The sequence below is a fragment of the Roseburia sp. AF20-18LB genome (genome assembly GCF_003461185.1).
Classification (GTDB): Bacteria; Bacillota; Clostridia; order Lachnospirales; family Lachnospiraceae; genus Roseburia_C; species Roseburia_C amylophila.
The window spans coordinates 115344-173014 of the sequence record NZ_QTWP01000003.1 but is presented as its reverse complement, the minus strand read 5'-3'; the positions used below and the strand labels follow the sequence as shown (position 1 = coordinate 173014).

Below are 57671 nucleotides of genomic sequence, written 5' to 3'. Positions count from 1 at the left end.
TTGACAGGCACCGACACAGCGCGACCAAACTTCAAACGGCTTGAGGGCTGCATTGTCCGCAAAGAAGTAAACTGCATGATTATCAAATCCCTTGCACGCGGTTTCCGCAACCTTGCCGATCAACAAAAGTTTTTGGAGGAGTTCATACCCATTCACGGCGCAAGGTTTATTTGCACAGGCACGCCATTTATTGACACTTACGCTAACCCCCATTCTGCAAGCGGTCTTGAAGTACCTATTAGGGGAATGTTCAATGAGCAGTTTGCCGCGACCACTTCCGAAGAAATCCGCAAAACATTCAAGATGAAACGGGAGCGCGGCGAGTTCATAGGCGCGTTTGCCCCTTATGGCTACAAGAAAGACCCAAACGACAAAAACAGCTTGATTGTAGATGAAGAAGCAGCGGAAGTTGTCAAAAGCATTTACCATTGGTTTGTCAATGAGGGGTACAGTAAAATGGGGATTGCAAAGCGGCTTAACCAAATGGGAGAGCCGAACCCCGAAGCCTATAAGAAGAAAAAAGGCTTTAAGTATAACAACCCTAATTCCGACAAAAACGATGGTTTGTGGTCTGCCAGCACGATTGCAAGGATATTGCAAAATGAAGTTTATACGGGCGTAATGGTGCAAGGCCGTAACCGCGTAATAAGCTACAAAGTACACAAGCAGATCAACGTCCCCGAAGAAGAATGGTTTGTCGTCCCCAACACACACGAAGCGATTATTGACAGGGAAACATTCGAGAAAGCGCAAGCCCTACATAAGCGCGACACAAGGACAGCCCCCGGCAAACAGGAAGTCTATCTCATGTCCGGCTTTGTCCGTTGCGCGGATTGCAAAAAGGCCATGCGGCGCAAAACCGCCCGTGATATTGCCTACTACTCTTGCCGTAGCTACACCGATAAGAAGATTTGCAGCAAACATTCTATCCGGCAAGACAAGTTGGAAAACGCGGTATTGGCAGCGTTGCAAATGCAAATTGCCCTTGTAGATCGGCTTGCAGAAGAAATTGAACGGATTAACAACGCGCCTGTTATCAACCGGGAAAGCAAGAGATTATCCCATTCCTTGAAACAGGCAGAAAAGCAGCTAAAACAGTACAATGACGCTTCCGACAGCTTGTACCTTGATTGGAAAAGCGGTGAGATTACCAAAGAGGAATATCGCCGCTTGAAAGGCAAGATTGCAGAACAGATACAACAGCTTGAAGCGAACATCTCCTATCTGAAAGAGGAAATGCAGGTAATGGCTGATGGTATCGGAACCGACGACCCGTATCTAACCGCCTTTCTGAAATACAAAAACATTCAGAGCCTTAACCGCGGGATTATGGTTGAACTCGTAAAAGCGGTTTGGGTGCATGAGAACGGGGAAATAACGGTTGACTTCAATTTTGCCGACGAGTACCAGCGAATTATTGATTACATTGAGAATAACCACAACGTTATCCGAGTGATTGAGAACAAGGCAATCTAACGGCTTGCCTACTCAACACAAAGGAAAATCTAATGTTGTGCATAAATACACGGCTCTACCCAGCCGACTGAGCCAATCGAACCGACTGAGCCAACCGAACCGACTGAGCCGACCGAGCCAACCGAACCAACCCAGCCAGCCGAATCAACCCAGCCGGCACAGCCGGCAAATCCAGCCCAGCCAGCATCATCAGAAACAGCAGTAACTCCGGCAGATAACAATACACAGCCGGAGACAGCAGCACAGACACCGGTAATCCAGGCACAGACTCCGGTTACACAGACCCAGGTGGCACAGACACCAGTCAGACAGCAGCAGGCAGCACAACAGCCACAGGATGCAGAAGAACCGGTGGTATTAGAAGATGAAGAGGTTCCGCTGGCGAATGTAACGGACGATAATGCAAAACAGGAAGTAACTGCATTAGAAGATGAAGCAGTTCCTCTGGCAGCAAATCCGGCGGGAGAAGATAACTGTATCATCCATTGGATTATGATGATTCTTACGATTGTATTTGCAGGATATAATGTAGTAAGGGCAGTACTTCGTCAGAAGAGAAATGCATAAAGGCAGGAGGCAGAAAGTATGAAAATAGTAGATGGAATCATTGCTGTTATATATGTAATTGCTATGGCAGTGCTGTTTTTCTTGAGAGACTGTGAGAAAGATCTTCCAATGGGAATTCTGGCACTGGCTGTTACCGCAGCTGCAGTAGCATGTATGGTTATCCAGAATAAAAAGCGTGATAGCAAAGCAGCAAGAGCTTAAAAAAATAATATAAATAAGTATTGCAGGCAGGACGATAGAAAATGAAAATACATTTTGTCGTCCTGCTGTTTTTAGTTGCCAGCCATTTGAAGAAAGCTTTCACTTGACATTATTTTAAAATTGAGTTATTGTATTAATTAAATAATACAATGATAATTGCAAAGAAGAAAAGGGAGATTAGGTATGGCAAAGAAAAAGAAGAAAATGGAGTTTGAAACAATGCAGGTAAAACTGCCTCATGTAAAGGGGTTGTCCATTGTGCTTCCGGTTATTTATATTTTATGGGTAGCAGTGATGTATTATCTCCTGCTTCCAGCACTGAATATTCATTCCAGAGGTTTATGGCTGTTTGTATTAGGCGTTATATTATTCCCGTTAGGAATAATAGGTGCGTTGGTATCGGCAGCCAGGAAGGCGGAAGGTAAGTCCGCAGGAAAGCTGGAAAAGCCGGTAAACGGTATTTTTGCAGCAGTTGGAGTAATCGGAATTCTGTTCCTGATTCTTTTATTTTATGGCAGCAAAATGTTCCATGCACAGGCATATGCAGATATCCTGACCATCGAAGACAGTGATTTTAACAGCGATATTAATACAGCATCTTCTGTATCAAAGATTGCGTTAATGGATACGGACAGTGCAGTGCTGCTGGGTAATCGTGAAATCGGAAGCCTTTCAGAAGTGGTGAGCCAGTATAATGTATCGGAAGACTACACACAGATTGATTATCAGGGGGCACCAACGAAAGTATCTGCATTAGAGTATGCCGGCTTCTTTAAATATATGGGAAATAAGGAAAATGGTGTTCCGGGTTATATAACTGTTGATCCGGTAGGACAGAAGGCACAGTATGTTCCGGTAAAGGAAGGAATGATTTATGTTCCGTCTGCTTACTTTGGCAAGGATTTAAGAAGGCATATCCGTATGAATTACCCGGATAAACTTTTCGGAAATCTTCATTTTGAAGTGGACGAAGATGGAAAACCATACTATATTGCCAGTGTATACAAATACACCATCGGTTTATTTGGTGGAGAAACTGTTGAGGGTGCAATCAGCTGTGACCCAATCAGCGGAGACTGTCAGTATTATGATGCATCAGAAGTGCCGAACTGGATGGATGATGTCTTTGACGGGGATCTTCTGGTGGAACAGTATAACTGGTATGGAGAATTATCTAATGGATTTATGAACAGCATCTTCGGCAAAAAAGGCTGTAAGAAATGTACGGAAACGGTAGTAGAGGATGAAGACGGAGATGAGGAATCTTACGAAGCAAACTTCGGCTATGTTGCCAAAGACGGGGATATCTGGATTTATACCGGAGTTACTTCCGTCAATGATGATGCCTCCAATATCGGGTTTATACTGGTAAATGAGCGGACTTCAGAAGCACATTATTACAGTATTGCAGGAGCAGATGAAAGCTCTGCAATGGCTGCTGCAGAAGGAGAAGTGCAGGAGAAAGGATACCGTGCATCTTTCCCGTCTTTGATTAATGTAGATGGTCAGCCGACTTATATCATGGTATTAAAAGATGCCAGCGGCATAGTGAAGCTTTATGGCATGGTAAATGTAGAATCTTATAATATGGTAACAACAGCAGCCAGTCTCGATGAGTGCTTTGCAAAGTATCGTAAGATGACAGGCAGTGACGGTACAGAAAACACTGGGAATCCGGAAGAGGCAGAAAATTCTTCCGGGGACAGCAACAGCACTGCAGGTAATGCACAGACAGCAGCCAAAGGAAAAACAATTCCGGAAGGTGAGACAGAGACAAGAAGTTTTGTAATCAGTGAAATGCAGTATGTTGAGATTGCAGGAGAGACCTATGTTTATCTGGCAGGAGACGACGGTATGGTATACTGGCAGAAGTTTTCTGATAATGAACAATTGATTTTCCTGCATGAGGGAGATACCGTTACTGTAAATGGAATTATGGATAAAGATAATATTTACTGGATAGATACCATTGGAATCATGCAGTAGGAAGGCGGAGAAATGGAAGCAGCAATCCTTGTAGTAATTATGATTGCAGGATTTACCTATTCAGCAATTAAGACAAAAGAAAGTTGGAAGAACCGCTGCAAACGGACACTGAAAGAAAAATATGGAAAAGAACCTGAAAAAAAGGAATTTAAAAGAGAACTGATAAGAAATTATCTGGATACTGTGGGTGGAACACAGCAGGTGGATGAGGTCACATGGAATGACCTTAATATGGATGATGTGTACCAGAGAATCAACAACTGTGATTCCACTATGGGAGAAGAAATTTTATATGCAAAGCTTCATTATGCGAAGCAGACGAAGGAAGAAGAGGAGCTTTTAGAAAAAAGAATAGCTTTTTGTGAAGCAGATGATGAAAAACGCTATCATCTGGAAGAAACTTTGTCAAAGCTTGGAAAGAGAGACGAGGCTTACTATATTCCATCCTTTATCCAGACAGTAGAGGATTTTGCAATTTCAAATCTCTGGGTTTATCAGATGCTCCGGATATTGCTGATGGTAGTTGTTGTGGCGGCAGTCGTATTTCATAATATATATGCTCTGTCAGCTTTGGTGGTAGTATTTCTTGTGAATTTGTCGGTGTATATCTTTACGGTCCGGCTGAAGTTTGACCAGGAGATTCATATGATGGGAACGGCGGCATACCTGATTACGGTAGCACGAGAACTGGAGCAGGAATACCGGAAAGACAAAATATGTGAGGAACTGGCACCGCTGCTTCCGGTATTTGCCAAAATGGATAAGAAGGCATTTCTGCTAAATATCCAGAGCAGAAATGCCATGGGAGATGTGTTTGAAATGCTGCAGGATTTCCTGCTGGGAGTAACCCAGTGGCATATCCTTACTTATATGAAAGTATTGAATCAGTTTATGGATAACCAGGATGCTTATCTTAAGATTTACCGGGTGGTAGGAGAACTGGATGCAGCGGTCAGCACAGGCTCTTTCCGAAAGAGTCTGCCTCTTGTGACAGTACCGGAATATGAGGAAGCAAAGCAGCTTGAGATGGAAGAAATTTATCATCCGCTGCTTCATGGAGCAGTGACCAATTCTATGGAACTTCAGCATAACTGCATTATCACAGGCTCCAATGCTTCCGGTAAGTCAACCTTTATCAAGACCATAGCTGTTAATGTGATACTGGCACAGAGCATTCATACCTGCACCGCAAAAAGAATGCACCTGCCTCATGCAAAAATGATTACTTCCATGGCGGTAAGAGACGATATTTTATCCGGTGACAGTTATTTTATCAAAGAGATTAAATATTTAAAACGTATCCTGGATGCTTTGTCGGAGGATGAACTGGTTATCTGTGTTATTGATGAAATCTTAAGAGGAACCAATACCCAGGAGCGTATTGCAGCTTCAAAAGCAATCATGGAATATCTGGCACATCATAACTGCATTGCAATTGTGGCATCCCATGATAAGGAATTGACGGAGCTTGAAAAAATTGGTTATGACAATTATCATTTTTCCGAAGAGTTTGGAGAAGCGGATATTGTATTTGATTATAAATTGCAGAAGGGACCGGCAAATTCCCAGAATGCAATCCGCCTGCTTTCCTTTACCGGGTTCCCGGAAACGATTATTGAGAGGGCGGAAAATATCAGAAGCGAATATCGGTAAAAATAATGCTTGACGAACGAAATGACATATGGTACTATAAGCAAGTTGAAGAAAGTAGAGTATCCACTCTCACCTTAGCACAATCAAGTGACTAAGTGTTTATAATGAGTATGCAATGAGCGAATCATTTTGAAGTGGATAGTCTGTCTATCCACTTTTTTTGCGGAAATAAACGGAAAGTTGTCTGGCAAAGCTGTGGTGAATTTAATTTTGGAGGTGTACGACCATTAGCGAGTTAATGATCAATGAACAAATCAGAGATAAGGAAGTCCGCCTGATTGGCGCGGATGGTGAACAGTTAGGTATCATGTCAGCAAGAGAAGCATATAAGCTGGCACAGGAAGCAGAACTTGATTTAGTAAAGATTGCTCCTGGAGCAAAGCCACCTGTATGTAAGATTATCGATTACGGTAAATACAGATATGAGCTTGCAAGAAAAGAGAAGGAAGCACGTAAGAAACAGAAAACGGTTGAATTAAAAGAAGTTCGTCTTTCTCCAAATATCGATACCAATGATTTGAATACCAAAATGAATGCCGCAAGAAAGTTCATTTCCAAAGGAAATAAAGTAAAAGTTACACTTCGTTTCCGTGGCAGAGAAATGGCACATGTACAGGCAAGCAAACATATTCTGGATGATTTTGCAGAAGCACTTGCAGATATTGCAGTAGTGGAGAAAGCACCAAAGCTGGAAGGCAGAAGCATGGGTATGGTGCTGGCAGAGAAAAGATAATGATTTTAAGGAGGAATAAATTATGCCAAAACAGAAAACAAGCAGAGCAGCAGCAAAACGTTTCAAATTAACAGGAACAGGAAAATTAAAGAGAAACAAGGCTTATAAGAGACATATCTTAACAAAGAAAACAACTAAGACTAAGAGAAATCTTAGAAAACCTGCAATGACAGATGCAACAAATGTTAAGAATATGAAGAAGATTTTACCATATTTATAAGAATTGGTTAAGGAGGAATAGAACATGGCAAGAATTAAAGGCGGCTTAAACGCTAAAAAGAAACATAATAGAACATTAAAATTAGCTAAAGGTTACAGAGGAGCACGCTCCAAACAGTATAGAGTAGCAAAACAGTCTGTCATGAGAGCCTTAACAAGTTCTTATGCAGGAAGAAAACAGAGAAAGAGACAGTTCAGACAGTTATGGATTGCCCGTATTAACGCAGCAGCAAGAATGAATGGATTATCTTACAGCAAATTTATGTATGGTTTAAAATTAGCTGGTGTTGATATGAACCGTAAAATGTTAGCTGAGATGGCTGTAAATGATGCAGAAGGATTTGCAACATTGGCAGAGCTTGCAAAAACAAAACTTGCTTAGTTTTAAGAAGTGGACAAGTTATAAAAGAGGATTGTGGTTATTCGCAATCCTCTTTTTTGATGTTTGGTTCATTTGAAGTTTTTGCGGAAGCATCCTGCCCGGAAGCTTCTTTTTTGATGGAATCCAAATCTTCTCTTAAAGAGTAATGATTCTTAAGTAAGCGGTATACCATGGTATAAGCCCAGATAAGAACCGGGACAACCACAGTGGCATAGATGGAAGCCTTAAGACAGTTTGTGGCAAAATCGCTTCCAATCAATGCAAAAACAAGAGTGGAAACATAGAGGGCAACTAAGAGTACAACACCGATAATTGCAAGAATCTGTTTTGTCTTTTTCATATATGACCTCAACTTTCTTTGATGACCTGTTTTTAGAAAAAAGCAATATACATTATTTTAACATTTGACAGCGGATAGTCAATCAGAAAATGTAAAGTTGCAGAGGATAAATACTTGAAAAAAGCACAAAATATGCTATACTGAAACAAGCGTTATACGACTAAATATGGATTAAAGGATGGATATGAACAATGGCATTATTAGAAGAATGGCAGAAGATTGCTTATGATCAGCAGGCAGATAGAGGAAAATTACAGAAGTTCTGGCAGAGATATTTTATGTTAGAGAAGGGCGTATATGAGAAGCTTTTAGCAAACCCGGATGAGAAGGTAGAAGGAACTGTAAAAGAGCTGGCAGAGAAATACGACCTCAGCATTATGGATATGACTGGATTCTTAGATGGAATCAATGACAGCCTGGTAACACCAAACCCAATTGATACTATGGAAGAGGATACCAAGGTAAGCCTTGCATTCGATAAAGAAAAATTATACAAGAACATGGTAGATGCCAAAGCTGACTGGCTCTATGAATTACCACAGTGGGATGAAATTTTTGATGCAGATACCAAGAGAAAGCTTTATTTAGAGCAGAAGAAATCCGGCACTGTTGTAGTTGGAAAGAAAGTCGGAAGAAATGATCCGTGTCCTTGTGGAAGTGGAAAGAAATATAAATTCTGCTGCGGAAGATAAGAATAAAATATTTTGGAAAACATTTGGAAAATATTTCACAGAAAAACTCTTTACATAGCAGAAAAAAGAGTATACAATAGCTTTTGTCAAAAGGACAAAACAAAGAAGAGACGAGTAGCATGACAGGAAGTCAAAGAGAGGAATACATCTGGTGAGAGTATTCTGATGGAGTGTAATGTGAAGACCAGCTCTGAGTGACCCCAATCCGGTCCGGTGATTCCGTTATCATCAGAATGAGCGGTTGTACGATAAGTACAGCAAGCAGGGTGGAACCACGATAGAGTATCGTCCCTGATGCATAAATTTTATGCATCAGGGATTTTTTACTTTGCAGTTATTAATACTAATATAATAAGAAAAGGAGACTTGAACATGAAAATCACATTAAAAGATGGCTCAGTAAAAGAGTACAGTGAAGCAAAATCAGTCTATGATATTGCAGCAGATATCAGCGAAGGCCTTGCAAGAGTTGCATGCGCCGGTGAAGTAGACGGAGAAGTGGTGGATTTACGAACCGTTCTTGACAAGGACTGCAATTTAAATATTATAACAGCAAGTGATGAAGAAGGATTAAAGGTAATCCGCCATACTGCATCCCATGTGCTGGCTCAGGCGGTAAAAAAATTATTCCCGGATGCCAAGATTACGATCGGACCGGCAATTGAAGATGGATTCTATTATGATTTTGATCATGCCCCATTTTCAAGAGAAGACCTCGATAATCTGGAAGCAGAGATGAAGAAGATTATCAAGGAGGGTCATGAATTAAAACGATTCACACTTCCAAGAGAGGAAGCAATCAAATTCATGCAGGAACGTAATGAACCATACAAAGTAGAACTGATTGAAGAATTACCAGAGGGAGAAGAAATTTCTTTCTATGACCAGGGCGGCTTCGTAGATTTATGTGCTGGCCCACATCTGATGACAACCAAGGGCGTAAAGGCATTTAAGCTGACATCATCTTCCATGGCATATTGGAGAGGTAATTCTGACAAAGCAAGATTACAGAGAATTTATGGTACTGCTTTTAATAAGAAGGAAGAGTTAAAAGAATACTTAGAGAAATTAGAAGATGCCAAACGCCGTGACCATAACAAACTTGGCCGTGAAATGGGGTTATTTACCACTGTTGATGTTATCGGACAGGGACTTCCTTTATTTACACCAAAGGGAACCAAGATGATTATGAAACTGCAGCGTTGGATAGAAGACTTAGAGGATAAAGAGTGGGGTTATGTACGTACCAGAACTCCGCTGATGGCAAAGAGCGACCTCTATAAGATTTCCGGACACTGGGATCACTACATGGATGGAATGTTCATTTTAAATAAGGACAGCGACGACAAAGAGACAATGGCACTGCGTCCGATGACCTGTCCATTCCAGTATTATGTATACATGAATGAACAGCACTCTTACAGAGATCTGCCATATCGGATGTCAGAGACTTCTACATTGTTCCGGAATGAGGACTCCGGAGAGATGCATGGACTTACCCGTGTCAGACAGTTTACTATTACAGAGGCACATATTATTCTTTGCCCGGAACAGGCGGAAGAAGAACTTACCAGATGTACTGAACTTTGCCATTATGTAATGACTACACTTGGTATCGATGGAGATGTTACTTACCGTCTGTCCAAATGGGATCCGAACAACAAAGAAAAATATCTGGGCGACGAAGCATATTGGAACAGTACCCAGCAGTATCTGCGTGATGTTATGGATAAGAATGGCATCAAGTATACAGAAGCAGATGGGGAAGCTGCATTCTACGGACCAAAGATTGATATTCAGGCAAAGAATGTATATGGAAAAGAAGATACCATGGTTACCATCCAGCTTGACTGTGCAAGTGCAGAGAAGTTTGGCATGTACTATATCGATGAGAAGGGTGAGAAAGTACTTCCTTGGATTATCCATCGTACATCCATGGGATGTTATGAGCGTACCCTTGCATGGCTGATTGAACATTATGCAGGAAAATTCCCAACCTGGCTTTGCCCGGAACAGGTAAGAGTATTGCCGATTTCTGAAAAATATGCAGACTATGCAGAGCAGGTAAGAAAAGAATTAGCAGCTCATGATGTAGATGTAACGGTTGATAACCGTTCTGAGAAAATCGGATTCAAGATTCGTGAAGCAAGACTGGATAAGCTGCCGTACATGCTGGTAGTTGGTCAGCAGGAGGCAGAGGACGGAACCGTATCCGTAAGAAGCCGTTTTGCAGGAGATGAAGGTGTAAAACCTTTAGGAGAATTCATTGATGCAATCTGCGAAGAGATTCGTACAAAGGAAATCCGTAAGGAAGAAGTTGCAGAAGAAAAATAAAAATGCAATAAAATCTAATTTTTAATTTTATTATTTATATGGATTTAAAAAGACTGTTGCTGGCATTTGCACCGGACAACAGTCTTTTTTGCTTTACAGGAAAGCGGCCGCCGCAGGCACGAGAATGTGTCAAGATACATTCTTTTTTACATGAAGTTGGTAACATAAAAAGATTTCCTTTGGAGATACTAAACATGTAACGAAAGAAAGGAGATGATTTTTGTGACAGAATTAAAATGTTCTGTAAGAAGCTGCAGTTTCCAGAAAGATGATTGCTGTTGCCGTGGAAATATTACGGTAGAGGGTGCACATGCAAACCGCAACAGCGAGACAAGCTGTGGAAGTTTTGAAGAGAAGAAAAACTGTGGATGTGCCAATTCGACCGGTAAACCGCCGAAGATGAGCGATGTTACCTGTGAGGCAGTAAACTGTAAATTCAATGAAGGAAGAAAATGTCATGCAAAAGACATCCAGGTAGCCGGAACGAATGCCTGTACCTGTATGGAAACAGAGTGTGCCAGCTTCTGTTGTTCCTAAAAAGTGGAATATCAGTAAGTTTTAGCAAAATATTTCTGTGTCTACTCTTAACAGATTGGACACAGAAATTTAGAAGAATCTTAAGAAAAATACTATTGTAAATGAGATGAAAGAAAGTATAATGTGATTGAAGCATAAATAAAGCAGAAGTAATGTGTAAGGTGTAGATGGTAAACAGGAGGAAGCAAATGAGAAAAAAGTCACATATTTTGCTGGCACGTTATATTGCAAAGAATACAGAGGATGAAGAACTTAAGAAACATAGACTGTCTTTTTATATTGGCAGCATCCTGCCGGATTGCAAACCATCTTTTGTATATAAGAAACATGAAATCAATGGGACGTTTCCGGATGTGAAAAAGATGGTGAATCAATTGATTTTCGGTAAACAGCAGGGGAAACTGACCCGTAAACGCCGGTATTATATGAATCTCGGGCAGGTAACGCATTATGTAGCTGATTATTTTACTTATCCGCATAACAAGATTTATCCGGGAAACTTAAAGGATCATTGTTCCTATGAAGAACAATTGAAGCGAAGCCTTAAAAATTATATCATGAGCCGGAATATGGAAGCAGGGGAAAAAGTGCAGGCTGATTTTCCTGATGCAGAGGCACTGTATGAATATATTTTAGAGAGGCATAAACAGTATCTTGGAAGAAAAATTAATATAGAAACAGATATTCGGAATATAGTAGCAACCAACCGGATGCTGGTGGAGGCCATTGCCGATTTGTTTTATAAAACACAGCATAAGGAAAAAATGCCGCTTGCTGTCGAATATTGACGAAAAAAGATGTTATATTTTGTTTGATTTTTGGTGATGAGCAGAGTAAAATGAATTTACAAAGAACAACACAGAGATGGGACACAGCATAGGAGAAATGCTTATGGATGAAAGGGAAGCACTTCGCATTGCGATTGAACGTGCAAGAATCCGACTGGATGAAGCACTGGAACGAGCGAAAAGTATGGATGAATGCTATGACCTGAGCCTGGAAGTGGACAGACTGATTGAGAACTATGTATCGCTATGTGAGCAAAAAGAACTTGTACCAATAAGATAAAAGTAAAGAGTAAGTGGAAAGAAGTACATTGAGAAATGTGCTTCTTTTTTTTGTGCATTTTTATGTGTAGTATATTGATTTTTTCCCAAAAGTGGGGTAATATGTATTCATAAGTGGAGGAAAGTGGTTGAAAATGGCACAAAGTGGTGGATAAGTTGATAACTTTGTGGATAAATAGCAACCGGACTGAGGTGTTTGACAATGTTCATGGGAGAGTACAGTCACAACATAGACGCCAAGGGCAGAATGATTGTTCCTTCCAAATTCAGAGAACAGCTCGGTGATGAGTTTGTAGTAACGAAGGGTTTGGATGGGTGTCTTTTTGTGTACCCAAATGAAGAATGGCAGAACATTGAAGAAAAATTCCGCAACGTACCACTTACCTCAAAAGATGCAAGAAAATTCTCACGTTTCTTCTTTGCAGGAGCAACAACCTGTGAAGTGGACAAGCAGGGAAGAATTCTTCTTCCGGCAGTGTTAAGAGAATTTGCCGGATTAGAGAAAGAAGTCGTATCAGTCGGAGTCTTAAAGCGAATTGAGATTTGGGACAAGAACAGATGGCAGGATACCAATACTTATGATGACATGGATGAAGTTGCAGAACACATGGCAGAACTTGGCTTGAGTATCTAAAGGAGTGAACATGGAATTTAAACACACATCGGTTCTCTTGCATGAGACCATAGACAATCTGAATATTCGCCCGGACGGAATTTATGTAGACGGAACGCTCGGTGGAGCGGGACATTCTTCCGAAATTGTAAAAAGGCTGAATGAGAACGGAAGGCTGATAGGAATTGACCAGGACGAAGATGCAATTGCAGCAGCCAGTGAGCGGTTAAAGGATTATTCTGATAAAGTAACCATAATCCGCAGCAATTACTGCAATATGAAAGAAGAATTGAACCGTATCGGAGTGACGAAGGTAAATGGAATTCTTCTTGATCTGGGAGTATCTTCCTTTCAGTTAGATACACCGGAGCGTGGATTTACCTACCGGGAAGAAGATGCACCACTGGACATGAGAATGGATCAGCGTCAGACATTAACGGCAAAAGATATTGTAAATGATTACAGTGAATCAGAGTTGTATCGTATCATAAGAGACTATGGGGAAGACCGGTTCGCAAAGAATATTGCAAAGCATATTGTCGCAGCCCGGGCAAAGAAACCAATTGAGACAACCGGAGAGCTGACCGCAATTATCCGGGCATCCATACCGATGAAAGTACAGAGTACTGGCGGACATCCGGCAAAGAGAACGTTTCAGGCAATTCGTATTGAACTGAATCGTGAGCTGGAAGTCTTATCGGATACCCTGGATGAGATGATAGACCTTTTAGAGGAAGATGGAAGAATCTGTATCATTACCTTCCATTCCCTGGAAGACAGAATTGTAAAGAACATCTTTCGCAAAAATGAAAATCCATGTACCTGTCCGAAAGAATTTCCGGTGTGTGTATGTGGCAAGAAACCAAAAGGAAAAGTAATCACTAGAAAACCGATTCTTCCAACGAAATCTGAAATGGAAGAGAATCCGAGAGCAAAAAGCGCAAAATTAAGAGTATTTGAACGGCATATCAATGACTAGGGAGAGACGTGAAAATGGAGAAGACAAGAAGAAATTATCGAACACGGACTTACATAGATGGAAACACTGTCCGTAAATTAGAAGCTGCACCGGATTACCGCAGAGAACAGGAAGAAAAGCAGCGGGAGGAAATCAGACAGCGCAACAGACGTATGGCGCAGAAGAATCAGGAGAAGTCAGCACATATGGATTTGGGTTATGTGGCATTTTTATCTGTATCGCTGCTGGTTATGTGTGTGGCAGCAGTACTGTATATTCGTCTGCAGTCTGGAATTACAACGCATTTAAAGACAATTTCTGCATTAGAAAGCCAGGTAGCTGAATTAAAGGCAGATAATGATGCGGCAGAAAAAAGAATCGAGACAGCAGTAGATCTTTCAACCATCAAGGATATAGCAATGAACCAGCTTGGCATGAGCTATGCGGGACCGGACCAGATTATACATTATACGGTTGATAAAGAAGATTATATGAATCAGTTTGAGGATATTCCGAATAAGTAGGAAACAAACGTGGTGGTAAAATGGCAGGAAAGAGACGCGGCGGAAAGAAAATAGCAAAATTTAGTAAGAAAATGCAAAAGAAACTTGTAGTGCTGTTTGTAATAATAGCACTACTTTTGTTGGGATTAATTGTAAGATTGATGTATATTGAACACACCAGTGGAAAGAAATACGAAAAGAAAGTATTATCCCAGCAGAAATATGACAGTACGGTCATTCCTTATCAGCGTGGAAATATTACAGACTGCAAGGGAACGATACTTGCAACCAGCGTGGATGTATACAATGTGATATTAGACTGTAAGGTATTAAACAGTGATTCGGCAGATATTGACCCGACCATCGATGCACTGATAACCTGTTTCCCACAGCTGAATGAAACCGATTTACGTAATCTGATTACGGATAAGCCAAAGAGCCAGTACAATGTTCTGGCAAAGAAATTAAGCTATGAAGAGATTCGGGCGTTTGAAGATATGCAGGCGGCAGAAAAGGAAGCTTCCGATAAGAAGAGCGGCGATGCAGAGAAAAAAGGAAAAATTAATGGAGTCTGGTTTGAAAAAGAATACCAGAGAGAATATCCATATGGTTCTCTAGCCAGTGCGGTAGTAGGATTTACTACCAGCGGTAATCTGGGAATGAATGGAGTGGAAAATTCCTATAACAGTGTTTTGAATGGAACCAACGGAAGAGAATATGGTTATCTGAATTCCGACAGTAATTTTGAGAAGACAGTAATCGATGCCCAGAATGGTAATGATGTTACACTGACCATTGATGCAAATATCCAGAAAATCGTAGAAGATAAGATTGCTGCATTTGAAGAAGAATACAGGGATGCAGCAAGAGAAGGTGCTGGAAGTAAACATGTGGGAGTTATTGTAATGAACCCCCAGAATGCTGAAGTGCTTGCCATGGCAAATTATCCAAATTATGACAGTAGTAATCCAAGGGATTTGTCTGCCTATTATACCCAGGAAGAAATTGATGCTATGGATGACGATGCAGAACTGGATGCTTTAAACCAGTTATGGTCTAATTTCTGCATTACTTATACTTATGAACCGGGCTCTACCGTAAAACCTTTTACCGTAGCCTGTGGTCTGGATACCGGAACTTTAGACCCGAACCGTACTTTTATCTGTGATGGATACGAGACGATTTCCGGTCATGACATTCACTGTGTAAATACCAACGGACATGGACTTGAAACAGTAGAAGATGCCTTAAAGAATTCCTGTAATGATGCCCTGATGCAGATGTCTTATGATATCGGACCTGAGAATTTCTCCAAGTATCAGCAGATTTTCGGCTTTGGTACCAAGACAAACATTGATTTACCGGGAGAGGCCAGAACTGATTCCTTAATTTATACCGAAGACCAGCTAAGCACCATTAACCTGGCTACCAATTCCTTTGGACAGAACTTTAATGTTACCATGATACAGGTGGCAAGTGCTTTTTGTTCCATTATTAATGGTGGTAACTATTATCAGCCACATGTGGTAAAGAAAATAACAGATGAAAATGGGAATGTCATACAGGAAGACAATGGAACCTTGTTAAAGAAAACAGTGTCTTCATCTACCAGTGAATTATTAAAACAGTATCTTTATGCAACGGTTTCCGATGGTACCGGAAAATATGCAAAAGTGCCGGGATACTCTATGGGTGGAAAGACCGGAACAGCACAGAAGCTTCCTCGAGGACAGGGAAATTATCTGGTTTCCTTTATCGGTTTTGCACCAGTAGACAATCCGCAGCTTTTGGTATATGTAGTAGTAGACGAACCAAACGCAGAAGAAGAGTTTCACAGTACCTTTGCACAGGAAATCGCAAAGGGAATTTTCGAAGAGACATTGCCTTATCTTAATATTTATCCGGATGAGGACATTGTTGTAACAGAAGAGACAGACCCGGCAGAAGCACCGGCAGATGGAACAACAGATGTTCCGGATTCTGCACCGGAGGATTCTATGGTAGACCAGACACCGGATATTGCAGAGGAAACAGTACCACCGGAGGATGGTTTACAGCCACAGGATGTAGCACAATAGAGAAAACAACATAACCTTGTAAAAGTTGTAATAGATTATAATAACTGCTTTTATGAGGTTATGTTTTTATGTTTCAGCAAAAAATGCAGGAGGAAGAAGAAAACAGATTTTGCATCTATCGGAATAAAACCTTTAACCGACGAAAAATTATGATTATTTTTGTGGCAGCATTACTGCTGATGGTATTTCTGATGGGACGACTGGTGTATCTTATGATATTCTGTTCAGAATACTATGGGGTCCGGGCGGAGAATCTCCATGAAAGAGAAAGGGATATCAAGGCGGCAAGAGGAAATATTTATGACAGAAATGGTGTGGTTTTAGCAGAAAATAAGACGGTATGTACGATTTCTGTGATTCACAGCCAGATAGAAGACCCGGAAAAGGTAATTGCAGTTTTAACAAAAGAGCTTGGCATGTCAGAAGAGACAGTGCGGAAGCGGGTAGAGAAGGTTAGTTCCATTGAACGGATTAAGACGAATGTGGAGAAAGAAACCGGAGATGCGATTCGATCTTATGAACTGGCGGGCGTGAAGATCGATGAAGATTATAAACGGTATTATCCTTATAATGAACTGGCTTCTAAAGTAATCGGATTTACTGGCGGGGACAATCAGGGAATTATCGGAATAGAAGTAAAATATGATGAATATCTGGAGGGCATCAATGGAAAGATACTTACATTGACAGATGCCAGAGGCGTAGAGATCAAAAATGCCGGAGAGCGGCGGAGTGAGCCGGTAGAAGGAGATGACCTTTATTTAAGTCTTGATTATAATATCCAGATGTATGCAGCGCAGGCGGCAGTAAAGGTGCGGGAGGAAAAACAGGCAGATAGTGTCAGCATCCTTGTGATGAACCCACAGAACGGCGAAATTCTTGCTATGGTAAATGAACCGGAGTTTAATCTCAATGAACCTTTTGCCTTAAATACGGAGAATGACACGGAATTGAGCGAAGAGGAGAAGCAGGATGCTTTAAATAAAATGTGGAGAAACCAGTGCATCAATGACACTTATGAACCGGGATCCACTTTTAAGATAATAACAGCATCCGCAGCCTTGGAGGAGGGAAAAGTAAGTCTTTCTGACCAGTTTAACTGTCCGGGATATAAGATTGTGGAGGACAGGAGAATCCGCTGCCATAAAGTGGGAGGGCATGGGGCAGAGGATTTTACCCATGGCATTATGAATTCCTGCAACCCGGTATTCATAGAAATCGGACTTCGTATCGGTTCCGACCGCTTCTGCGATTATTTTGAACAGTTTGGTTTATTATCCAGGACAAATATAGATTTACCGGGGGAAGCATCCACCATTATGCATAAAAGAGAAAATATCGGTCAGGTGGAGCTTGCAACCATGTCCTTTGGGCAGTCCTTCCAGATTACACCGATTCAGCTTGCAACTACGGTTTCCTCTATTATAAATGGAGGAAACCGTGTGACGCCGCATTTTGGTGTGGAGACGAAAAATGCAGAAGGAGAAGTGACACATACTTTTGTCTATGGACAAAAGGAACATATTGTAAGCGAAGAAACTTCCACCACCATGCGCTATTTGCTGGAAAAAGTAGTATCTGAGGGCAGTGGAAAGAATGCGGCTCTTGAAGGCTTTTCTATTGGCGGCAAAACCGCAACGTCCCAGACGCTTCCACGTAGTGAAAAAAGGTATATTTCTTCTTTTTTAGGCTTTGCTCCGGCTGACGATCCGCAGGTACTTGCCTTAATTATTATCAATAATCCACAAGGCGTTTATTATGGTGGAACCATAGCAGCACCGGTCTGCCGGGATTTGTTTTCCAATATTCTGCCATATCTTGGCATTGAGCAGGCACTGGTTACAGAAGATGCGGAAATTCAGGAAAATCCGTGAAACTTTGGGAAGATATCTTGCAGGAAATCTCTAAATAACGTATACTAGATAAGTTGAAATGATATACAAAAAGAAAATAAAAAGAGGTGCAGTTATGACGTATCATGTTATTCTTCCGGTTATTATCGCTTTTGCAGTGAGTGCATTGCTAGGACCGGTCGTAATTCCTTTTTTAAGAAGATTGAAAGTTGGTCAGACGGAGCGGAAAGAGCTTGAATCCCATCAGAAGAAAATGGGAACCCCTACCATGGGTGGATTGATGATTATCGCAAGTATTATTGTAACCAGTCTGATTTATGTAAAAGATTATCCGAAGATTATTCCGATTCTCTTTATGGTAGTAGGATTTGGCGTAATTGGATTTTTAGATGATTATTTGAAGGTTGTACTGAGACGGTCGGATGGACTGCTTGCATGGCAGAAAATGTTATGCCAGCTTGTAGTGACCACTGTTTTTGTGGTATACATGGTGAAGTTTTCAGATGTTTCCCTTACAATGCTGCTTCCATTTTCCGGTGGAAAATACTGGAATATTGGCTGGCTTGCAATTCCGGTCATGTATTTTGCAGTAATCGGAACTGTAAACGGAGTCAACTTTACCGATGGCTTAGATGGTCTTGCTACCAGCGTAACCATTATCGTAGCAACCTTCTTTACTGTAGTTGCAGTGGGAACCAACAGCGGAATCGAACCGATTACCTGTGCTGTAGTAGGTGCATTGATGGGATTCCTTCTGTTTAATGTATATCCGGCAAGTGTATTTATGGGAGATACCGGTTCTCTTGCACTGGGTGGATTTGTGGCAGCTACCGCATATATGCTTCAGATGCCAATTTTCCTTCTGATTGTGGGACTGATTTATCTGGTAGAAGTATTATCTGTTATCATTCAGGTAACCTATTTTAAAAAAACAGGTGGAAAGAGAATTTTCCGTATGGCTCCGATTCATCACCACTTTGAATTAGGTGGCTGGTCAGAGACTAGGGTAGTGGCAGTATTTTCAATTGTAACAGCAATCTTATGTCTGGTTGCATTGATTGGATTATAAAGAGACAGGAGTGAATAAAATGGAATTTCAGGAGAAAAATGTACTGGTATTTGGCTCTGGGAAAAGTGGAATTGCTGCAGCAGAGCTGTTAGAAAAACAGAATGCGAATATTTTCGTTTTTGAAGGAAATGAAAAGCAGAGTGTAGCAGAAATCAAAGAAAAATCGGAGAGCTTTGCCAAGGCAGAAATCTATGTGGGCACCCTTCCGGAAGAAGTGATGGATAAACTGGATTTTGTTGTGTTAAGTCCGGGTGTTCCAACCGATTTACCATTGGTAAATGCCATGCGTGATAAGAACATTACGATTATTGGTGAGATTGAGCTTGCTTATCAGGTGGCAAAAGGAAAAATCCTTGCAATTACAGGAACGAATGGCAAGACGACAACCACTACACTGGTGGGAGAAATTTTATCCAATTACTTTAAGGATGTAAAAGTCGTAGGAAATATTGGAATTCCATATACATCGGTAGCGGCAGATACCACAGAAGAAACGGTAACAGCAGCAGAAATCAGCAGTTTCCAGTTAGAGACAATTGTAGATTTTGCTCCGGATGTATCTGCTATTTTAAATATTACACCGGATCATCTGAACCGTCATCATACCATGGAAAATTATATTAAGGCAAAAGAGGACATTACAAAGAATCAGAAAGCAAACGATGTCTGCGTCTTAAATTATGAGGATGAAGTACTTCGCAAATTTGGGGAATCCTTATCCATGAAAGTGCTCTGGTTTGACAGTAAAAAGCCGGTACAGAATGGATGTTATTTAAATGGTGAGAAGATTATTTATGTCTCTGAGGGCAAAGAGGAAGAAGTCATTGATGTCAATGAGCTAAATATTCTTGGAACCCATAATTATGAAAATGTTATGGCGGCAGTTGCCATGACCATAAGTATCGGAGTACCGATGGATGTCATTGTAAAAACACTGCGTGAGTTCCAGGCAGTAGAGCATAGAATTGAATATGTTACGGAGAAACGTGGCGTAAAATTCTATAACGATTCCAAGGGAACAAACCCGGATGCAGCGATTAAGGGAATTCAGGCAATGAACCGTCCGACACTTCTCATTGGCGGTGGCTATGATAAGCAGTCTGAATATGATGAATGGATAGAAAGCTTCGATGGTAAAGTAAAGAAATTAGTATTAATCGGAGTAACAAAAGAGAAGATTGCAGACTGTGCAAAGAGACATGGATTTACAGAGTATGTATTCGCAGACAGTCTCGAAGAGGCCGTAAATATCTGCTATGACAATGCAGTTTCCGGTGATGCCGTATTATTATCACCGGCATGTGCAAGCTGGGATATGTTTAAAAGCTACGAAGAACGAGGAAGAATATTTAAGGATTTGGTGCGCAATTTAAAGGAGTAGTGATTTATGGGCCGCAGACCGGGAAGAAAATCAGGCACAAAAGAAAAGACAATTAAATATTTTGACTATACACTTTTGTTTGTTATTATTTTCTTAGTGTGTTTTGGTCTGGTTATGCTGTACAGCACCAGTTCTTATAATGCACAGATTGAGTATGGCGATGGAACTCATTATCTAAAGCGGCAGGCATTTGCATGCTGCCTTGGATTTGCTGCCATGTTTGTGATTTCCAAGATTGATTATCATGTGTGGAAGAGACTGTATGGTGTGGCATACATAGGCGCATTTTTACTGTGCGTTTCCGTTATCTTTTTAGGATCGAATGGAAATGGTTCTACCAGATGGTTCCGCCTTGGTCCGCTTTCTTTCCAGCCATCTGAGTTTGCAAAGCTTGCTGTCATTATTTTTCTTGCAACGGTAATCAGCCGCATGCAAAAGAAGATTGGCGATCTGAAGGAACTGATGAAGGTAATGGTTTTACTGCTTCCGCTGGTTGGACCGGTTGCTTATACGAACTTAAGTACCGCGATTATCATTGTGGGTATCGCAGTGGCAATGGCGTTCGTGGCAAGCCCGAAATATGCGCAGTTTGTGGGAATGGCAATCGCAGTATTCGCTTTCGGAGCAGTCTTTATTGTACTGGCAAGCTATCGTGCAGAACGTATCAAAATCTGGCTCCATCCGGAGAATTATGATAAAGGTTATCAGACCATGCAGGGCTTATATGCCATTGGTTCTGGAGGACTTTTTGGAAAAGGACTTGGTGCCAGTATGCAGAAGCTTGGGTTCGTACCGGAAGCGCAGAATGATATGGTATTTTCCATCATCTGTGAGGAGCTTGGATTATTCGGAGCAATCTGCCTGATTTTGCTGTTTATCTTAATGCTGTGGCGTTTTATGGTAATTGCCAATAATGCGAAAGATTTATATGGTGCATTGCTGGTGGTTGGTATTATGGCTCACATTGCCATTCAGGTAATCCTTAATATCGCCGTTGTAACCAACAGTATTCCAAATACCGGTATCACACTTCCTTTTATCAGTTATGGTGGTACTTCGGCATCATTCCTCTTAGCAGAAATGGGACTTGCGTTAAGTGTTTCCAGAGGAATTCAGTTGGAGGGATAGGATATGATACGAGAAGAACGCAGAAAGAAGAGAAGAAGAAAACATATCCTGATTGGATTTCTGACTACACTGTTGATTCTGGCACTGGCAGCACTCATTGTAATCAAGGTATTTACCGTAAAAAATGTCGAAGTAGAAGGCAATAAATTATACAGTGATGAGCAGATTAAGGAATGGGTCTTAAATGATGACTATTCCTGGAATACATTATATGTATATTTTAAATATCGTTTCTTTGATACACAGGAAGTTCCGTTTATTGATACGATGGAGGTGAGTGTCAAATCACCGCATACCCTTCATGTAGAAGTATATGAAAAAGGACTGCTGGGCTACTTATATATGGATTCCCTGGGACAGAATGTCTATTTTGACAAAGATGGCTTTGTAGTGGAAATGTCTACAGATGTCATCGAAGGAGTACCGCAGATTACCGGACTGGCTTGTGGGGAAGCAGTACTTTATGAAAAACTTGACGTAAGCGGAAAAGATACCCTAAAGGATTTGCTGGCAGTAACCCAGACCTTAAAGAAGTATAATCTGGTTCCGGATACCATCAATTATGATGACCAGGGAAACGTGACCCTGCAGTACGGAACGATTACGGTGAATCTTGGACAGGCAACCAGCCTTACGGAAAAAGTAGTTCGTATGGAGAAAATTATGCCAAATCTGGAAGGACTTACAGGCATTCTTCATCTGGAAGACTGGACAGAAGATACCACAGATATTACTTTTGAAAAGACGGCGTAATTTTTTCAAAAAAACAGAAAATATAGGTTGATTATTTTTACGAAAAATTATATGATAGAGTATATGAGTAAATAAAGGCATACTTTTTATGAGAAATCTGTAAAGCAGATTTCTCATAGATTACATATAGAATGAGGGAGAGAAGGAGGAACTACCTTGCTTGAAATTAAAACAACAGAAGCAGAATCCAGTGCTAAAATTATTGTAATTGGTGTTGGTGGTGCAGGTAATAATGCAGTAAATAGAATGATTGATGAAAATATTGGTGGTGTTGAGTTTGTTGGAGTAAATACCGATAAACAGGCATTACTTTTATGTAAAGCACCTACGTTGATTCAGATTGGTGAGAAGCTTACCAAAGGACTTGGAGCAGGAGCACAGCCGGAGGTTGGAGCCAAAGCTGCAGAAGAGAGTATGGAAGAGTTGTCAGCAGCTATTGAAGGTGCAGATATGGTATTCGTAACCTGTGGTATGGGTGGCGGAACCGGTACAGGAGCAGCTCCTGTTGTGGCAAAGATTGCAAAGGATCAGGGAATTCTTACCGTTGGTGTTGTAACTAAGCCGTTTAAATTTGAAGCAAAAGCAAGAATGGTAAATGCTTTAAGCGGTGTTGACAAGCTTCGTGAGAATGTAGATACCTTGATTGTAATTCCAAATGATAAATTATTAGAGATTGTAGACCGCAGAACAACCTTCCCGGATGCATTAAAGAAAGCAGATGAGGTGCTTCAGCAGGCGGTTCAGGGAATCACAGATCTGATTAATATGCCGGCATTGATTAACCTTGATTTCGCAGATGTTCAGACTGTTATGAAGGACAAGGGTCTTGCACATATCGGTATCGGTATGGCTAAGGGTGATGATAAGGCAATTGAGGCAGTCAAACTGGCTGTTACCAGTCCATTGCTTGAGACAACTATCAATGGAGCAAGCCATGTTATTATCAATATTTCCGGTGATATTTCTCTTATGGATGCCAATGATGCAGCAAGCTATGTAGAAGATCTTGCCGGCGATAATGCAAATATTATCTTTGGTGCAAAATATGATGAGACTATGACAGATGCTGCAACGATTACTGTAATTGCAACAGGACTGGAAGAGAATGCAGCAAAAACCACTGCATCTTCTAATCTTATGTCCGGATTGAAATATCCAAATACAGCAGCAACCACCAGACCGGTCATTAATTCCGGACTTGTAAACCGTACTGCTAATGTTACAACCAACAGCAGTTTCGGAGCAACATCTACTCTGGGACAGACTGCTGCACAGCAGCCAGCTCCGACAGCTTCTCCATTTATTGGAATTACCAAACCAAAGAGACCGGAAAGTACTGTTCATGAGAAGGATATTAAAATTCCGGAGTTCTTAAAGAGTACCAAAAAATAAGAACTATCATTTTGAAAAGGATAGCAATAAAATTATAGTGTAAGAGTAGAAAAGGAATTTGAAGTTCCTATATGATACGACGCTTAGAACATTTGAAATGTACCAGATACTGGTGACAGCCATTGTTCTAAGCGTTTTTTTCGTTGTCAGGCATCCGTAAGAAGCTGCCGGTGGCAGCTTCTTACGGTAAGATTTGCAGAGTGCATTACGTTTCTTTTGCAACTTCCCTGCCGGGCAGTCGGATTCTGTCAATGAAATGAAAGAATGGCTGCATCTGTTTTGACAAAATATGCAGAGGAAAGTTTGTATAATGCAGGAAAGGAAGGGAGGTGGCATGTATTTATGAGATATATTTAGATGTTCTTTTTGTCAATAGTTTCCTGATGGATGTGCTGAATCTGTTCCTGACAGGCATATTTTTGCGGAATCTCATACATAAGGGCAGGATACTGCTTGCTGCCTTATTTGGAAGTGGTATGGGAGTCATTTGTTTTCTGATGCTTTCATCCTATAGATTGTATCGGCTGATTATGTATGTACCGGTTCCGCTTGGCATGGTTATGATTGCATTTTTTACGAGGAAACATACGACACAAAGAGTCGCTTTTCTGATAAAAAACTGGCTTGGCTGTTTTTTGTTTTCGATTCTGACAGGAGGCTGCATGCAGTGGCTCAATAAGAGCCTTTTTTATGGGCAGCATTTTTATCTGGCAATGGTGCTGACGGCGGGAATTGCTGTGTCAGCATCCATAATATGGCGCAGCAGAAAGGAGAGAAGCCGGCATCTTTATCAGGTGCGTCTTTGCTATCATGAACATGAATTGCTGTTAGAAGCCTATTATGATACCGGAAATCTGCTGATCGACCCCTATGTGGGAAAACCGGTCAGTATCATAGATAAAGAGCTTCTGATGCCGATTTTCCGGGAAGATGAGCCGGTAGTACGACTGTTGCCATTTAGCAGTATGGGAGAGAAAAACGGCTTGGTAGAAGCACTTACCGTAGAAGAACTTTATATTAAAGAAGGAAAAAAAGAGCGGCAGATTTTACAGGCGGTGATTGCACTTGGAAGTCCATCGTTGTTTCAAAAGAAGGAATATCAGATGATTTTAAATTGCCATCTGCTATAGGATGGAATGTGAATAAGAGAGGAAAGAGGAGTTGTAATGTATTTAAAAGTAGATATACCGGAGCATTTTCAGTTTCGCATTGTGCGTAGTTTAAAAGATATGCTGCTTCGTAAGGAGACGGAGATTCACTATATCGGAGGGGCAGAGGTGCTGCCGCCACCGCTTCCGGCGAAAGAGGAAATGGAATGTATCGGACAATTGGTGAAAGAGCAGAGTGAGACTGCAAGAAAGAAATTAATCGAGCATAATCTGAGACTTGTAGTATACATAGCGAAGAAATTTGACAATACGGGAGTAGGAGTGGAGGATTTGATTTCTATTGGAACCATCGGATTAATCAAGGCAATTAATACTTTTAATCCGGAAAAAAATATCAAGCTTGCAACCTATGCCTCCCGATGTATTGAAAATGAAATTCTGATGTATCTGCGTAGAAATAATAAGACGAAATTAGAGGTATCCATTGATGAGCCGTTAAATGTGGACTGGGACGGAAATGAATTACTACTTTCGGATATTTTAGGAACAGATGAAGATGTCATTTACCGGGATATTGAGACTGAGGTTGAAAAGAAGCTTTTGAATAAAGCAATTGAGCATTTAAACGGCAGGGAGCGGACAATTATTGAACTGCGGTTTGGCATCAATTCGAAAAACGGTAATGAACTGACCCAGAAAGAGGTGGCAGATTTATTAGGAATTTCCCAGTCTTATATTTCCAGGCTGGAGAAAAAGATTATGAAACGATTGAAGAAAGAAATTGTGCGATTTGAATAAAAAAGAAAGAAAATGTATACATTTTTTGTCCAATATGATAAAATAATACTATCATAAGTTCGACAATAAAGAGATGGCGAGGAGATGGTATTATGTTATTGGAGTTTTTAGGGGCTGCACATGAAGTAACTGGAAGTTGTCATTTTCTGCAATGTCAGGATAAGCGGATACTGGTGGATTGTGGTATGGAGCAGGGACCGGATTTATATGTGAATCAGGAGATTCCGGTGAATGCATCTAATATTGATTATGTGTTTGTAACACATGCCCATATCGACCATTCAGGCTTACTTCCATTGCTGTATAGTCATGGATTCCGGGGACAGATATTTGCGACAACAGCAACCAGCGAACTTTGTAATATCATGTTAAAGGACAGTGCACACATCCAGATGTTTGAAGCAGAGTGGAGAAACCGTAAGGCTAGGAGAGCCGGATTACCGGAAGTAGTGCCTCTTTACGATATGGATGATGCACAGGGGGTTTTAGAGCATTTTGTATCATGTGATTACAATAAAATCATTGAAATCTGTAATGGAGTAAAAATCCGGTTTGTAGATGCCGGACATCTTCTTGGTTCATCCAGCATTGAGGTATGGCTGACGGAAGAAGATAAGACTGTGAAAATTGTATTTTCCGGAGATATCGGTCATGGCAATAAGCCATTGATTAAAAATCCGCAGTTTATCGATGAAGCAGATTATGTATTGATTGAATCCACTTATGGTGACCGGATACATGCAGATCCGCCGGATTATGCACCGGAACTTGCGGCAGTAATTAAGCGGACATTTGCAAGAGGTGGTAATCTTGTCATTCCGGCATTTTCTGTAGGTCGTACACAGGAAATGCTATATCATCTGCGACGGATTAAGACAGAACATCTGCTGCCGGAGTTTGAAGATTTTGAGGCCTATATCGACAGCCCGCTGGCTGTGGAAGCAACAAATATTTTCCATAAGAGTGTAGAAGACTGCTTCTCTGATGAGGCAAAGAAATTAGTGGAGCAGGGTATTAATCCGATTGGATTCCCGGGACTGAAAACGTCTGTTACCAGTGATGAATCCAAAATGATTAACTTCAGCAAGAAACCATTGGTTATCATTTCTGCTTCCGGTATGTGTGAGGCTGGCCGTATCCGCCATCATTTAAAACATAATTTGTGGAGACCGGAAAGCACGATTCTGTTTGTAGGATATCAGGTACCTGGAACCTTGGGTCATGCACTTTTGAATGGAGCCAAAGAAGTAAAACTTTTCGGTGAAAATATTCAGGTACATGCAGAAATTTTAAATCTTCCTGGTATCAGTGGCCATGCAGACCGTGATATGCTGACAAAATGGGCATCTGCATTTAAAAATCCACCAAAGCGTGTCTTTGTGGTACATGGTGAGGATAAGGTCTGTGATGAATTTGCAGAGCATCTGCATACGGAATTAGGCTATCAGGCGGTTGCACCATATAGTGGTGATACCTATGACTTATTAGAAAATGTCTGTGTTCATGAAGGAAGCCGTGAACTGGTTGAAAAGAAGAAAGACAAACCGGCAAAGGCATCCTCTAATGTGTTTGCAAGACTGCTGGCGGCGGGTCAGAGGCTGCTTAGTGTCATTCAGAAGAATGAAGGTATCCCAAATAAGGACCTTGCCAAATTTGCTGACCAGATTAATTCTCTGGCAGATAAGTGGGACAGATAGGAAGTTGAAAAGGAACTTGGAAATAAAGAAATAGAAAAGTATCATGAAAAGTAACCAGAAAAGACATTCGTATCCGGGAAAATGCCGGTGCGGATGTCTTTTTTTACTCGAGAAACTCGCAAAGCGTGTTTCTCGCTACTTGCTGTCAAGCATTTTCAAATGACTATGGAAAAAGAAGAAATATTCCGATATATAAGTGTAAGATAAAATGCAAGGAACAAATTACGAAATCAGGAGGAAATGCGATGGCAGTCAGACTGAATTTATTTTCCAATACGGAGCAGGATACAAAGAAGGTATCTACGGTGGAGGAATTGCCGCAGTATATGCTGAAATGCATTTATGATAATAATGTGGCAGAAGAAAGTGAAGAAGCAAAACAGGAAAAAATGGCGAAAATCAAACGGAAATTAGAGGCTGGAAAGAAGCTGACCAAAGAAGAACTTTCATGGCTTCAAAGAAATGACCCCATTGCATATGCCCATGCGATACGGATTCAGATGATTGCAGAGGAAGTGGAGAACGAGCTGAAAACTGCAAAGAGCAAAGAAGAAGCAAACCGTATTGTATCCACCGCTGTTTCCGGTATATCGGACAATGATCCGGATAAGGAATATATTGTAGCAGCAGTAAACAGGGTGTCAGATGAATTCCATAAATCCGGTGCCTATAGCAGACTGCCGGGAACTCAGGAAAGTGCAGAAAAGAGAAAGCAGAAAAAGGAAAATGGGATTTCTTTCAAGAGAGAGGATGAAAAGGAAGAACTGATGAACTGGAGTCCGTTGCAGGAAGTCATTGAGAAACTACCGACATTTACAGCCGGAGCATAGGATAAAATAAAAATCCGCATATCAGAGTATATCTGGTATGCGGATTTTTTTATGAAATCGTATTAATATCCTAATTCCTCTCCGATGAGAATTACTTTGATTCTTCCCGGAATACCACTTCTTCTGGTGATAACAACCTGATTACAGATACACTCCGGTGAGAGGCAGTCGGCACATGTTCCGGTGAGTGCACATGGCGTTTTCTTGCTAAGGCGGATGCAGTTGGCAGGAGTAGCAGTATTATGTACCCGGTCAAGAGCGTCGTCAACTGTTTTTACAACCTTATTCATACCGGCCATAACGATGACTTCCTTCGGGCCATAGATGAGTGCTGCAACCCGGTTGCCATTTCCGTCAATATTGACAAGCTGTCCGTCAGAAGTGATTGCATTGGAACTCATAAAATAATAATCTGCATTCAGACACTGATGATAAATTGCAGTTGTTTCTTCCGGTGTGGCAGCTTTGCTTCTGTCATAAAGAGTGATGTCAGTCTTATTTTGCAGAGCAGCCATCATACCACTTTCGGTTAAAGTCATGGAACCGCCAAAACCAACGGTTGCCTGTGTCGGCAGCATGGAAGTGGCAAGTGCAACGGCTTCTTCTTTGGTGGCACAGTAATATGCGTCAATCTGTCTTTTCTTGAATTTTTCAATCATGGACGTAGCGAGTGTTTCATAAAATTGTTTCTTTGGATCCATAAAGATACCTCCTTGATGCGTAAGTGTATGGTGAGAAAAATTCTTAATATACACCATACAAAATATATTACATCATAGGATGGGGATTTGGCAATCCGAAAAGTCAGATAGATTGTTTCATTGACAAAAAACATAAATGAGCACAAAATGGGTACAAATAAAGGATAAAAGATACATGTAAGAAAAGAGGAACCAAATGCAAAATAAAATTACAATAGAAGAATGCCAGAAATTATTAGAGCAGAATCCCTTTGGAAGTCTGCTGCAGATGAAGATAACAGAGGCAGAACTTGGAAGGGTAAAGGCAGAACTGCCATTCAAAAAAGAGTTTACAAATATCTATGGAGATTTGCACGGCGGAGTACTGTATTCGGCAGTGGATACCATATGCGGAATTGCGGCAGGAACCTATGGATATTATGTGACTACTGTGGACGGACAGATCCGCTATTTAAAAGCGGCGCGTGCAACAGAATATGTTACATGCACCGCCAAAGTGGTAAAACCCGGAAGGAACCTCACAGTAGTAGCATTTGAAATTACAGATGCCAATGGAATGCTTTTAAATACCGGTGATTTTACCTTTTATAATCTGAAAGAAAAAGAGATTTTATAAATTTTCATTTTTTAATGCATCCATGATATTTTCAGAAGAAAGCTTACGCATGGAATAAATCATGGTTGCAGCAACGACGACAAACACACTGCCAATGGCAATGACAAAGCTATACCATGGAATAAAGAATCCAAAGTCGATTCCATCACTGACTGCCCGATAAATAAGCCAGGTGATTCCAATAGAAGCCGGAAGTCCGTAAAGGAGTCCCTTGCAGCCATAGAGCAGACATTCAAACTGCATCATTTTTCGGAAGCCCTTCGGAGAAAGACCGATGGACTTTAACATGGCAAATTCACGTTTTCGTAAAATAATATTGGTAGAAATCGTGTTAAATACATTGGCTGCCGCTATCAGGGAAATTAGTGTAATAAATCCATAGGAAAAAATATTGATAACGGTAATCATGGCACGCTCATTTTCAATGGAATCCATATAATCATAGATATCAGCAGAAATATTTTCGTTGTCAAAGAGTGTATTTAAGTCGGTCTGTACCTGTTTGTGATTATCTGTTTTTATATAGTATGAATTTTCCAGTGAACTATCCGGGTTCTGGCTGAGTGCCTGCCAGAGAGCATCCTTACAGGAATATGGAAAAATAAATTTCGCATTATCGGAAGGAGCACTGACACCGAAAGGAATGGTATCACTGAAAGCACCAGCGGTGACGGTGCAGGTATTTTTCACATCTTCGTCTAAAGCGGATAATACAATATCCTGCGAAGAAGGATTGGCGAAAATATTAATGTCATAGTATTTGTCATTGAATACATGAAGCCGGTCAATCAATACACCCGTTGGATGATCAGAATTCTGATAATCGGAAGGATTTTCCCCGATTTCTTTTAAATAATCTTCAAATAAATGATCCTCCACGAAATAAATCAAAGTGGTAAGCTCACAGGAGTCATCTGCCAGGAGTGTATTGCTGTAATAAGCCTGTTCATAATCAGAATAGAAACTTTCAAATTCTTTCGAACAGTCTTCTTTGGCTACCGTAAAGCCAGCAGCGAAGCTGGCACCGTAAGAAGCCTTATCTATGCCATCTAAAGCACGGATTTTTGTTAAAAGAGCATCCGGGTCATAATTCTTTTCGGAATATATGGTGCAGGAAAGCTCATAACCGTTTCCGTTGTAAATACTGCCGGCAGAATGTGTCAGATAAGCACAAAAGCTGCTGGCAGAAATAAACAGTACAATACTTAAGAAAAGTGAGATAACAGTAGCACGGTATTTGCTGCGGCTTCGTTTATAGTTTTTGGCAGCAAGCATTCCTTCAAAGCCAAATAATTTTTCCGTAAGTGGAAATGTATGCACTTTTTTGGAACGGATGTTAATATCACTGGTCTGCCGGATGGCTTCTAAGGCAGATAACTTCATGGATTTCCGTGCTGGCAGGTAAGCAGAAATCAATACCGTAATAAAAGCGAGGGTGACGGCAATCACAATTCCGGCAACGGATGGCTGCAGGGTCAGGTGCAGTGTGGTTTCGCTTCGGTACAGCATGGCAAGAGTATCACCAGTGAAATAGAAGGTAATGCCAATGCCAACTAAACCGAAGAAGATTCCAAGCGGAATACCGATAAGACACAGGAAAGCCGCTTCAAACAGGATGCTGTGAATCATCTGGTGTCTGGTTGCACCAAGGGATGAAAGCAGACCAAATTGTCTGGTTCGTTCGCTGATAGAAATGGAAAATGCATTATAAATCAGTGAGATAGACCCAAGTACGATAATTGCAATCAAAATAACCGCAAGACTGGTGACGGTGCGGTTTAAGGAATCCTCCATGGATGCTCCGTCAAGCCGCAGTAAATCATAGTTCATGGTATAAGAATATGGTGCATTCTGCTCTAAAAAACTGGATACATCCTTGCTGTTATGAAGACAGAAGTAAATATCCTGATAGGATGTCCGGGCAGAAGAGAGAGTCAGTGCTGTATAACCCGGAGCCTGAAAGCTTTCAAAGGAAGGTCTGCTGTAAAAACCTACCACCTGATAAGTTTTTGACTCCGTATTTGTAATGGATTCTAACGGAATTACTTTTCCGTCTTTTGTTTTTTCTGACTTATTACCAAGCAGTGAAGTGTTATTATCTAAAATAGAACCATCTTCATCGACACGTTCTCCCACATCCAGTGTAATTTCATCATTTAAGTTATAAGCAATGCCACCGTCAAGAGGTGAGTGCTAATATTTTTGTTATTTTTTTGCAAACCCTTTAAAATCAATGGTTTGCAGTATCTTATTTCTTTTGAAATTGTGATTTTTTCTGTTTTGACACCAATTTGACACCAATTTTTCTTTTTAGGGTGTCAAGCATTTAACACCATATTATCCAGCCTTGCAATCTCATTTTCAATCCTTGTCAGCTCTCCAATATGGTTATACACTTCCATTGTTACATCTATATGGGCGTGTCCCATAATATATTGAAGAACTTTTACGTCCATACGGCACTCTGCCATTCTGGTACAAGCTGTGTGACGCATTACATGAGCTGAAAACTTCGGTAACAGTTCTGCTTTCCTATGCTCTTTTTTTGCTCTCTCTACTTCGGTTTTGTTATATGCGTCTACAATGTTATATAAAACACTATTTACGCCATTCGGCATAAGCGGTCTGCCCGATTTCGCTGTAAAGACAAACCCTGAATACCCGTCCACCTCAATGCTCTTATCCTTTGCAAGCATAAAATTGATTTTCCTTTGTTCCTCAAAGGCTTTTGCAACTTCTTGTGTCATAGGTATAATACGAATACCCGACTCCGTTTTTGGTGTTGAGATATGGAACTTGCAACCGTCGCCTAAATTCTTATAAATGAGCTGGTGGTCTACATTAACCGTTTTTGCCTTGATGTTTATATCTTTCCATGTAAGACCAATAAGCTCCCCACACCTTAACCCCGTACCAATCATTATGGTAAACATGGGATAATATGTGTTATAGACATTGCTCTGTTTTACAAACTCCATAAACTTTTCTTGTTGAGAAACAGTTAAGGCTTCTTTTTCCTCTGCTGGTTTTCCATAATCGCTAATGGAACTTTTTGCAGGGTTCTTTCGGATAATATCATCATCAACAGCCATTTCTAATGCAGGATAAAGCAGGTTGTGAATATACTTGATTGTAGAATAAGCATATCCAGCTTTGGAAAGTTTCGCATAATACGCTTTAATATGTGAGGGTAAAAGTTGAACAACTTTAATATTTCCAATCTCGTCTTTTACTCTGTTTTCCCAAGCACGAACATAACTAACTCTTGTAGTATCAGCCAGCTCACGAGTTGCCATATAACGCTCAAACAACGTGTTAAGCGTCATTTTTTTGATTGCTCCGTCTGTCAATATATTATCTTCCATATCTTTTGCAATCTGCTTCTCTTTTTCTCGAAGCTCTGGTAAATCTTGTGCATAGACTGTCAATCTCTTGCCTGTTCTTACATCTGTATAACGATAACTGTATCTTCCATCATTACGCCAGTTTTCGCCCTCTCTTAATTTTCTTCCTTTTGGGTCTTTTCTACTAATTGCCATGAGAACCATTCCTTTCTGAAAAAGCCTCTTTTCTTGTTCTCACAGCGTGCTTTGTCCTTTCTTATTATACTACACACGCCAGAGAACATAAATAGAAAATCGTTCTATTCTTCCAAATATAGCAAGTATTTCTTGACTTTTTCTATGGAATAAAGAACCCTGCGACCTATCACAATTTTTGCTCCTGCCTGCTCGCCAATCTTTCTTGCAGTAGCACGACCACAAGATAACATAGCAGACAGTCCCTCTATATCAACAGCAATCGGTTGTTCCGTTGCTCTTATTTTCGTTTTATTCATATTCCAACACCTTACCTCGCTGGAACATCACATCATTTAACACATCAGTCTTTAACATAATGTAACACCCCCTTTATTGTGTGTCTATTTATAAGTTACAGAAGCAGGCAGACGGCTTTGGAAAGCTCCGTTAGTATCTCAACTATTCCCATTCTTGTGGGCAGAACCGCACCATGCGGACGTATCATTATTCTGTGAGGATAGGTCGTGGCAAAACGACTTTTCCAACAGTCGCTCTCGGATCACTGCGTGGGTCGCTCGCTTTCTTTTGAAAAGGTCGTGGCGTACAGTCCCCGTGGCTCGCTATCTCACAAACGTATCTGTCTGCTTTATTCAGTTGTCAAAGAGCTGTGGCGAAAGCGTGTTGCTTTCATGTAAAAGCAGGTGCAGAGCAGGAAAGAGGGGGATTGAACAAATCATGCTCTGCGGTTACTGCTTGTTATTCTTCTTCGATTTCTAAGGCAATATCAAACCCTAAAATCATTTTAATAAGTGCTTCTCTGATAAGTCCCTTTAACTCCATATCTACAACAATATAAACATTGCCGTATTCATCATAGAGTGGACGCAGACAGCACTTTGATATGTACGGGTCATAAAATGCCAGTATCTTTTCAATCGCTTTTTCGTCCCCGCCCATTGCTTGTGAAAGCAAATAGTAGGACGGCTTCTTAAATGTTTGCTTCATTTTACTGTTTCTCCTTTAGTAATTTTTTCATAAGTGCCAATGAATTATGTCGATTTTGGAATACACCGCTTCTGGAAATATTCTGCTTTTTTGCAATTTCTTCGTTGTTCATTTCCAAGAAGTAATACATCAGCAAAGTTTCACGGTTACGCTCGGACAACTGTTTCAAGGCTTCTGCCAATTCATCATCATAGACACGAATATCATTACCGCATACGTTGAAAATCGTATAGTCCGTATCATAGTCGTCCCAGACAGCCAGATTTTCTACAACGATTTCTGGAAGTTCACAAAAGAGTGTTTCTTCCTTTTGTCGTCGTTTTAATTTCTTCTGATAGTCCTTAACAACATGTCGGACAACTTTCTTCAAACAACTTTCAAAACGGCATTGAACTGTTTTCTGGAAGTCAGACGGTTTCATCAATCTCACCCCCTTTCCGTTACGACGTGAAAAGTGGTTATCCCTCTTTCCACACCATATAGGGAACGGCAGGTGTGATTTGTTAAGTTGAGAACTCAAAAAAGCCAAAATTTTTCCAGAATGAAAAAAGCCCGCACAAAACAGACTGTTTGCACGAGCAAATGAATTTATATATCTAATTAACGATTTTATTGATTGCTTTTTCCATTTATAGCCGATAAATTTCTTTAAAACATTCCATGAAACATACTCCCTAATTTACACATCAAAATTATTTTCCAAAATCATAAAGTATATTTCTAAATAATTTCTAAATGTACCATAGACTTCTTTGTTTCATGTGGATAGCATAAAAACCTTATGGTACAATATCTAATTAAAGGAGATGAAATCACATGAATAAAATTGCTATTATTGAAGATGATATAGACATTTGCAATATGATTGCAAAATTCTTAGAAAATAATAAATATATCGTTCATTATGCCTTGAATGGTGCAGAGGGAATAGAATTATGTAAATCGCTTGTTCCAGATTTAATAATACTTGATATTATGTTACCGAAGTTAAATGGAAATGATGTATTGCAGCGATTGCGTAAATTTACAAATGCTCCTGTCATTGTTGTTTCCGCAAAAACAATGGTACAGACAAAAATAGATTTATTAAAATTAGGTGCTGATGATTATATGACTAAGCCTTTTGACCTGCATGAGCTTCTTGCTCGTATTAAGGCAAATTTGAAAAGGACTTCAAATACGTCCTGCCAAAATGATACTTTGACATATAGAGATATCGAAATCAATAACTCTCTAGTTTATATCAAAGAGGTATTAGTATCTTTTACATCAACCGAGTTAAAGATTTTAAGACTATTATTGCAATATCCGCAAAAAATTTTTTCAAAGCAAAATTTATATGAATCCATTTGGAATGAAACTTATGCTTATGATGATGATACGATAAATACCCATATTAGTCATATTCGTAAAAAAATCAAGGCAATTACAAATGAAGATTATATACAAACCATTTGGGGAATCGGTTATAAAATTAAATGACTTTAGATTTTCTTTAGACTTATCAGATATAGTGGCATAGAAAGGAGTGTTTAGAATGACAAAATTTATATGCGAAACAAAAAATCTAAGCAAAAAATATAAAGATTTCTATGCTTTAAAGAATGTGAACTTAACTATTCCAAAAGGAGAAATCTACGGTCTTGTAGGCGAAAATGGGGCAGGAAAAACAACTCTAATCCGATTATTAACGGGACTTAATTTTAAGAGTGAGGGAGAAATAATCCTGTTTGGACATACAGATAATCTGCAATATGAAAGGACAAAAATCGGTTGCACGATTGAAATGCCTGCATTATACAAGGATATGACAGCTTCACAAAATTTAGAGGTGCAAAGAATACAGCGTGGTATTCCAAACAAAGAGTGTATTGCCGATACTTTAGAGTTGATAGGTTTATCCAATGCTGGCAAAAAAAGAGTGGCAAACTTTTCTTTAGGAATGAAACAAAGGCTTGCTTTAGGTGTTGCATTATTAGGTGAGCCAGAATTTTTGATTTTGGACGAACCCGTCAACGGACTTGATCCAACGGGAATTATTGAATTAAGAGAACTTCTTAAAAAATTAGTAAAAGAACGAGAGGTAACGATTTTAATATCCAGCCATATATTAAGTGAATTACATCAGCTTGCTACCTGTTACGGATTTCTTCATAAAGGAGAACTTTTGAAACAAATTTCTGCCGAAGAATTGAACGAAGAATGTAAACGCCATATTTGTTTAAGGACTGATAATATCCAAAAAACCACTCTTTTATTAGAGCAAAAGGGAAATATTAACAATTACTCCGTTTACCCCGATAATTCTATTCGGATATACGAGTGCTTAGATAATGTAAGAATGATTTCTAAATTACTATCCAGTAATGGAGTTATTATTGATGAAATTTCTGTGCAAGGAGAAAATTTGGAAACATACTTTGAAAATCTAATAGGGGGACGAAAAAATGTTTAATCAAATAAGAGCAGAATTTTATAAGTTATTTCATACAAAGGCATTGTACTTAACCTTTGCTTTGATTTTAGCAGTCTTTGGAATTTTCTCCATAGGCGGTCAGCAACAATTTGTGGCATCAAGTTCAAGTTTAGACGAAACATGGAAAATAGGAGAAACTGTTGGATTTCTTGCTCGTGCTTATAGCGATACAGCACACCCATTGATTGAAGAAATAATAAGGACAGCCACATCTTATACTGTATTTTTCTGGCTGATTGTTCTTATATTTTCTGTTATTTTCTTTTCAAGAGAATATACGGATTCAACAATTAAAATTGCAATCGCAAGCGGACAAAGCCGAATTAAGTTTTTTGTTGCGAAATATATTGTGATTTCGATTACCAGTATATTTCTATACTTTTCATTTATTATGATTGCATTTATAATAGAATGTGCGAAATTTAATATTCCAATACAACTGTTTCCAATGCTGAAAATTGCAGGACTAAATTGTATGATTATGGGAGCGTTTATCGGAATTACACTTATGTTATGTGTAATATTCAAACATACGGCAATCGTTGTAGGTGCTATGTCATTGTTTACATTTAGCGGACCGCTTATCTATATGATGACATGGGATAATATGTCAACTCAATCATGGAGAGTTCTAACATACTTAAAAATAAATCCTATGTATTACTGGATGAATACCTGTTCTTATAATATGATAAATAATTTAGAAATCAATATTTTGATTTATTTCGTGGGAACTGTAATTATTACATTTCTTGTTTCAGCATTTATACTAAGAAAGCAAGAAATACGCTAATCATAACAGAAAGGGGAAATGCGAATATGTTATATTTCTTATTGATTTGCTTTATCTTCATATTAGCATTTTCCTTATTCTCTATTATCAGAACAATTCGCAACATAAATAAGCAAATAAAGCAACAACGGAAAATACGAGTATCTTTATCAAATAGGGACATTGAAGAATTAGCTTATGCAATCAATCAAAAAGATAATCTACATAAAAAATTACAGGTTCAAATTAAGCAGGAAGAAGAACAGTTAAAACAGTCTATATCTAATATAAGCCACGATTTAAGAACACCTTTGACATCTATACAAGGCTATTTAACACTTCTGCAAGAATGTGAAGATAAACAGGAACAAGGACAATACATTAAAATCATTAAGGCAAAAACAGATTATCTCACGGATTTAGTACAAGAGTTTTATGATTTATCTGTGATAGAAAATGAGCAAGTTGATGTTGAATGTGAGCGTGTTGACATAAATAGAATTGTTACAGATTGCTTAATTGAAAAGTATTATGAATTTGGAGAAATCCAACCAACCATTCAAACAGAAAATACTCCTGTATGGATATATGGAAATAACCTTATCTGTAAACGAATTATTGAAAATTTAATTGTAAATGCACTTCGTTATTCAGATAATTACATTGAAGTTTCTATCAATCAAAAAGGAGTGTTCACAATTAAAAATTCAACAAAATCCCTTGATGATATTGATGTAAACTTATTATTTAACAAGTTTTATACTGTTGATAAATCACGCACCAAAGGAAGTTCTGGTCTGGGCTTGTATATTGTAAAGGAATTGCTGAAAAAGATTGACGGTAAAATTGAAAATGTAAGTTACGAAAAAAATATTTTGTCTATTAGCATTTGTTTTCCCTTGTATAATGATAAAAAGTTACTGTGATCAGAACATCTGAATACAGTAACTTTTTTTAGTAGCTTTAACTCTCTTTTATAAGTTTTTCAAAATATTCTCTTTTCTTCTCTGGAAGTTGATTTAAAAATTCTTCCAGCCATTTTTCTTCTTCTTCCAAAATTCCCTCGTCCTCATAATACTCTGGGTATTCTAAATATATTTCATGTTCTCTTTCTTCTCGTTCTTCGTCAGCTTGTGCTAAGTCCATATATTTTCCAATAAGGATTTGAAGATATTGACTATATCCAAGAGAACCCACTAAATAAGTAATTCGTTCATAGTCTTTTAATGTCATTTCTCTCTTTCCAGTTAAAAGGTCATAGTCGTAAGAAGAACAAACTTCCAAAAATTCCTGTTCCTGCGTTTCTGCTTTTTTCATTGTTCACGCTCCGTATTTACTAAAATTTTAAATTCTTGCTAACTACACAAATAAATTCTTCTGGACTGGGTATCTTATTTCCAAATAAACGTTGAAATTCCGCTTGCTTGTTTGGGTCATTACTATTTCTAGCTTCATCAATAGCATACTGCATTTCTCTGCGAATTTCAGATACCGAACAGCCATTTGTTTTAGCCATTCTTTTTATAAGCTCTTTGCTATCCTTTTTACGAAATCTTAACATATAGACATACCCCCTTTGCATTTATATTCTTCCATATTTTAAACTTTTTAGCCTGGATATATACTGAAAGAATTGTTCATTTACACAGAGTATTATATTACACTCTGTGAATGGTTACAATATAAAAAAGCAGGAAAGGAGAGGAAACTGTGGAAGTTGATTACAAAGCAATCGGACAGCGTATTAAAATTGCAAGAATTAAAAAGGGCGTAACACAAGAAACCGTTGCCGACCTTATAGACATTACACCAGCTCACATGAGTAATGTAGAAACAGGAAAAACAAAAGTCAGTTTACCAACCTTGATTGCGATTGCCAATGCACTTTCTGTATCAGTCGATACTCTTTTATGCGATAATGTGATTGCTTCTAAAATCATTTTTGAAAAAGAAGCAAAAGATATTTTTTCAGACTGTGATGAATACGAAGTACGTTTCTTAGTAGATTTAATGAAGTCCGCTAAAATAGCGTTTCGTAAAGACAAGGATATACGCAATCAATTTCAAAAATAACCGTAGCTGTAAGGCACATAAATGTGTATTACAGGCTACGGTCTTTTTATATCATTTATCCTACAATCTTCCAGTTACTATCTTTTTGTAACACAAGCTCATACTGCGATACCTGCGTTGCCTTTGTCTGATTATCAAGGAATTTCACAGCAACCTTGACTTTCACATTGTCCCCGTCCTTTGTAAAGATAGGGTTTACCAATTCAGAATAAAGGTAGTCCCTGCCGATAGGTTCAATCACATTTCCAGCTACATAGTAGGCAAGCTCTTTTTCTGTGGCTGTTGGGTACAGCTTAAAGAATGTTTCCAGAAATGCGGTAGCGTCGTTTACGGTATCAGCGTCCACGCTTGCGTCTGCTTCTGGTGTCTTAGGCTCATAGTCTGATTTTTCGATTGCTGGTGCAAGGGTAGGGTTCTGAACGATTACCATATCCCCGTCAGCGTCCACATGGACTTTTACGGTATAGGTTGCCTTGACATTGCTTGTCTGTTCTCCCTCTTTTATCTGCTGATCTACTTCGTAGGTAGCAGAAAAAGTGTCCGTTCCCGATTGCTCGATATGCCATACAATCACATCTGTAACTGTGGAGCTGGTCGGTATGTCGGTTCTGATTGTATCAACATTCAAGTCCTGCAATTCCTTTGTCAGATAACCGTTGATTGCCTGCGTTCTTGCTTCAATCGCTTCTTTGCTGTTATTCCATGTGTAATAGGACTTCGCAAAGTTCTTCACGAAATTTTCTATCCCGTTGGTGTCCTGCAAGCGAAGTTCAATGATTTCTTTTTCATGGGTGGTGTGCTGGTCGATAGCGGTAAAATTTTTATATACCCCAAAGCTCACGCTTGCGAGAAGCACCACCCACAACGCAATCACGGTTTTCTGATGTGTGCCTACCTTGACAGTACGCACCTTTTTTTCTTTGACATTTTCTGTCTGTTTCTTATTCTTCTTAAACATAATGTTATCCTCACTTTCTATTGTTTTACTCGTCCTGCACCGATTAAGTGCTGTTGCCAGTAACTATTATTTAGGTCTGCATATCCTATCGGATTTCCTGCGTGGTACATCTGCGTCGGCGAAACAAGAATACCGACGTGTGTTACATAACTTCCAGCGTTATAGGTAGAATGGAAAAATACCAAGTCCCCAGCCTTTGCCTGCGAGAGTGGAAGATGTTGGGTGGCGTCATACTGTGCTTGTGCTGTTCTCGGTAAGGAAACACCAGCTTTTCCATAGCACCATTGCGTCAGCCCCGAACAATCAAAGGAAGTATTCGGGTTACTGCCACCATACACATACTTCCAGCCTTGATATTTCAACGCTTCATTCATTACCTTTTGTGCCAGTTCTCCCGATACCTGCGGAACTGCTAAATACTGATTGACTACTTCCACATAGAACATATTTCCATAGCCATACCGCCAGCCCCCGTTCTTAGCAACGGCTATCGGGTTGGTGTAGGTTACTTTCTTTCCACCCGATTTCTCACGGGCGAAGCTCTCTGCAAGATTAAAAGTGTGTTTTTTTCCTTTTCCTGCCACATATCCCACATAGCCACCGCCATAGTTATAAGACTGTATTGCTACATTCAAGTCGTCGATACCTTGATTTTTGCAGGAAGAAAGCAGGGACGCAAAATACTTACATCCCTGCTTGATTGAGCTTTCCGTATCTAAAGAGTTGGGCGGTAAACCCAGACTTTCCGAACTCTGCATAACATCTTCTGCCGTACCGCCACTTTCTACTTGAATGATAGCAAGTAGCACATTGACATACTCGGAGATACCGTTTTCTCTGGCGTACTTTTCCACCATAGGCTGATGTTTCAAGACTTCTGCGGATAGGTTCATACCCGTAATGCCAGAAGAAAAATTGCTGTTCTCATCGTCGCTGTCCGCACTAATGAGGACACCAAAGAAAAGCACCAGAGAAAAGAGGATAGGAAACAGACTGCCAATGATAGCGATATGTTTCAGTTTCATTTTTTCTTCTGTCCTTTCTTCGTTACAAGATTACGGCTTTTCTCTATGGTCTGTTGGTTCTTCTGGACGCTATGGGTCTGCTGAACCTTTTTCCTGCGGTCTTTGGTGTAATTCTGGCGTGTTTCCTGCAATACTACTTTTTCTACATTCTGCCTATGTACTTGCTGTGTAAGCTGGGTTGCTTTTCTATCAGAAGCACCAGAAGATAGCGGACGCTCTTTGATAACGCTTGTCTTGACTGGCTCGCTTGCTTTTGAAGTGGTCGCTGTGGCAGGGCGTTTGACTTCCTGCATTTTTTCCGCACTCGGCTTTGGAATGGTTGAAGCTGTGGCTGGTCGCTCATGGGGACGGGTAGCTCCCGTTGTCGCTGATCCGTCAGCCTTTCGCTGTACCTGCTTTGCTTCTTGTGCCTTTTGAAGCTCCATACGTTTGTCAGCGATATTTTTCTTATGCTGTTCCTGCTTTTCCAAACGTCCCGTCTGTCTGGACTGCTGTTCCTGCACCATGCCACGCTTAAAGTCGGACACGCTGGACTTTGCCTTTTCCTTTGCGGAATACACCGCATAAGCGGTCTGTGTCGGCATATCCTTGATATTCTCTTTGACAGCATTTGCCTTGTCTTTTACTTTATTTTTCGTATCTAAGACAGCACCGACAGCAGAACCAGCACGATTTCCAAAACTGGAAGAAGTGTTGCTTCGTGAAAAAGTACGTTTATCTTTTTGAGGATTACTCCTTGAAGAACCATTACCCGATAGCATAGCTCCCGTAACCGCACCTGTGCCAGCTCCAACCATACTTCCATGACTAACAGCTCTAGCCATGCGTCGCTCCATTCTTCTAGCCCTATGTCGCATAAACAGATATGGTCTGCGGAAAATTCTTCGTCCCATGCTTTGACTGTCGTTAGCGTTCAAAGAGAACATACTCATTAAGTCGCCCAGCTTCATGTAGATACCAGCGAAACACACTATCTGTAAGAACGCTACCATAAAGAAAGGATAGTCCGTGGATATGTTATAAAACATACTGGAAATGCTGAACGCCACCGTTACAATGAGCGTTATTCCTGCCCGTGTCATTATGGTATTAAACACCCTCACGATTGCCTGCTTTGCCAGATTTTCTTGACTGGGTATCATAGAAAGAAGAAAACTGATAGGTAAAAACATTGAAAAGATAATAAAAAGTATCTGGCTAAACAACATCATGCCCGTAAGCAAGAATACAAATATCGTTATCCCTAAATTGAAGAACAATAGGAAGAACACCATGCCTAAACGGTTCACGACCTGCGGTATCGTCAGATTGTTGTTGTCATTGTCCTCAATTTCTGTTTTCACGACTTCTTCTCTGGTTTTCCCGTCCTCGTCCTCTGGGCTTGCCGATACCAGAGCGACCACACGGTCTGTTCCGATTTCCTCTGCGTTGCTGTTCCCGAATTGTAAGAGTAGCCACGGCTGTTCCACTTGAATAGAAAATAAGCTGTCCCGTATCAAGTCCACGCTGTCCTTGCCCTCGCTGTCAGAGTTGGGGAGCATGATTTTTGTTCCCAAGTCCAAAGAAGCGGTACTGATGTCTGATGAAAACTCATTTATCTTCTTGATGTAATCGGGAGCATAGGCAATAAAAGAAGCCGACAGCACGAACACCACAACAAAGTTGATAACGGCATGAAGTGCCTTGCTGGTTTCCCGTTTGATAAGTCCCGTATAGGCAACATAAAGTCCCACCACTAAGATAATGAGAAGCAGGAAACCAACATAAAAGCCAGAGCTGGAAAAACCGTTCTGCGTTACGCCTGCTAAGGTCTGTATGCTTTTTCCGATACTGTCTGCCATATCGTTAATAAAATCAAGTTTGTAGGCTTCCTGCACCACATAGCCCGTTGCATTACTCAAATATAAACTGATAGTCCAGACAAAGTTGGTAATGCAATAAAGCCCATACTGTACCGATTTTCCAATCCCGTCCAGCCAGTTCCACGGCAACCACGACCAGCTATTATCCACATAAAAATCAAGCTGATAATTCGACAACGGATATTTTGAGTAAAGATTTTCTGCGTTTATGGTATCGTCCACAAGTCCCGTCGCATGAGCCACCGTCCCCAAAAGTGAAAGCAGGATAAGGGAGAGTGCCACCACGAACAGAGCTATTTTTAGAAAGTGTAGTATCTTCTTTTTAGTGAACGCACCTTTTATCCTTTCTTTCATCACTCCACCTCATTTCTCTGTACGGGCGGTCTGGTATCAAAGGCGTGTAGCAGTTCTTCAAAGACGGGGTGTATCTGTACTACACCGACACGCCCGTATAAGTCCTGCAATAAGCATTGTCCGTTCTCCAAATCACGCAAGCGTTTCTGGTTGTTTTCGTCGTCCTTGTCGATACCGAAAAATTCTAAGGTCTGTTTTATCTCGTTAATGTCAGTAGAACGAAAGGCAAATTTCAAGCCGATATTGTTTTTCAGACTTTCCTTTGATACATCGTCAGAGGATTGTGTAACGAAATAAACGCCTGCCTGCATAGCTCGTCCAGCACGCACCAGCTTATTTGATAAGGTTTCGCCTTGTGCCACATTTAAGAACGCCCACGCTTCATCAAGGTCTACAATCTTAAAAATACTTCTGTCCGAATGGATAAAATCAAGGGCAAAGGTACTAATCACAATCAGCATAGACACCGACAATAATTCAATGGTCGTGTATTCCTCAAAAGTCGTGTCCTTATCTGGCAGTACAAGGTCGGCTACTTGAATGATATTGAGCTGGTTGTCAAGACTGATAGCATTTTCCACCGTACCGTCCGAAAACAGCAGATGTGCAAAGTCGTAGTCCGTGAAGCTGTCGATATGGTCTGCGATATTTCTTGCTATTGGTGTTTCTTCACGGCGTAGCTCATCTATCACATGGAGCAAGCCCCGACTGTCGCTCTGGGTAACAGAGCGAACCGCCTTACGAAGTACGGGGAATTTTTCGCCGTCCCTAGAGGAAATACCCGTAAGGAATGTCAAGATGTCGATTGCCAGACTTTCAGCGTCTTTGACATTTTTCATTATCACAAACGGGTCAAGAAGTCCTGCATTGTCCTTGTCGCTGGTTAGATTTACGATATTGATTTCATGGGCGATTTCTGGGAGCGTTTCTTTCCAGTTGCCACGCTCACTTTTAGGGTCTAACAGAAGTGCTTGACCGCCAAACAGCACCGCATAATACACCAGAAGATTGTTACAGAACGATTTCCCACCGCCAAGCGAACCGACAAAAGCAGACGCTAAAGCGTTGGTAACTGTACCTTTTACACCTTGACTGGCAAGGGACGGTTGCAGGTACACATTTCTTCCCGTATCAACAGAATAGCCCATATAGATACCCGTAGTTTCTCCTAACTGCTGTGTCGCACCAAAACCAAGCCCTGCTAGAAAATCTGATTTTACATACTGCACATAGTCATTGATATATCGCTTGCTGGCTGGTAAAAATTCAGAATGAAGCCCCAGCATATCCCCAGCAGGACGCACCAGCTTTACATTGAGGTCATCGTAAAAGTCCTTGACTTCATCACAACGGCGTTTCAGCTCGTCAAGATCGGGTGCAGACACCCGAATAACGTAGCTTAACTTATACATACTTTCTTTGCTCTGGTCTAAGTCTGTTTCCAGCTCGTCCACGCTGTCTAAAGCGTCCACCACATTTGAGCTGGTTTCACTTCCAGCTTGATAGGCGTGATTGTCAAGGTCTTTCAATTCCTTTTTCTTGTTGCGGACGGTTGTTAATGCTTTTCGGTTCTCCACGATTTCTACATTCATGGAAGTATCAACGGGGAATGTGAATTGCTGTTGCTGGAAATAGAAAATTTCGCTTGACGGAAAATCAAGCTCGCCTACAATCGCATTGACGGTAAAATAGGACACATAGCTTTCCTTATCCTCATGTTCCAAGCGTAAATATCGCTGGCTTTCCTCAATCACACATCTTGTCGGACGGATAAGGTCGTAGTATTTTATCAGCGTTTCTTTCTGCAAGTTCTTCTTTGGTAGCTGGTACTCATAATCTTCATAGGCGATACCGTCCCTGCCGTAAAGATGTTCCATGAGATACCCAAAATCATTGATTTCCAAGCGACGCACCTTAAAGCGACGGGAGATTTTATTTTCCAGTAACTTTTCCATTTTCATGTAACGGTTGATTTCATCATTCGGCATGGAAACAAAGTCGTTCATCAGCGTGTGGTTCACTTCATGGAGAAATTCTGCAAACGTCAGCCACGCCGATTTTTTCATGTTCTTCAGATTGAGCTGTTCTTCTGTAACCATGAGCTTAAAGCCAAGAAAAAAGCGGTAGTCCACTTGATTGTCCCCAATCATAGATACTAACGCTTCGGTCTGTTCGTCTATCTTCTGGTAGGCAACTTCCTTTAATTTTCCCGTTACCAGTTTCTTTGACTGCTCCTGCATACTTCGTATTGAGCTTTCTGTGGCAATCTGCAACGCATGAATTTTACCCTCACGGGACTGTGCAATGAGCTGTCGAAAGCTGTCATGCACGATAAATTTCTGCTCTGCGGATAAGAAAGAATAGTTGTACGGTATCAGCTCATAGTAGGCGAACACCTCATTGTCCTTGTTCCAGACAAGGTTGTTGTCAATATATTTTATCGGGAACATAGTTCACACTCCTTACTGCCGTGATTGTTTCATTTAAGGTCTGCTTATGCAGTTTTACGGCTTTTCCTGCATAAGTGATTTTTGGTCGCAGGGCATAGGTTATCTGTGATTTCAAAAAGCTGTACGGCTTCTTTCCGTCAAAGGTTTTCTGCGACATAAACCAAGTGAGAGCAACGGGAATACCGAAGTATTTGAGAAATGCTCCCTCAATCATGGAAAGTGGGGGAATATCCCCAAACAGAATGATGATAAATTCCGTAATCACAAACCATGTAATCTGTGTAAAGGTAACGGGAAAAGGCAAGTTAAAGTCATTGATTGCATACAAGACTTTTTCCACGTTCCAGATACCCGTATAAGATTTAATCTTTTTCAAGTTCTTTCAGCTCCTTTCAAAATAGAAAAGGACAGCCATTTTCAGACTGTCCCTTAAAAGAGAAATACGCTGTCAGTAGCAACAATGCTTGTCGCTGATCGTCCAGCGTTAATATGGTATCTCGCACATACCTCGGCTTGTTTCAATAAAGCAACCGCCCATATCCAAATCTCGCCCGTAGGCTTCATAGTCAATGTAGTTCTGCAAGCTGGGTGGAATATCCCCCAGTGCCTGCAATTCGTCTATGTAGTAGTAGGCAACGTCTGTCATGGTTTCACAGTCGGGATAATAATAAATATCGTCCTTATGTTCCACGACTTCTTCCAGCGTCCCGTAGTGGCTGATAAATTCGTCCAGACATTCTACGATATAGTCGGGAAGTTCCTCTATCATTTCATACATCTCATTGAGTTCTTCAATGGAAACATACTCGCCAATCGCAATGGGGAAGTTGTCAGTATCATGGATAGCGTATTCCTCATACTGTTCATTCAAGCCGATTTTTTCTTTTACATCTTCCTCGTCAATGGGAAATGTAAACCAAGCACCGACTAAATAGCCCTCATTGTATTTGCCAAGATTAGCGATATAAACCGCCATATCATCAATCATAAGTACCACCTCATTTCCTACTCTGGCAGTTCAAAGATACCGTGTTCCGTTACTAAAAATTTCCCGTGTTCCTGCAAGTGAGAAGCGTAGGCTTCAAAGTCAAAGTAATATTCTTGACAGTCCTCGGATAAATGCTTAAATGTCGGGTCGTTCATCAGCTTTTGCTTTGCAACATCTATCATGCTTTTGCAGTCGGGATAAATCGTAATCACGTTCCTGCAAATATAAAGTGCTTCTAAATTCTCAAACACCGTAAGTAGTGATACATATTCTTCCTGCATATCACTTGAAAGCTGGCGGTACATAAAATCTAATTCGTTAAGCTGATACACGCTTGTATGTTCGTGAACTTCATCAGCATAAGGCAACACCTTTTCGATAATGCGGTAATCCCCACTTTCTGCACCGATACCTAACTTTTCTTCAAACTCTGCAACATCTATCGGCAGGTCGAACCAGTATGATGTTGTTTCTTCGCCAGTTGTTCCTTTCGTTTCCACCAGCACCCTTGTTTCCTGCATTGTTCCTCACGTCCTTTCTGTTGTTTCATCACATCTTTTATGGTCTGGTACGACATACCAAACACATACTTTGAAAAATCTTCTAACTGTCTTTCTTCATAGTCAGCAAGGTTCAGCCGTTTCATTTCATGCCACACCTTACGCTTGTAAGAGGGCAGGTCGGAAAGATAATCACAGCCGACTTTTGCCTGCATATCCTTAAAAATATCGTTCATGTCATCACTCCAATCTGATTTTAGGTAAGAAAAAAGCAGTCAATCCTAAGACTAACTGCTTTGTGTGTAGGGATATGGAATTTTTAAAATGGAAATTCACAATATTAATTGAGAGGCAGAAGCTTCTTCATTCTCACATTCTGCATAATCAATATTTTTTACATTTCTTGTTACAACGCATTTTATTTGATGCCATAATTTGCAGAATTCGGAAAATTAAAACATCCCATTTTTAGCCTTGTTATAACGGTAATAATTTTTTCTATTACTGTTATAACAAGGATTCCAGGGGTTCGGGGATGGAAGATCCCCGTATTATTTCTGCACTATTTATTTTTCTGAAAATGGCATATTATAATGTGCTGATCAACAATTTCTTTGAGTGGCATATTGAACAATTCGTTCTTCAATTATTTCATATATAGTTATTTTCCCACATTCAGGACATATTTTTGCTGGTACATTTGTGGCATGATATGTTGTGCCATTATAAACTACATCAGTTTCTGTTGTAATACTTTTTAACCATTTTCTACATTTTTGACATCTAAACATAATCGCTCTCTCCTTTAACTTCTAACTTGCCGTTTTCTTCATATCCACATTATATCATTCCCATATATGTGCTGCAATATAAATTGCTATGCACCGATAATCTTATTAAACAGCTCTAACAGTACATCTTTCACACCGCCAGCGTTGAATACCAAGCCGACAGCAATTAAGGCAACTACCAAGAAGCCGATAAGTTTGGAAAACTCACGCTTGAACCCTAAGTAGATACCGATAACCACAATCGCCATAAGCACTAAGCTCTGTGCGTTTGATAAAAACCATTGATACAAATTTTGTCCGAAATTCATTTAATTGTCCTCGCTTTCTTCTGATTGTTTCATTTCATAGTCAACTTCTTTGCCGACATTCAAAATACACATCAAGACTACGCCGATACCCATTCCCATAGATACCAGCAGGAAGTCTTTTAATAATACCCACATTTTTTATCACTCCTAACTTTCTACTAAATCTTTTGCAGGGGTCGTCTGCTGTTTGATTATCATTTCATGCTTTTCTGTGAGTTTTGCCTGCTGTTCGATTGTTTCCATGTAGTCTGTACCGTTTCCTTTATCAATCTTTTTCAGCATTTTCAAGGTCGGTGCTACCTGCCTTTGTACCCAACGCAATGTACGGTCTAAGGTGTAAGGCTCTGGCTTTGTCGTCAGCTTCAAGCTCTGTCTGTTATCGCCGATAAACCAAGCCCAGCGGTCATTGAGCTTCCAGTCATTTTTTCGCTTGTCTGGTTCTTCATCAACAAACCGCACATACTGGTTGATGATAGAAAAAGCGGTCTGCTCTGCGTCATAATAAGTCAGCAAATCTCGTACTGCATAATAGGCACGTTCATTGCGAAGTCGTATCTCAAAACGGTTGATAATATCGGCTTCTCCCAGAGGTGTCCCCAGTTTGACGTACTGCTCGTAGTCCTTTTCATAGATACAGAAATACACATCTGATTTCAGCGACCCAAGATAAAGGGTACGTCCCATATATTCTCTGTCGTCCTCTCTGTGCTTGATAAGCTCACCCGACTGGTAAAACTTATAGCTTCTGGACTTTCCGATATATTCCCGTTTCCTGCATTTTTCCGCAAGCTCTGGAATATCCAAAATACCCGTATGGTCGTTGATAGCAAGGTCGATACGCTTCATCACGCCACCGTCTACAAGTGCGTCCATGAGAAAGTCATACCAGCTTCTTTGCTGTGCCAGCAGGTAACTTTCAAACTGCCTGCAACCACGCCCTTTTAACTCTAAAAGGACACCTTTTTCTTCGTCAGCCGACGTATAGATAAAGATGTCCCCAAGAGAATAATGCTCCGTATAGCTGTAATGTCCGTAATCTTCATGGAGCATATAATTGATATTCAGTTTTAATATATCTTTGATGATGTGCTGTATATCCAGCGTGGGAAAACGAATTTTTACATAATCAAACAGCATGGTAAGCGGTGCTTCTGGATTGAACCTTGCCAGTTCTTTATGCAGAGTTTCCAGAAGCTCCTTTGACGGCTTCATTTTTCCGCTTTCTATCTTGTTGAGATATTCCCTTGTGATACCAGAAGCCACCGCCAGCCTGCCTTGTGAAATACCGTAAGCAATTCGTTTCTCCCGTAATTCTTTTATCCATTGTTCTTCATTCAGAACCATACCCCCAATCTGTAAAGTGTGAAGTTTTTTAAGGCAACTTCACAGCCGATTTTTGCTAGAAAACCATGCCAGAAGCCTTATGTTTCCTATGTTTTTTGTCTATTGTCTATTTGCAAACGTACCCCTCTGTTAGATACCGAGGGGTTTTACCTGCTGGCGTGGCTAACGCCACACCAGCAACGGCTAGTCCGTGCCGTCGCCTTTCGCTTCGCACGTCGCCGTCCCGTCCTGCCTTGCTTGTGCAAGAGAGCCGATAGTCTGCAAAAAATCATGTCCTTTCGGCACTAACGGCGTGTAAAATTCACTGATGACGCTTGTTCCCACATCACAATAGCCACGCCCCTTGATACGCTTCTGGAAAAACTGCTTTTTCACATCTGAACCAAACAGCATACCGTAACCTAATTCGCTGATACGTCCAAGTCCCACACGGAAATTGAAGTTATCTCTGATACCGTCCGAGAAATACTTTGCGTCTGGACGCTGACAGGCAACGATAAGGAAATATCCTGCTTGTCGTCCCAACATAACGATTTTCTTTAACTGGCTAAGTAAGCTCACGCTTTCTTTCGTCCCCAGCATTTCAAAAAATGCCACATATTCATCAAAGATAAGAAAGCAGGGTGGCAGTCCCAGATAGGCGTAGTTTTTGCCCGTCTTATAGTTCGGGTGTCGCTTCATTTCCTCACTTCGCTGTACCATGCCCTCATAAAAGGCATTGACGCAATCAATCATTTCTTCTTTGGTATGGTAGACGTTTGGCATGACCGTTCCTAAGTCCGCAAGGTCGCTATTCTTCGGGTCTAAGACGTAAAGGACAGCGTTGGTATGCAGTAGGGCTTCAATGAGCGTCAGCAAAAAGTATGTTTTACCGCCACCCGTACCACCAGCAATCAGAGCGTGAGGGAGTGCGTCATACTCCCAGACTAGATTTTTCATCAGCCTAAGACAGCCGTTCTCTGCCTGTACTTCATCAATGGTAATGCGGTTCGCTATCATATCATAAAGCAGGGTATATTCGATATAGCCGTCATGTAAGGTCTTGTCAGTCAGCTCACAATACAAGCCACTTTCCAATTTATCCTCTAACCGTAAAAGCTGGTCTTGATATTTTCCCAGCGTGATTTCACAGCGGATATGAAGCAGTCCCTTTTCCATTTGATAATAAATCTTTGGAAACCAGACGATTTTTTCCCTTGATCTGCTTTGCAGGTCAGTAAAAAAACCGCTGTCTTGTACGGTATCGGCTTCATACCACTTATTTTCCAGTACCATTCTTGCCAACTTTTGACGGTGCAGGAGTTTCTTGAAACTATCGTAACAGAAGCGATAATATAGAAAAGCGACCAATGCACAAACACCAGTCGCTATCAGTATGGTTATGAAGTTGTAAGTGGAAAGCGTCAAGCCGTTCTCTAACAAGCTGAAATGCTCCCAGTCGGTACGCATGAGCTGTTTGATATTCAGTAGCAATAGAACCGCCACGAATATAAACAGAAGCGTCCCTATGGAAAAATGGTAGACAAGGTGCTTGTCGCTGGCTCTGATACGGTGTCCTTTGTTCCAAATCATACGCATAAATCAATCACTCCTTTCTGGGTATGAAAAAAGCAGTCAATCCTAAGACTAACTGCTTTTTCATTACCATTCATTAAAAATCTTCTGAGTCCAACACTTTATATCCAGCCTCAATTAACGCTTGTGCAAATAGACCTTGACCTTTTATCAATTTTCCCGTAAAACTACCATCATAAATATTCTTGACTGCACAAGTTGGGCTTCTTGATTGCAGAATAACTAAATCTATTTCCATACTTCTTATTTCATTTAAAGCCAACTGTACCGCATGACGATATTCCTCATCAACAATATTTCCATTTATATCCATGACAATACCATTTACTATTTCCGCACTAGGACGTGGTGTAGGCATATTCGCTAATAATTCTGGACAAATTTCGATAACCTCTTTATCTTTTAGAAACTCTACAACTTTCGGATTGAGATTATTCCCACCGTTATATTTGCAGTTCTTTCCCATGATACATGAACTAACTAATACTTTCATAGATAAGCACCTCACAATTTATCCTAATTATATCATTCAACGAATTACCTCACAATAAAAATCTAATCTCTAATTTTATTTTTTCAGCTGTCCCTGCGTGTTATTATTCTGTGGATTGCCTGCGTTCTGGTTGCCTTTATTCTTCAACACAATATCCTCTGCCTTTACATACCAGTCCACCTCTGCACCACCAAACGTCTTTTTTGATACCGTATCGGCTACGGGATTGACAAGCTCCACAACTGCATTGTACGGAAATTCCCTTAACGGTACTTCTGACGGTACAGACACGGGGATAATTCCACCATGCAGACTGCACTTCAAATCATAGATACGCTTTTTTAGCTGGGTACTCGGTGTCCCGTCCTCATTCTGCAAGAACACATCACGCACCGCTGTAAATTTTAATTCTCCAAATGTTTTCTCTTTGTCAATAACAAATCCGTTTGATAATCTCATAGTATTTTCACTCCTTTACTTTTCTTCAACTGCTACAATATCATCAGCAAGCAACACATAATCGGTATGTCCCATATCCCCGATTGCGTAACCTCTGCCGTATAGCTTCGGATTGACAAGTTTTACTTTCTGTTCATACTTGAAATGCTTTTCGCCAGCCTGCACGGGAATTTCCACCACAACATTTTCGCCTTTCTGTACGTCAGAATAAAGGTTGTAACTTCTTCTTGCGAAAAATCTGCGGTTATCTTTATCTCTATCAAAAACATGGTCGCTTTCGCCTGCAAATTCAAGAGTTCCAAAAGACTGTGCCATATCTGGCACGACATATTTCATTTCCATATTGTTTTACCTCGTTTCTTTCGATATTTGATAAGTTTTTTGATTGTGATTTCTTATTCTGGCGGTTCGGGAAGTACCAGCAATCCCACCGATAGTAAAGGGTAAAATAAATGCTTACGCACCCTTGACTATCCGTGTTCTTGCAGGTAAGTGGCAGACAAGCCAGAATAAGCGGAAGTCTGCCTTTGACAGCTTCGGCGGAGAGCGTGATTTTCCTTTTTTCATATCGTTACCGCCTTATGATTTCTTTATTTTACAGCGTTTGTAAAGATATGTTCCAGCCAGTCCACCAGCAGACACAAGCAACATCACGACAAATGCCATTACATTTGTACTGTCGCCCGTTTTGGGACTGTCGCTAGGTCTGTTAGGCTTTTCTGGTGTCGGTGGTGTTTCGGGTTTTTCTGGCTTTTCCTTAAAGGTAATCGTCTGTCCCTTATCCTCAATATCCTTATGTTCGGTAACTTTCTTCGGTTCGTCTGGATTGCTCAAATCGTACAATTCTTCAAAAGTTACAAGCTGTTTGCCGTCAAGGGAAGTAGCGTCAAAGGTAAAAGCAACTTCCACTTTCATAGTTTCGCTGTCAGCGGTAAACATATAATCACTTTCCACACGCTTTCCATTGATAAGAAGCTCTGCACTTTCTTCTTTCAACATCTGCCAGCCCACAAGTTTGTACTGTGTACCGACTTCTAAGCCCTCTAAGGTTACGGTATCAATGATTGTAACGTCTTTTCCAGCTTCAAGCTCTTTGTTGCCGTCCTTATCCGTAGCAGTCGTATGAATTTTGATGATACGCTCTGTGATAAGTACGGTCTGCCCGTCGTCCTCAATGTCTTTGTGTTCTGCAACTTTTACGGGTTCGTCTGGATTGCTGAAATCATACAATTCTTCAAAGGTAACAAGGTTTTTGCCACCTAAAGCAGACGCATTGAACGTATAGGAAATTTCCACTTTCATTTCTTCCTCATCAGCGACAAAGGTATAATCGTTTTCTACACGTTTCCCGTCAATGATAAGCTCGGCGTTTTCTTCCTTTAACATCTGCCAGCCTTTGAGCTGATATTTTGTGCCTTTTGTAAGTCCGTCTAATTTGACCGTATCAACGATTGTAACCTCTTTTCCTGCAAGGATAGTCTTTTCGCCGTCCTTGCTGGTCGCTGTGGTATGGATAGAGATTTCTTTTTCGTATTCATCAGTCAGCGTTCCTAAATCAATCACAAGATTATTTCTTGATACCACGATTTCAAAAGGTGGGATAAGTTCAAAGCCTTTGTTACTATCAGAGCGTAATTCTTCAATGATGTAAGTATCATAAAGTAATGCACCCTTGCTGTCGTCTGGTTCAGAAGTCCCAAACCACACACCGTCCTCACTGGTCTTTCCTGCGTTTGTATTGTGCTTATGAGAAGCCCATTCAGCAGAAGTGGAGAATTGCCCGTTATCATCAGTTACCACTACATGATTTTCACCCGTCGTCTTGCTTGTGATCCTAAAGGGAACATTAGCAAGACGCTTGTGTGTACCTGCACCGATTTTTACACCCTCAATATCTCCACGCTTAATCTGATTGTAGATAGAATGAGCTTCGTCGGTTAAGTCCACGATTTTTCCATTTTCTGTGATTGTAAAATCAATCGGTTTTGCACCGTCAGTTAAGTAACCGTCGGGAGCTTCACTCTCAACAATACGGAATTTTCCATAAGGTAAAAGGTCAGAAGAAGTAGAAGCGATACCCTCAATATCTGTACGAATTGTCTTTACCACTTCATTTTTCTTGTATAGCTTGCCCTCAACCAAAACAGAATTATCATTTAAGGAAATGATGTCAAAGGCAGTATCTTTCAAAGTGGCACTTCCTTGTGGCTTTGTATCGCCCGTTTCTAAATCTCGTTTCTGAATTTTGATACCGCCACGGATAACCTTGTCTGATACGGAAAACTGGTTACTTCCAGATAATACGGCAAGGTCGCCGTCCTCGGTAATCTGTGTTACATATAAGCCCTTAATCTGTTCGGACTTATCGCCAGCCTGCATATATGCACCCTCTAACAAGTAGCCGTTTGGAGCTTTTGTTTCTTCTACGGTTAGCGTCCCAAGTGGAAGAACCGCCTTACCGTCCTGCATATAGAAGCTGTCGCCAGATACCTTGTATGCGTCCGCTAATTTTGTGATGTAGTGGGTTGTCCCGTTGCTGTCTGTTTCAGCGATTGTCTTTGTAACCCATGTACGAGTAGCTTCGGCAGGGAGATTGTCTTTATTATAGAAGCCTGCATAATACTTCCATGTAAATTCCGCACCTGCTAAAGAAGCGCTCCCTTGCGGATTGTCTTTCTGTGTTTCCATATCAATCTTGAAAAGCTCAATCAAAGTGTCCGTTACTTTTGGCGTATCAGATACTTTCAATGTTGCTGTCTTTCCAGCTTCAACCTTTAAGGAATATACAGTTTTATCCACTTTATATCCTGCTGGTGCGGATAATTCCTTGATATAGACTGTGCCTGCTTTTACCTCTACAATATCTGTATTTCCGTTTTCATCAGTCGTAAGGGGAGCAAGCTGTTTCGTGCAGTCCTTATCAGAAAAGACACCATAGGTTGCACCTGCAATAGAGTAATTCCCGTTACCGTCTGTAATGCTAGTATTACTGGAAGTCTTTTGTAATTTCGCATTTCCGACATTCAGCTTCGCCCAGAATTGTCCCAATTCCTGCCCCTCGCCAGAGTAGATATAACCGCCACATTCATAGCGTCCTTTATTTTCTTTGACAAAGGCTCTTGCACCAGAGAAAACTTCGTCCTGCGTTGCCTTTGGAATTTCATCATAAGAAGCTCGCACGTTATCACATTGCCAGCCAAGATGTACGCTCAATCTCTGCCAGACTACACATTGTTCCAACAGATAGACTTGCTTGTAGTTCAATTCCTTGTGAGTTTCGCCATACTGTTTGACATACTCTAAGGATAACGCCACATCTGAAATCTGGTCGGCACTCATGCGTGAGCTTGCGTCAGCTCTGGTCTTGTAGCCATTCTTAAAATCTGTATTGATGTCGATACAATAGGCAGTTTCGCCCTCGACTTTCATATAGCCCTCATTGAATGTCGAACCGATAGAACCGTCATTCATTACTTTTTCAATGATACCGACACGCTCTGCACTTTCCGTCCAGTATTGCTTACTTTCTGCATGGACAGGTGTAATCGGTAAAGCAGTAACGACAGTTGCAAGAACTAAGAAGCCCGTACACAATCGTTTCCATGTCTTTTTCATAAATCTAATGCTCCTTTCATTTTGGGTAATAAAATAGCCGTCCAATAAGAACGGCTGGAAATAGAAAAGGAACGTCATTTTAGGCGTTCCATAATCTATAAAATATTCAATTTTTTATACTGATGTGTTGCTCATCAAAATCTCAAATTAAGGTTATTTGACACCAATTTTGACACCAATTTTTTGTATATTGACGATTTTTGATGAAATATGATAAATTCATAAAACCCGTGAAAAGCCTGTAAATAGGCACTTTACGGCACTCTATGAACTAAGACAAAAGCTACGCTGTAATAACATAGGTAAGGTGCTCAGGAAGCAGAAGCTCAGAATCATTTTCAGGCATCCGTCCTTTCGTGATGTGTACCGGAAGAAGAGTAGTAACATCATCCGTTACACCGCAGATATAAAGGTATGGTTTGTATTGGTTGGCGGAATCTTTAAGATCGGCATATCCAATATATTTTAAAGAAACAGAAGACTCGATTTCGTCATGGGAGAGGAAATCTTTTGCTTCTGATGGGGTGACACGAAAAGCGGCACCCTGCCAGCTTCCTTCGGTATCAATGGTATATTCCTTCATAAATGCATGAAGAGAGCTGATGCTGCTGGTAACTGCGGTAAACATGGCAGTAGAAAGAATAATTCCGATAATCGTGACGATGGTACGGGTTTTATTCTTCTTTAAGTTGGTGAGTGTGATTTTGTGGAAGATATTCATGCACGAATCACCTCATCCCGTGTAATTTTGCCGTCTTCAATGGCAATGATGCGGTCTGCCTGAAGGGCAATGTTTTCATCATGGGTAATGACAATTAAGGTCTGGTTAAATTTCTGGTTGGAATATTTTAAGAGTTCCACAATTTCCTGGCTGTTTTTGGAATCTAAGTTGCCGGTAGGCTCATCAGCTAAAACCACAGCAGGAGCGTTCATTAAAGCACGGCCGATGGAGACACGCTGCTGCTGACCACCGGAAAGCTGGTTTGGAAGATGATTTTCCCGTCCTTTTAAAGAGAGAATTTCCAGCAGTTCATTTAAATGCTCTTTGTTGACCGGGCGTCCATCCATGCGGACAGGAAGTGTCATATTTTCAACGACATTCAGTACCGGAATCAGATTATAGAACTGATAAATCAGCCCGACCTGCCGTCTGCGGAAGATGGCAAGCTGTTCCTCCTTTTGTGCGTAGACATCAGTGCCCTCCATATAGACTTTGCCGGAGGTTGGTGTATCCACACCGCCTAAAATGTGAAGCAGTGTGGATTTGCCGGAACCGGATGGCCCGATGATAGCGAGAAATTCGCCTTTGTTGACAGAAAAAGAAACGTGGTCTAGGGCAACCACCTGATTTTCTCCTGTTCCATAGATTTTGGTAAGATTTTCAGCTCGTAAGATTTCCATAAGTAACTCCTTTCCATTTGATGCGATTCTAATGA

Annotated in this window: 61 protein-coding genes and 1 other annotated feature (1 of these 62 only partly in view); of the genes, 33 read left to right on the top strand and 28 right to left on the bottom strand. The window is 40.5% G+C overall.

All coding sequences use genetic code 11. The features are described 5' to 3' along the window. The 8 genes from DWX65_RS07985 to rplT form a co-directional block, all read left to right on the top strand. Positions 1–1476: the 3' portion of a recombinase family protein gene (locus DWX65_RS07985; RefSeq protein WP_161145559.1), read on the top strand. The gene continues 183 nt to the left of window position 1, outside the view; the window shows 1476 of its 1659 coding nt (coding positions 184–1659); the start codon falls outside the window, past its left edge; its stop codon occupies positions 1474–1476. A 288-nt stretch (positions 1477–1764) separates the two neighbouring features. Beyond that, positions 1765–2043 (top strand): hypothetical protein, encoded by a 279-nt coding sequence (locus tag DWX65_RS14970; RefSeq protein ID WP_118173197.1) that lies wholly within the window; start codon positions 1765–1767, stop codon positions 2041–2043. Between the two features lie 18 nt (positions 2044–2061). Next, positions 2062–2244: a hypothetical protein gene (locus DWX65_RS07970; RefSeq protein WP_117841205.1), complete on the top strand. Its 183-nt coding sequence runs from the start codon at positions 2062–2064 to the stop codon at positions 2242–2244. 183 nt (positions 2245–2427) lie between these two features. Next, positions 2428–4230: a hypothetical protein gene (locus tag DWX65_RS07965; protein WP_118173196.1), complete on the top strand. Its 1803-nt coding sequence runs from the start codon at positions 2428–2430 to the stop codon at positions 4228–4230. A gap of 12 nt (positions 4231–4242) precedes the next feature. Beyond that, a complete protein-coding gene (locus DWX65_RS07960; RefSeq protein ID WP_117841203.1) occupies positions 4243–5883 on the top strand; it encodes a MutS-related protein in 1641 nt (546 codons plus the stop codon). A 238-nt stretch (positions 5884–6121) separates the two neighbouring features. Next, positions 6122–6616, top strand: coding sequence for a translation initiation factor IF-3 (gene infC / locus DWX65_RS07955; RefSeq protein WP_022244104.1), 495 nt, complete (start codon positions 6122–6124; stop codon positions 6614–6616). 22 nt (positions 6617–6638) lie between these two features. Next, entirely contained in the window at positions 6639–6836 is a 198-nt protein-coding gene (rpmI, locus tag DWX65_RS07950; protein WP_022244105.1) for a 50S ribosomal protein L35, read from the top strand. Between the two features lie 24 nt (positions 6837–6860). Further along, positions 6861–7217, top strand: coding sequence for a 50S ribosomal protein L20 (rplT, locus tag DWX65_RS07945; protein ID WP_022244106.1), 357 nt, complete (start codon positions 6861–6863; stop codon positions 7215–7217). Between the two features lie 37 nt (positions 7218–7254). Here the strand turns inward: rplT and DWX65_RS15595 are convergent, their stop codons facing one another. Further along, on the bottom strand, positions 7255–7557 hold the full coding sequence (locus DWX65_RS15595) for a hypothetical protein (protein ID WP_330408315.1): 303 nt from the start codon (positions 7555–7557) through the stop codon (positions 7255–7257). 191 nt (positions 7558–7748) lie between these two features. On the opposite strand from DWX65_RS15595, the gene DWX65_RS07935 reads away from it, so the two are divergent. From DWX65_RS07935 to DWX65_RS07850, 19 genes are all read left to right on the top strand, one after another. Further along, the gene (locus tag DWX65_RS07935) at positions 7749–8249 is read left to right on the top strand and encodes an SEC-C metal-binding domain-containing protein (RefSeq protein ID WP_117841202.1); all 501 of its coding nucleotides are present in this window, start codon (positions 7749–7751) and stop codon (positions 8247–8249) included. A gap of 93 nt (positions 8250–8342) precedes the next feature. Next, positions 8343–8545, top strand: a binding site (T-box leader). 76 nt (positions 8546–8621) lie between these two features. Continuing rightward, positions 8622–10583 (top strand): threonine--tRNA ligase, encoded by a 1962-nt coding sequence (gene thrS, locus DWX65_RS07930; RefSeq protein WP_117698317.1) that lies wholly within the window; start codon positions 8622–8624, stop codon positions 10581–10583. A 222-nt stretch (positions 10584–10805) separates the two neighbouring features. Beyond that, the gene (locus DWX65_RS07925) at positions 10806–11120 is read left to right on the top strand and encodes a DUF1540 domain-containing protein (protein ID WP_022243376.1); all 315 of its coding nucleotides are present in this window, start codon (positions 10806–10808) and stop codon (positions 11118–11120) included. Between the two features lie 188 nt (positions 11121–11308). Continuing rightward, complete coding sequence (locus DWX65_RS07920) at positions 11309–11908, top strand: zinc dependent phospholipase C family protein (RefSeq protein WP_118173195.1); 600 nt, start codon at positions 11309–11311, stop codon at positions 11906–11908. A gap of 103 nt (positions 11909–12011) precedes the next feature. Then, on the top strand, positions 12012–12188 hold the full coding sequence (locus tag DWX65_RS14965) for a hypothetical protein (RefSeq protein ID WP_022243374.1): 177 nt from the start codon (positions 12012–12014) through the stop codon (positions 12186–12188). Between the two features lie 201 nt (positions 12189–12389). Continuing rightward, positions 12390–12821 (top strand): division/cell wall cluster transcriptional repressor MraZ, encoded by a 432-nt coding sequence (gene mraZ / locus DWX65_RS07915; protein ID WP_022243373.1) that lies wholly within the window; start codon positions 12390–12392, stop codon positions 12819–12821. A 10-nt stretch (positions 12822–12831) separates the two neighbouring features. Continuing rightward, positions 12832–13779 carry a 16S rRNA (cytosine(1402)-N(4))-methyltransferase RsmH gene (gene rsmH / locus DWX65_RS07910; protein ID WP_022243372.1) on the top strand — a complete coding sequence of 316 codons (948 nt, stop codon included), beginning with the start codon at positions 12832–12834 and terminating at the stop codon, positions 13777–13779. 14 nt (positions 13780–13793) lie between these two features. Continuing rightward, positions 13794–14282, top strand: coding sequence for a hypothetical protein (locus tag DWX65_RS07905; protein ID WP_117698315.1), 489 nt, complete (start codon positions 13794–13796; stop codon positions 14280–14282). Between the two features lie 20 nt (positions 14283–14302). Further along, the gene (locus tag DWX65_RS07900; protein ID WP_022243370.1) at positions 14303–16339 is read left to right on the top strand and encodes a peptidoglycan D,D-transpeptidase FtsI family protein; all 2037 of its coding nucleotides are present in this window, start codon (positions 14303–14305) and stop codon (positions 16337–16339) included. 68 nt (positions 16340–16407) lie between these two features. Further along, a complete protein-coding gene (locus DWX65_RS07895; protein WP_242997837.1) occupies positions 16408–18213 on the top strand; it encodes a peptidoglycan D,D-transpeptidase FtsI family protein in 1806 nt (601 codons plus the stop codon). Positions 18214–18307: 94 nt separating this feature from the next. Then, positions 18308–19261 carry a phospho-N-acetylmuramoyl-pentapeptide-transferase gene (gene mraY / locus DWX65_RS07890; protein WP_117698314.1) on the top strand — a complete coding sequence of 318 codons (954 nt, stop codon included), beginning with the start codon at positions 18308–18310 and terminating at the stop codon, positions 19259–19261. A 19-nt stretch (positions 19262–19280) separates the two neighbouring features. Continuing rightward, positions 19281–20642: a UDP-N-acetylmuramoyl-L-alanine--D-glutamate ligase gene (gene murD, locus DWX65_RS07885; protein ID WP_118173194.1), complete on the top strand. Its 1362-nt coding sequence runs from the start codon at positions 19281–19283 to the stop codon at positions 20640–20642. A gap of 6 nt (positions 20643–20648) precedes the next feature. After that, positions 20649–21770 (top strand): putative lipid II flippase FtsW, encoded by a 1122-nt coding sequence (gene ftsW, locus DWX65_RS07880; protein ID WP_117841199.1) that lies wholly within the window; start codon positions 20649–20651, stop codon positions 21768–21770. 3 nt (positions 21771–21773) lie between these two features. Next, positions 21774–22523, top strand: a complete 750-nt coding sequence (locus DWX65_RS07875) for a cell division protein FtsQ/DivIB (protein WP_118173193.1) — start codon at positions 21774–21776, stop codon at positions 22521–22523. Between the two features lie 156 nt (positions 22524–22679). Then, a complete protein-coding gene (gene ftsZ, locus DWX65_RS07870; protein WP_118057797.1) occupies positions 22680–23915 on the top strand; it encodes a cell division protein FtsZ in 1236 nt (411 codons plus the stop codon). Positions 23916–24244: 329 nt separating this feature from the next. Next, positions 24245–25045 carry a sigma-E processing peptidase SpoIIGA gene (locus DWX65_RS07865; RefSeq protein WP_118057796.1) on the top strand — a complete coding sequence of 267 codons (801 nt, stop codon included), beginning with the start codon at positions 24245–24247 and terminating at the stop codon, positions 25043–25045. A 36-nt stretch (positions 25046–25081) separates the two neighbouring features. Continuing rightward, positions 25082–25822 (top strand): RNA polymerase sporulation sigma factor SigE, encoded by a 741-nt coding sequence (gene sigE, locus DWX65_RS07860; protein WP_118057795.1) that lies wholly within the window; start codon positions 25082–25084, stop codon positions 25820–25822. A 92-nt stretch (positions 25823–25914) separates the two neighbouring features. Continuing rightward, positions 25915–27519, top strand: a complete 1605-nt coding sequence (locus DWX65_RS07855; RefSeq protein WP_118057794.1) for an MBL fold metallo-hydrolase RNA specificity domain-containing protein — start codon at positions 25915–25917, stop codon at positions 27517–27519. Positions 27520–27764: 245 nt separating this feature from the next. After that, positions 27765–28349, top strand: coding sequence for a hypothetical protein (locus tag DWX65_RS07850; protein ID WP_117698308.1), 585 nt, complete (start codon positions 27765–27767; stop codon positions 28347–28349). A gap of 62 nt (positions 28350–28411) precedes the next feature. Here the strand turns inward: DWX65_RS07850 and DWX65_RS07845 are convergent, their stop codons facing one another. Continuing rightward, a complete protein-coding gene (locus DWX65_RS07845) occupies positions 28412–29050 on the bottom strand; it encodes a lactate utilization protein (RefSeq protein WP_117698307.1) in 639 nt (212 codons plus the stop codon). 196 nt (positions 29051–29246) lie between these two features. Here DWX65_RS07845 and DWX65_RS07840 point away from each other — a divergent pair, with 196 nt between their 5' ends. Then, entirely contained in the window at positions 29247–29666 is a 420-nt protein-coding gene (locus tag DWX65_RS07840; RefSeq protein WP_117698306.1) for a PaaI family thioesterase, read from the top strand. Here the strand turns inward: DWX65_RS07840 and DWX65_RS07835 are convergent. The 5 genes from DWX65_RS07835 to DWX65_RS07810 form a co-directional block, all read right to left on the bottom strand. Further along, positions 29661–31802 (bottom strand): ABC transporter permease, encoded by a 2142-nt coding sequence (locus tag DWX65_RS07835; RefSeq protein WP_118173192.1) that lies wholly within the window; start codon positions 31800–31802, stop codon positions 29661–29663. The genes DWX65_RS07840 and DWX65_RS07835 overlap by 6 nt on opposite strands. A gap of 182 nt (positions 31803–31984) precedes the next feature. Further along, on the bottom strand, positions 31985–33205 hold the full coding sequence (locus DWX65_RS07830) for a tyrosine-type recombinase/integrase (protein WP_117536952.1): 1221 nt from the start codon (positions 33203–33205) through the stop codon (positions 31985–31987). Positions 33206–33309: 104 nt separating this feature from the next. Then, the gene (locus DWX65_RS07825; RefSeq protein WP_004614488.1) at positions 33310–33504 is read right to left on the bottom strand and encodes a hypothetical protein; all 195 of its coding nucleotides are present in this window, start codon (positions 33502–33504) and stop codon (positions 33310–33312) included. Positions 33505–33943: 439 nt separating this feature from the next. Next, the gene (locus DWX65_RS07815; RefSeq protein ID WP_117536951.1) at positions 33944–34192 is read right to left on the bottom strand and encodes a helix-turn-helix domain-containing protein; all 249 of its coding nucleotides are present in this window, start codon (positions 34190–34192) and stop codon (positions 33944–33946) included. A gap of 1 nt (position 34193) precedes the next feature. Beyond that, a complete protein-coding gene (locus DWX65_RS07810; protein WP_015552791.1) occupies positions 34194–34613 on the bottom strand; it encodes an RNA polymerase sigma factor in 420 nt (139 codons plus the stop codon). 395 nt (positions 34614–35008) lie between these two features. Here DWX65_RS07810 and DWX65_RS07805 point away from each other — a divergent pair, with 395 nt between their 5' ends. The 4 genes from DWX65_RS07805 to DWX65_RS07790 are packed head-to-tail and all read left to right on the top strand — an operon-like array spanning position 35009 to position 38366. Beyond that, on the top strand, positions 35009–35674 hold the full coding sequence (locus tag DWX65_RS07805; RefSeq protein ID WP_117536950.1) for a response regulator transcription factor: 666 nt from the start codon (positions 35009–35011) through the stop codon (positions 35672–35674). A gap of 55 nt (positions 35675–35729) precedes the next feature. After that, complete coding sequence (locus DWX65_RS07800) at positions 35730–36647, top strand: ABC transporter ATP-binding protein (RefSeq protein WP_117536949.1); 918 nt, start codon at positions 35730–35732, stop codon at positions 36645–36647. Then, positions 36640–37461 carry an ABC transporter permease gene (locus DWX65_RS07795; protein WP_117536948.1) on the top strand — a complete coding sequence of 274 codons (822 nt, stop codon included), beginning with the start codon at positions 36640–36642 and terminating at the stop codon, positions 37459–37461. The genes DWX65_RS07800 and DWX65_RS07795 overlap by 8 nt, the downstream gene beginning before the upstream one ends. 26 nt (positions 37462–37487) lie before the next feature. Beyond that, a complete protein-coding gene (locus DWX65_RS07790; RefSeq protein ID WP_117536947.1) occupies positions 37488–38366 on the top strand; it encodes a sensor histidine kinase in 879 nt (292 codons plus the stop codon). A 37-nt stretch (positions 38367–38403) separates the two neighbouring features. On the opposite strand, the gene DWX65_RS07785 is transcribed toward DWX65_RS07790, so the two are convergent. Further along, positions 38404–38757 carry a stathmin-1-A gene (locus DWX65_RS07785; protein ID WP_117536946.1) on the bottom strand — a complete coding sequence of 118 codons (354 nt, stop codon included), beginning with the start codon at positions 38755–38757 and terminating at the stop codon, positions 38404–38406. Positions 38758–38776: 19 nt separating this feature from the next. After that, positions 38777–39001 carry a sporulation initiation factor Spo0A C-terminal domain-containing protein gene (locus DWX65_RS07780; protein ID WP_117536945.1) on the bottom strand — a complete coding sequence of 75 codons (225 nt, stop codon included), beginning with the start codon at positions 38999–39001 and terminating at the stop codon, positions 38777–38779. A 149-nt stretch (positions 39002–39150) separates the two neighbouring features. Between DWX65_RS07780 and DWX65_RS07775 the strand changes: the two genes are divergently transcribed. Further along, the gene (locus DWX65_RS07775; RefSeq protein WP_114091354.1) at positions 39151–39513 is read left to right on the top strand and encodes a helix-turn-helix domain-containing protein; all 363 of its coding nucleotides are present in this window, start codon (positions 39151–39153) and stop codon (positions 39511–39513) included. A gap of 55 nt (positions 39514–39568) precedes the next feature. On the opposite strand, the gene DWX65_RS07770 is transcribed toward DWX65_RS07775, so the two are convergent. The 19 genes from DWX65_RS07770 to DWX65_RS07670 all read right to left on the bottom strand — a co-directional run bounded on the left by DWX65_RS07770 (position 39569) and on the right by DWX65_RS07670 (position 57636). Beyond that, the gene (locus DWX65_RS07770) at positions 39569–40471 is read right to left on the bottom strand and encodes a conjugal transfer protein (protein ID WP_117536944.1); all 903 of its coding nucleotides are present in this window, start codon (positions 40469–40471) and stop codon (positions 39569–39571) included. Positions 40472–40488: 17 nt separating this feature from the next. Next, positions 40489–41496, bottom strand: coding sequence for a bifunctional lytic transglycosylase/C40 family peptidase (locus DWX65_RS07765; protein ID WP_117536943.1), 1008 nt, complete (start codon positions 41494–41496; stop codon positions 40489–40491). Next, entirely contained in the window at positions 41493–43712 is a 2220-nt protein-coding gene (locus tag DWX65_RS07760) for a CD3337/EF1877 family mobilome membrane protein (RefSeq protein ID WP_117536942.1), read from the bottom strand. Before DWX65_RS07760 ends, DWX65_RS07765 begins: the two co-directional genes overlap by 4 nt. Continuing rightward, the gene (locus tag DWX65_RS07755) at positions 43712–46162 is read right to left on the bottom strand and encodes an ATP-binding protein (RefSeq protein ID WP_118173191.1); all 2451 of its coding nucleotides are present in this window, start codon (positions 46160–46162) and stop codon (positions 43712–43714) included. The genes DWX65_RS07760 and DWX65_RS07755 overlap by 1 nt, the downstream gene beginning before the upstream one ends. Further along, positions 46140–46538 (bottom strand): conjugal transfer protein, encoded by a 399-nt coding sequence (locus DWX65_RS07750; RefSeq protein ID WP_004843362.1) that lies wholly within the window; start codon positions 46536–46538, stop codon positions 46140–46142. The genes DWX65_RS07755 and DWX65_RS07750 overlap by 23 nt, the downstream gene beginning before the upstream one ends. 108 nt (positions 46539–46646) lie before the next feature. Beyond that, positions 46647–47150: an antirestriction protein ArdA gene (locus DWX65_RS07745; protein WP_002323345.1), complete on the bottom strand. Its 504-nt coding sequence runs from the start codon at positions 47148–47150 to the stop codon at positions 46647–46649. Between the two features lie 17 nt (positions 47151–47167). After that, complete coding sequence (locus DWX65_RS07740) at positions 47168–47671, bottom strand: antirestriction protein ArdA (RefSeq protein WP_117536940.1); 504 nt, start codon at positions 47669–47671, stop codon at positions 47168–47170. Next, positions 47590–47886, bottom strand: coding sequence for a conjugal transfer protein (locus DWX65_RS07735; RefSeq protein WP_101880314.1), 297 nt, complete (start codon positions 47884–47886; stop codon positions 47590–47592). Before DWX65_RS07735 ends, DWX65_RS07740 begins: the two co-directional genes overlap by 82 nt. Before the next feature lie 366 nt (positions 47887–48252). After that, positions 48253–48441 (bottom strand): YgiT-type zinc finger protein, encoded by a 189-nt coding sequence (locus tag DWX65_RS07730; RefSeq protein WP_117536939.1) that lies wholly within the window; start codon positions 48439–48441, stop codon positions 48253–48255. 86 nt (positions 48442–48527) lie between these two features. Further along, positions 48528–48749 (bottom strand): hypothetical protein, encoded by a 222-nt coding sequence (locus DWX65_RS07725; RefSeq protein ID WP_002323342.1) that lies wholly within the window; start codon positions 48747–48749, stop codon positions 48528–48530. Then, positions 48750–48884, bottom strand: a complete 135-nt coding sequence (locus tag DWX65_RS07720) for a DUF3789 domain-containing protein (RefSeq protein WP_077735064.1) — start codon at positions 48882–48884, stop codon at positions 48750–48752. Between the two features lie 12 nt (positions 48885–48896). Then, positions 48897–50093 (bottom strand): MobT family relaxase, encoded by a 1197-nt coding sequence (gene mobT / locus DWX65_RS07715; protein ID WP_117782581.1) that lies wholly within the window; start codon positions 50091–50093, stop codon positions 48897–48899. A gap of 183 nt (positions 50094–50276) precedes the next feature. After that, positions 50277–51671 carry an FtsK/SpoIIIE domain-containing protein gene (locus DWX65_RS07705; protein ID WP_117782580.1) on the bottom strand — a complete coding sequence of 465 codons (1395 nt, stop codon included), beginning with the start codon at positions 51669–51671 and terminating at the stop codon, positions 50277–50279. A 73-nt stretch (positions 51672–51744) separates the two neighbouring features. Further along, entirely contained in the window at positions 51745–52161 is a 417-nt protein-coding gene (locus tag DWX65_RS07700; RefSeq protein WP_002322983.1) for a DUF523 domain-containing protein, read from the bottom strand. A 75-nt stretch (positions 52162–52236) separates the two neighbouring features. Then, positions 52237–52620 (bottom strand): YdcP family protein, encoded by a 384-nt coding sequence (locus DWX65_RS07695; RefSeq protein WP_117536937.1) that lies wholly within the window; start codon positions 52618–52620, stop codon positions 52237–52239. Positions 52621–52635: 15 nt separating this feature from the next. After that, positions 52636–52962: a YdcP family protein gene (locus DWX65_RS07690; RefSeq protein WP_117536936.1), complete on the bottom strand. Its 327-nt coding sequence runs from the start codon at positions 52960–52962 to the stop codon at positions 52636–52638. Positions 52963–53199: 237 nt separating this feature from the next. Continuing rightward, a complete protein-coding gene (locus DWX65_RS07680; RefSeq protein ID WP_117536935.1) occupies positions 53200–56235 on the bottom strand; it encodes an SrtB-anchored collagen-binding adhesin in 3036 nt (1011 codons plus the stop codon). Positions 56236–56518: 283 nt separating this feature from the next. Further along, positions 56519–56956, bottom strand: coding sequence for an ABC transporter permease (locus tag DWX65_RS07675; protein WP_118173190.1), 438 nt, complete (start codon positions 56954–56956; stop codon positions 56519–56521). Further along, positions 56953–57636, bottom strand: coding sequence for an ABC transporter ATP-binding protein (locus tag DWX65_RS07670; protein WP_022243356.1), 684 nt, complete (start codon positions 57634–57636; stop codon positions 56953–56955). The genes DWX65_RS07675 and DWX65_RS07670 overlap by 4 nt, the downstream gene beginning before the upstream one ends. Positions 57637–57671: the final 35 nt, after the last annotated feature.

Excerpts from the sequence above, each read along its gene's own strand:
- DWX65_RS07795 (WP_117536948.1), top strand. The coding sequence starts at position 36,640 with ATGTTTAATCAAATAAGAGCAGAATTTTATAAGTTATTTCATACAAAG.
- murD (WP_118173194.1), top strand. The coding sequence starts at position 19,281 with ATGGAATTTCAGGAGAAAAATGTACTGGTATTTGGCTCTGGGAAAAGT.
- DWX65_RS07700 (WP_002322983.1), bottom strand. The coding sequence starts at position 52,161 with ATGAAAGTATTAGTTAGTTCATGTATCATGGGAAAGAACTGCAAATAT.
- rsmH (WP_022243372.1), top strand. The coding sequence starts at position 12,832 with ATGGAATTTAAACACACATCGGTTCTCTTGCATGAGACCATAGACAAT.
- DWX65_RS07740 (WP_117536940.1), bottom strand. The coding sequence starts at position 47,671 with ATGCAGGAAACAAGGGTGCTGGTGGAAACGAAAGGAACAACTGGCGAA.
- DWX65_RS07680 (WP_117536935.1), bottom strand. The coding sequence starts at position 56,235 with ATGAAAAAGACATGGAAACGATTGTGTACGGGCTTCTTAGTTCTTGCA.
- DWX65_RS07920 (WP_118173195.1), top strand. The coding sequence starts at position 11,309 with ATGAGAAAAAAGTCACATATTTTGCTGGCACGTTATATTGCAAAGAAT.
- DWX65_RS15595 (WP_330408315.1), bottom strand. The coding sequence starts at position 7,557 with ATGAAAAAGACAAAACAGATTCTTGCAATTATCGGTGTTGTACTCTTA.
- rpmI (WP_022244105.1), top strand. The coding sequence starts at position 6,639 with ATGCCAAAACAGAAAACAAGCAGAGCAGCAGCAAAACGTTTCAAATTA.
- DWX65_RS07875 (WP_118173193.1), top strand. The coding sequence starts at position 21,774 with ATGATACGAGAAGAACGCAGAAAGAAGAGAAGAAGAAAACATATCCTG.
- ftsW (WP_117841199.1), top strand. The coding sequence starts at position 20,649 with ATGGGCCGCAGACCGGGAAGAAAATCAGGCACAAAAGAAAAGACAATT.
- DWX65_RS07810 (WP_015552791.1), bottom strand. The coding sequence starts at position 34,613 with ATGAAACCGTCTGACTTCCAGAAAACAGTTCAATGCCGTTTTGAAAGT.
- DWX65_RS07755 (WP_118173191.1), bottom strand. The coding sequence starts at position 46,162 with ATGTTCCCGATAAAATATATTGACAACAACCTTGTCTGGAACAAGGAC.
- DWX65_RS07785 (WP_117536946.1), bottom strand. The coding sequence starts at position 38,757 with ATGAAAAAAGCAGAAACGCAGGAACAGGAATTTTTGGAAGTTTGTTCT.
- DWX65_RS07805 (WP_117536950.1), top strand. The coding sequence starts at position 35,009 with ATGAATAAAATTGCTATTATTGAAGATGATATAGACATTTGCAATATG.
- DWX65_RS07695 (WP_117536937.1), bottom strand. The coding sequence starts at position 52,620 with ATGAGATTATCAAACGGATTTGTTATTGACAAAGAGAAAACATTTGGA.
- mraZ (WP_022243373.1), top strand. The coding sequence starts at position 12,390 with ATGTTCATGGGAGAGTACAGTCACAACATAGACGCCAAGGGCAGAATG.
- DWX65_RS07800 (WP_117536949.1), top strand. The coding sequence starts at position 35,730 with ATGACAAAATTTATATGCGAAACAAAAAATCTAAGCAAAAAATATAAA.
- thrS (WP_117698317.1), top strand. The coding sequence starts at position 8,622 with ATGAAAATCACATTAAAAGATGGCTCAGTAAAAGAGTACAGTGAAGCA.
- DWX65_RS07905 (WP_117698315.1), top strand. The coding sequence starts at position 13,794 with ATGGAGAAGACAAGAAGAAATTATCGAACACGGACTTACATAGATGGA.
- DWX65_RS07825 (WP_004614488.1), bottom strand. The coding sequence starts at position 33,504 with ATGAATAAAACGAAAATAAGAGCAACGGAACAACCGATTGCTGTTGAT.
- DWX65_RS07790 (WP_117536947.1), top strand. The coding sequence starts at position 37,488 with ATGTTATATTTCTTATTGATTTGCTTTATCTTCATATTAGCATTTTCC.
- rplT (WP_022244106.1), top strand. The coding sequence starts at position 6,861 with ATGGCAAGAATTAAAGGCGGCTTAAACGCTAAAAAGAAACATAATAGA.
- DWX65_RS07705 (WP_117782580.1), bottom strand. The coding sequence starts at position 51,671 with ATGCGTATGATTTGGAACAAAGGACACCGTATCAGAGCCAGCGACAAG.
- DWX65_RS07675 (WP_118173190.1), bottom strand. The coding sequence starts at position 56,956 with ATGAATATCTTCCACAAAATCACACTCACCAACTTAAAGAAGAATAAA.
- DWX65_RS07690 (WP_117536936.1), bottom strand. The coding sequence starts at position 52,962 with ATGGAAATGAAATATGTCGTGCCAGATATGGCACAGTCTTTTGGAACT.
- mobT (WP_117782581.1), bottom strand. The coding sequence starts at position 50,093 with ATGGTTCTGAATGAAGAACAATGGATAAAAGAATTACGGGAGAAACGA.
- DWX65_RS07895 (WP_242997837.1), top strand. The coding sequence starts at position 16,408 with ATGTTTCAGCAAAAAATGCAGGAGGAAGAAGAAAACAGATTTTGCATC.
- DWX65_RS07900 (WP_022243370.1), top strand. The coding sequence starts at position 14,303 with ATGGCAGGAAAGAGACGCGGCGGAAAGAAAATAGCAAAATTTAGTAAG.
- DWX65_RS07745 (WP_002323345.1), bottom strand. The coding sequence starts at position 47,150 with ATGATTGATGATATGGCGGTTTATATCGCTAATCTTGGCAAATACAAT.
- DWX65_RS07960 (WP_117841203.1), top strand. The coding sequence starts at position 4,243 with ATGGAAGCAGCAATCCTTGTAGTAATTATGATTGCAGGATTTACCTAT.
- DWX65_RS07855 (WP_118057794.1), top strand. The coding sequence starts at position 25,915 with ATGTTATTGGAGTTTTTAGGGGCTGCACATGAAGTAACTGGAAGTTGT.
- DWX65_RS07670 (WP_022243356.1), bottom strand. The coding sequence starts at position 57,636 with ATGGAAATCTTACGAGCTGAAAATCTTACCAAAATCTATGGAACAGGA.
- DWX65_RS07730 (WP_117536939.1), bottom strand. The coding sequence starts at position 48,441 with ATGTTTAGATGTCAAAAATGTAGAAAATGGTTAAAAAGTATTACAACA.
- sigE (WP_118057795.1), top strand. The coding sequence starts at position 25,082 with ATGTATTTAAAAGTAGATATACCGGAGCATTTTCAGTTTCGCATTGTG.
- DWX65_RS07935 (WP_117841202.1), top strand. The coding sequence starts at position 7,749 with ATGGCATTATTAGAAGAATGGCAGAAGATTGCTTATGATCAGCAGGCA.
- DWX65_RS07845 (WP_117698307.1), bottom strand. The coding sequence starts at position 29,050 with ATGGATCCAAAGAAACAATTTTATGAAACACTCGCTACGTCCATGATT.
- DWX65_RS07725 (WP_002323342.1), bottom strand. The coding sequence starts at position 48,749 with ATGAATTTCGGACAAAATTTGTATCAATGGTTTTTATCAAACGCACAG.
- DWX65_RS07815 (WP_117536951.1), bottom strand. The coding sequence starts at position 34,192 with ATGAAGCAAACATTTAAGAAGCCGTCCTACTATTTGCTTTCACAAGCA.
- DWX65_RS07765 (WP_117536943.1), bottom strand. The coding sequence starts at position 41,496 with ATGAAACTGAAACATATCGCTATCATTGGCAGTCTGTTTCCTATCCTC.
- DWX65_RS07720 (WP_077735064.1), bottom strand. The coding sequence starts at position 48,884 with ATGTGGGTATTATTAAAAGACTTCCTGCTGGTATCTATGGGAATGGGT.
- DWX65_RS07965 (WP_118173196.1), top strand. The coding sequence starts at position 2,428 with ATGGCAAAGAAAAAGAAGAAAATGGAGTTTGAAACAATGCAGGTAAAA.
- DWX65_RS07970 (WP_117841205.1), top strand. The coding sequence starts at position 2,062 with ATGAAAATAGTAGATGGAATCATTGCTGTTATATATGTAATTGCTATG.
- DWX65_RS07735 (WP_101880314.1), bottom strand. The coding sequence starts at position 47,886 with ATGAACGATATTTTTAAGGATATGCAGGCAAAAGTCGGCTGTGATTAT.
- DWX65_RS07830 (WP_117536952.1), bottom strand. The coding sequence starts at position 33,205 with ATGGCAATTAGTAGAAAAGACCCAAAAGGAAGAAAATTAAGAGAGGGC.
- DWX65_RS07760 (WP_117536942.1), bottom strand. The coding sequence starts at position 43,712 with ATGAAAGAAAGGATAAAAGGTGCGTTCACTAAAAAGAAGATACTACAC.
- mraY (WP_117698314.1), top strand. The coding sequence starts at position 18,308 with ATGACGTATCATGTTATTCTTCCGGTTATTATCGCTTTTGCAGTGAGT.
- DWX65_RS07840 (WP_117698306.1), top strand. The coding sequence starts at position 29,247 with ATGCAAAATAAAATTACAATAGAAGAATGCCAGAAATTATTAGAGCAG.
- DWX65_RS07780 (WP_117536945.1), bottom strand. The coding sequence starts at position 39,001 with ATGTTAAGATTTCGTAAAAAGGATAGCAAAGAGCTTATAAAAAGAATG.
- DWX65_RS14965 (WP_022243374.1), top strand. The coding sequence starts at position 12,012 with ATGGATGAAAGGGAAGCACTTCGCATTGCGATTGAACGTGCAAGAATC.
- DWX65_RS07850 (WP_117698308.1), top strand. The coding sequence starts at position 27,765 with ATGGCAGTCAGACTGAATTTATTTTCCAATACGGAGCAGGATACAAAG.
- infC (WP_022244104.1), top strand. The coding sequence starts at position 6,122 with ATGATCAATGAACAAATCAGAGATAAGGAAGTCCGCCTGATTGGCGCG.
- DWX65_RS07770 (WP_117536944.1), bottom strand. The coding sequence starts at position 40,471 with ATGTTTAAGAAGAATAAGAAACAGACAGAAAATGTCAAAGAAAAAAAG.